This is a genomic window from Enterococcus malodoratus (genome assembly GCF_027659535.1).
Classification (GTDB): Bacteria; Bacillota; Bacilli; order Lactobacillales; family Enterococcaceae; genus Enterococcus_A; species Enterococcus_A malodoratus.
Genome location: NZ_JAQDPG010000002.1, coordinates 114,097 through 171,767 on the forward strand (window position 1 = coordinate 114,097; position 57,671 = coordinate 171,767).

The 57,671-nt window shown below is 38.5% G+C and carries 54 protein-coding genes and 1 tRNA gene (2 of these 55 only partly in view); 43 read left to right on the plus strand and 12 right to left on the minus strand.

The annotated features are described in order from the left end of the window. From parC to PGP85_RS03925, 6 genes are all read left to right on the plus strand, one after another. Nucleotides 1-2,327, plus strand: the 3' portion of a protein-coding gene (gene parC / locus PGP85_RS03900; protein ID WP_251867586.1) for a DNA topoisomerase IV subunit A. The gene continues 121 nt to the left of window position 1, outside the view; only the last 2,327 of its 2,448 coding nucleotides appear in the window; the start codon falls outside the window, past its left edge; it ends in the stop codon at nt 2,325-2,327. A gap of 287 nt (nt 2,328-2,614) precedes the next feature. Next, nucleotides 2,615-4,906 (plus strand): formate C-acetyltransferase, encoded by a 2,292-nt coding sequence (gene pflB / locus PGP85_RS03905; protein ID WP_010739357.1) that lies wholly within the window; start codon nt 2,615-2,617, stop codon nt 4,904-4,906. Between the two features lie 144 nt (nt 4,907-5,050). Continuing rightward, nucleotides 5,051-5,830: a pyruvate formate-lyase-activating protein gene (gene pflA / locus PGP85_RS03910; RefSeq protein ID WP_010739356.1), complete on the plus strand. Its 780-nt coding sequence runs from the start codon at nt 5,051-5,053 to the stop codon at nt 5,828-5,830. An 87-nt stretch (nt 5,831-5,917) separates the two neighbouring features. Beyond that, entirely contained in the window at nt 5,918-6,847 is a 930-nt protein-coding gene (locus PGP85_RS03915) for a manganese-dependent inorganic pyrophosphatase (protein WP_010739355.1), read from the plus strand. Nucleotides 6,848-7,010: 163 nt separating this feature from the next. Continuing rightward, entirely contained in the window at nt 7,011-7,811 is an 801-nt protein-coding gene (locus PGP85_RS03920; RefSeq protein ID WP_010739354.1) for a DUF1803 domain-containing protein, read from the plus strand. 4 nt (nt 7,812-7,815) lie between these two features. Then, entirely contained in the window at nt 7,816-8,679 is an 864-nt protein-coding gene (locus tag PGP85_RS03925; RefSeq protein ID WP_270326251.1) for an alpha/beta hydrolase, read from the plus strand. A gap of 2 nt (nt 8,680-8,681) precedes the next feature. Here PGP85_RS03925 and PGP85_RS03930 read toward each other — a convergent pair whose 3' ends face one another. Further along, on the minus strand, nt 8,682-9,236 hold the full coding sequence (locus PGP85_RS03930; protein ID WP_010739352.1) for a DUF2179 domain-containing protein: 555 nt from the start codon (nt 9,234-9,236) through the stop codon (nt 8,682-8,684). 422 nt (nt 9,237-9,658) lie between these two features. Between PGP85_RS03930 and glgB the strand changes: the two genes are divergently transcribed. The 13 genes from glgB (at nt 9,659) to PGP85_RS03995 (ending at nt 24,365) form a co-directional block, all read left to right on the plus strand. Next, entirely contained in the window at nt 9,659-11,560 is a 1,902-nt protein-coding gene (gene glgB / locus PGP85_RS03935) for a 1,4-alpha-glucan branching protein GlgB (RefSeq protein ID WP_010739351.1), read from the plus strand. A 38-nt stretch (nt 11,561-11,598) separates the two neighbouring features. Beyond that, nucleotides 11,599-12,744: a glucose-1-phosphate adenylyltransferase gene (locus PGP85_RS03940; RefSeq protein ID WP_034708589.1), complete on the plus strand. Its 1,146-nt coding sequence runs from the start codon at nt 11,599-11,601 to the stop codon at nt 12,742-12,744. Beyond that, nucleotides 12,731-13,879, plus strand: coding sequence for a glucose-1-phosphate adenylyltransferase subunit GlgD (glgD, locus tag PGP85_RS03945; protein WP_010739349.1), 1,149 nt, complete (start codon nt 12,731-12,733; stop codon nt 13,877-13,879). Before PGP85_RS03940 ends, glgD begins: the two co-directional genes overlap by 14 nt. Before the next feature lie 2 nt (nt 13,880-13,881). Next, complete coding sequence (gene glgA, locus PGP85_RS03950) at nt 13,882-15,309, plus strand: glycogen synthase GlgA (RefSeq protein WP_270326254.1); 1,428 nt, start codon at nt 13,882-13,884, stop codon at nt 15,307-15,309. 111 nt (nt 15,310-15,420) lie between these two features. After that, nucleotides 15,421-17,859: a glycogen/starch/alpha-glucan phosphorylase gene (locus PGP85_RS03955; protein WP_270326256.1), complete on the plus strand. Its 2,439-nt coding sequence runs from the start codon at nt 15,421-15,423 to the stop codon at nt 17,857-17,859. After that, complete coding sequence (locus PGP85_RS03960) at nt 17,840-19,672, plus strand: glycoside hydrolase family 13 protein (RefSeq protein ID WP_010739346.1); 1,833 nt, start codon at nt 17,840-17,842, stop codon at nt 19,670-19,672. Before PGP85_RS03955 ends, PGP85_RS03960 begins: the two co-directional genes overlap by 20 nt. Before the next feature lie 96 nt (nt 19,673-19,768). Beyond that, nucleotides 19,769-20,368, plus strand: coding sequence for a hypothetical protein (locus tag PGP85_RS03965; protein WP_010739345.1), 600 nt, complete (start codon nt 19,769-19,771; stop codon nt 20,366-20,368). Between the two features lie 59 nt (nt 20,369-20,427). Further along, the gene (locus PGP85_RS03970; RefSeq protein ID WP_010739344.1) at nt 20,428-20,613 is read left to right on the plus strand and encodes a hypothetical protein; all 186 of its coding nucleotides are present in this window, start codon (nt 20,428-20,430) and stop codon (nt 20,611-20,613) included. A gap of 47 nt (nt 20,614-20,660) precedes the next feature. Beyond that, nucleotides 20,661-20,742: transfer RNA gene (locus PGP85_RS03975), tRNA-Leu, on the plus strand. 192 nt (nt 20,743-20,934) lie between these two features. Then, complete coding sequence (locus PGP85_RS03980; protein ID WP_010739343.1) at nt 20,935-21,759, plus strand: helix-turn-helix domain-containing protein; 825 nt, start codon at nt 20,935-20,937, stop codon at nt 21,757-21,759. A gap of 78 nt (nt 21,760-21,837) precedes the next feature. Next, the gene (gene nagA, locus PGP85_RS03985; RefSeq protein ID WP_010739342.1) at nt 21,838-22,983 is read left to right on the plus strand and encodes an N-acetylglucosamine-6-phosphate deacetylase; all 1,146 of its coding nucleotides are present in this window, start codon (nt 21,838-21,840) and stop codon (nt 22,981-22,983) included. A 123-nt stretch (nt 22,984-23,106) separates the two neighbouring features. Further along, nucleotides 23,107-23,805, plus strand: coding sequence for a gamma-glutamyl-gamma-aminobutyrate hydrolase family protein (locus PGP85_RS03990; protein WP_270326259.1), 699 nt, complete (start codon nt 23,107-23,109; stop codon nt 23,803-23,805). Nucleotides 23,806-23,846: 41 nt separating this feature from the next. Continuing rightward, nucleotides 23,847-24,365, plus strand: coding sequence for a nucleotidyltransferase domain-containing protein (locus PGP85_RS03995; protein WP_408639887.1), 519 nt, complete (start codon nt 23,847-23,849; stop codon nt 24,363-24,365). A 41-nt stretch (nt 24,366-24,406) separates the two neighbouring features. Here PGP85_RS03995 and PGP85_RS04000 read toward each other — a convergent pair whose 3' ends face one another. Continuing rightward, the gene (locus PGP85_RS04000; protein WP_010739339.1) at nt 24,407-24,847 is read right to left on the minus strand and encodes a hypothetical protein; all 441 of its coding nucleotides are present in this window, start codon (nt 24,845-24,847) and stop codon (nt 24,407-24,409) included. A 183-nt stretch (nt 24,848-25,030) separates the two neighbouring features. On the opposite strand from PGP85_RS04000, the gene PGP85_RS04005 reads away from it, so the two are divergent. Both PGP85_RS04005 and PGP85_RS04010 read left to right on the plus strand, forming a co-directional pair. Continuing rightward, nucleotides 25,031-25,732: an ABC transporter ATP-binding protein gene (locus PGP85_RS04005; RefSeq protein WP_010739338.1), complete on the plus strand. Its 702-nt coding sequence runs from the start codon at nt 25,031-25,033 to the stop codon at nt 25,730-25,732. Nucleotides 25,733-25,744: 12 nt separating this feature from the next. Then, nucleotides 25,745-28,360, plus strand: coding sequence for an ABC transporter permease (locus tag PGP85_RS04010; RefSeq protein ID WP_270326261.1), 2,616 nt, complete (start codon nt 25,745-25,747; stop codon nt 28,358-28,360). Between the two features lie 35 nt (nt 28,361-28,395). Here the strand turns inward: PGP85_RS04010 and PGP85_RS04015 are convergent, their stop codons facing one another. Both PGP85_RS04015 and PGP85_RS04020 read right to left on the minus strand, forming a co-directional pair. After that, nucleotides 28,396-28,989: an FUSC family protein gene (locus PGP85_RS04015; RefSeq protein WP_010739336.1), complete on the minus strand. Its 594-nt coding sequence runs from the start codon at nt 28,987-28,989 to the stop codon at nt 28,396-28,398. Nucleotides 28,990-29,091: 102 nt separating this feature from the next. After that, entirely contained in the window at nt 29,092-30,048 is a 957-nt protein-coding gene (locus PGP85_RS04020; RefSeq protein WP_270326263.1) for a Gfo/Idh/MocA family protein, read from the minus strand. Between the two features lie 171 nt (nt 30,049-30,219). Between PGP85_RS04020 and PGP85_RS04025 the strand changes: the two genes are divergently transcribed. The 5 genes from PGP85_RS04025 (at nt 30,220) to PGP85_RS04045 (ending at nt 33,784) form a co-directional block, all read left to right on the plus strand. Then, nucleotides 30,220-30,753, plus strand: a complete 534-nt coding sequence (locus PGP85_RS04025; RefSeq protein ID WP_010739334.1) for a hypothetical protein — start codon at nt 30,220-30,222, stop codon at nt 30,751-30,753. Between the two features lie 16 nt (nt 30,754-30,769). Beyond that, entirely contained in the window at nt 30,770-31,552 is a 783-nt protein-coding gene (locus tag PGP85_RS04030) for a M15 family metallopeptidase (protein WP_010739333.1), read from the plus strand. 9 nt (nt 31,553-31,561) lie between these two features. Beyond that, complete coding sequence (locus PGP85_RS04035; protein ID WP_270326264.1) at nt 31,562-32,176, plus strand: glycoside hydrolase family 73 protein; 615 nt, start codon at nt 31,562-31,564, stop codon at nt 32,174-32,176. Nucleotides 32,177-32,242: 66 nt separating this feature from the next. Further along, the gene (locus PGP85_RS04040; RefSeq protein WP_172463182.1) at nt 32,243-32,902 is read left to right on the plus strand and encodes a beta/alpha barrel domain-containing protein; all 660 of its coding nucleotides are present in this window, start codon (nt 32,243-32,245) and stop codon (nt 32,900-32,902) included. 147 nt (nt 32,903-33,049) lie between these two features. Continuing rightward, nucleotides 33,050-33,784 carry a C39 family peptidase gene (locus PGP85_RS04045; RefSeq protein ID WP_010739330.1) on the plus strand — a complete coding sequence of 245 codons (735 nt, stop codon included), beginning with the start codon at nt 33,050-33,052 and terminating at the stop codon, nt 33,782-33,784. A 33-nt stretch (nt 33,785-33,817) separates the two neighbouring features. Here PGP85_RS04045 and PGP85_RS04050 read toward each other — a convergent pair whose 3' ends face one another. Then, entirely contained in the window at nt 33,818-34,549 is a 732-nt protein-coding gene (locus PGP85_RS04050) for an HAD family hydrolase (RefSeq protein ID WP_010739329.1), read from the minus strand. A gap of 213 nt (nt 34,550-34,762) precedes the next feature. Between PGP85_RS04050 and PGP85_RS04055 the strand changes: the two genes are divergently transcribed. After that, the gene (locus PGP85_RS04055; protein ID WP_010739328.1) at nt 34,763-35,254 is read left to right on the plus strand and encodes a pyridoxamine 5'-phosphate oxidase family protein; all 492 of its coding nucleotides are present in this window, start codon (nt 34,763-34,765) and stop codon (nt 35,252-35,254) included. Between the two features lie 81 nt (nt 35,255-35,335). On the opposite strand, the gene PGP85_RS04060 is transcribed toward PGP85_RS04055, so the two are convergent. Genes PGP85_RS04060 through PGP85_RS04070 form a run of 3 tightly spaced genes read right to left on the minus strand, consistent with a single transcriptional unit; the run spans nt 35,336 to nt 37,698 of the window. Further along, entirely contained in the window at nt 35,336-35,995 is a 660-nt protein-coding gene (locus tag PGP85_RS04060) for a hypothetical protein (protein WP_270326265.1), read from the minus strand. After that, nucleotides 35,985-36,494 carry a nucleoside 2-deoxyribosyltransferase gene (locus PGP85_RS04065; RefSeq protein ID WP_010739326.1) on the minus strand — a complete coding sequence of 170 codons (510 nt, stop codon included), beginning with the start codon at nt 36,492-36,494 and terminating at the stop codon, nt 35,985-35,987. The genes PGP85_RS04060 and PGP85_RS04065 overlap by 11 nt, the downstream gene beginning before the upstream one ends. Further along, on the minus strand, nt 36,481-37,698 hold the full coding sequence (locus PGP85_RS04070; protein WP_270326267.1) for a GNAT family N-acetyltransferase: 1,218 nt from the start codon (nt 37,696-37,698) through the stop codon (nt 36,481-36,483). Before PGP85_RS04070 ends, PGP85_RS04065 begins: the two co-directional genes overlap by 14 nt. 261 nt (nt 37,699-37,959) lie before the next feature. Here PGP85_RS04070 and lepA point away from each other — a divergent pair, with 261 nt between their 5' ends. The 3 genes from lepA to PGP85_RS04085 all read left to right on the plus strand — a co-directional run bounded on the left by lepA (nt 37,960) and on the right by PGP85_RS04085 (nt 43,047). Further along, entirely contained in the window at nt 37,960-39,798 is a 1,839-nt protein-coding gene (lepA, locus tag PGP85_RS04075; protein WP_010739324.1) for a translation elongation factor 4, read from the plus strand. A 232-nt stretch (nt 39,799-40,030) separates the two neighbouring features. After that, entirely contained in the window at nt 40,031-41,785 is a 1,755-nt protein-coding gene (gene recQ / locus PGP85_RS04080) for a DNA helicase RecQ (protein ID WP_270326269.1), read from the plus strand. A 167-nt stretch (nt 41,786-41,952) separates the two neighbouring features. Next, nucleotides 41,953-43,047 (plus strand): NADH-dependent flavin oxidoreductase, encoded by a 1,095-nt coding sequence (locus PGP85_RS04085; protein ID WP_010739322.1) that lies wholly within the window; start codon nt 41,953-41,955, stop codon nt 43,045-43,047. A 267-nt stretch (nt 43,048-43,314) separates the two neighbouring features. Here PGP85_RS04085 and PGP85_RS04090 read toward each other — a convergent pair whose 3' ends face one another. Next, entirely contained in the window at nt 43,315-43,587 is a 273-nt protein-coding gene (locus PGP85_RS04090) for a hypothetical protein (RefSeq protein ID WP_251867939.1), read from the minus strand. Between the two features lie 557 nt (nt 43,588-44,144). Between PGP85_RS04090 and PGP85_RS04095 the strand changes: the two genes are divergently transcribed. Both PGP85_RS04095 and PGP85_RS04100 read left to right on the plus strand, forming a co-directional pair. Next, the gene (locus PGP85_RS04095; RefSeq protein WP_010739319.1) at nt 44,145-44,345 is read left to right on the plus strand and encodes a cold-shock protein; all 201 of its coding nucleotides are present in this window, start codon (nt 44,145-44,147) and stop codon (nt 44,343-44,345) included. A 98-nt stretch (nt 44,346-44,443) separates the two neighbouring features. After that, the gene (locus PGP85_RS04100; protein WP_270326275.1) at nt 44,444-44,677 is read left to right on the plus strand and encodes a hypothetical protein; all 234 of its coding nucleotides are present in this window, start codon (nt 44,444-44,446) and stop codon (nt 44,675-44,677) included. 220 nt (nt 44,678-44,897) lie between these two features. Here the strand turns inward: PGP85_RS04100 and PGP85_RS04105 are convergent, their stop codons facing one another. Both PGP85_RS04105 and PGP85_RS04110 read right to left on the minus strand, forming a co-directional pair. Continuing rightward, on the minus strand, nt 44,898-46,241 hold the full coding sequence (locus tag PGP85_RS04105; RefSeq protein ID WP_270326277.1) for a DUF1576 domain-containing protein: 1,344 nt from the start codon (nt 46,239-46,241) through the stop codon (nt 44,898-44,900). Between the two features lie 14 nt (nt 46,242-46,255). Next, nucleotides 46,256-47,020 carry a DeoR/GlpR family DNA-binding transcription regulator gene (locus PGP85_RS04110; RefSeq protein ID WP_270326278.1) on the minus strand — a complete coding sequence of 255 codons (765 nt, stop codon included), beginning with the start codon at nt 47,018-47,020 and terminating at the stop codon, nt 46,256-46,258. A 245-nt stretch (nt 47,021-47,265) separates the two neighbouring features. Here PGP85_RS04110 and PGP85_RS04115 point away from each other — a divergent pair, with 245 nt between their 5' ends. From PGP85_RS04115 to PGP85_RS04125, 3 genes are read left to right on the plus strand one after another with little or no spacing between them, the layout of a single operon-like run. Beyond that, nucleotides 47,266-47,772 (plus strand): MarR family winged helix-turn-helix transcriptional regulator, encoded by a 507-nt coding sequence (locus PGP85_RS04115; protein WP_270326279.1) that lies wholly within the window; start codon nt 47,266-47,268, stop codon nt 47,770-47,772. A gap of 1 nt (nt 47,773) precedes the next feature. Beyond that, nucleotides 47,774-48,280, plus strand: a complete 507-nt coding sequence (locus tag PGP85_RS04120) for a flavodoxin domain-containing protein (RefSeq protein ID WP_270326280.1) — start codon at nt 47,774-47,776, stop codon at nt 48,278-48,280. Between the two features lie 21 nt (nt 48,281-48,301). Continuing rightward, on the plus strand, nt 48,302-48,685 hold the full coding sequence (locus PGP85_RS04125) for an FMN-binding protein (protein ID WP_010739313.1): 384 nt from the start codon (nt 48,302-48,304) through the stop codon (nt 48,683-48,685). 299 nt (nt 48,686-48,984) lie between these two features. Here PGP85_RS04125 and PGP85_RS04130 read toward each other — a convergent pair whose 3' ends face one another. Next, on the minus strand, nt 48,985-49,692 hold the full coding sequence (locus tag PGP85_RS04130; RefSeq protein WP_010739312.1) for a GntR family transcriptional regulator: 708 nt from the start codon (nt 49,690-49,692) through the stop codon (nt 48,985-48,987). 169 nt (nt 49,693-49,861) lie between these two features. On the opposite strand from PGP85_RS04130, the gene PGP85_RS04135 reads away from it, so the two are divergent. The 8 genes from PGP85_RS04135 to PGP85_RS04170 all read left to right on the plus strand — a co-directional run. Continuing rightward, nucleotides 49,862-50,845: a sugar isomerase gene (locus tag PGP85_RS04135; protein ID WP_270326281.1), complete on the plus strand. Its 984-nt coding sequence runs from the start codon at nt 49,862-49,864 to the stop codon at nt 50,843-50,845. A 271-nt stretch (nt 50,846-51,116) separates the two neighbouring features. After that, complete coding sequence (locus PGP85_RS04140; protein WP_270326282.1) at nt 51,117-51,536, plus strand: PTS sugar transporter subunit IIA; 420 nt, start codon at nt 51,117-51,119, stop codon at nt 51,534-51,536. Continuing rightward, complete coding sequence (locus PGP85_RS04145; protein WP_270326283.1) at nt 51,533-52,003, plus strand: PTS sugar transporter subunit IIB; 471 nt, start codon at nt 51,533-51,535, stop codon at nt 52,001-52,003. Before PGP85_RS04140 ends, PGP85_RS04145 begins: the two co-directional genes overlap by 4 nt. A gap of 14 nt (nt 52,004-52,017) precedes the next feature. After that, on the plus strand, nt 52,018-52,803 hold the full coding sequence (locus tag PGP85_RS04150) for a PTS mannose/fructose/sorbose/N-acetylgalactosamine transporter subunit IIC (protein WP_010739308.1): 786 nt from the start codon (nt 52,018-52,020) through the stop codon (nt 52,801-52,803). Between the two features lie 14 nt (nt 52,804-52,817). Then, on the plus strand, nt 52,818-53,633 hold the full coding sequence (locus PGP85_RS04155; protein WP_270326285.1) for a PTS system mannose/fructose/sorbose family transporter subunit IID: 816 nt from the start codon (nt 52,818-52,820) through the stop codon (nt 53,631-53,633). Between the two features lie 92 nt (nt 53,634-53,725). Continuing rightward, the gene (locus PGP85_RS04160; protein WP_090407789.1) at nt 53,726-54,703 is read left to right on the plus strand and encodes an SIS domain-containing protein; all 978 of its coding nucleotides are present in this window, start codon (nt 53,726-53,728) and stop codon (nt 54,701-54,703) included. Between the two features lie 141 nt (nt 54,704-54,844). Further along, on the plus strand, nt 54,845-57,574 hold the full coding sequence (locus tag PGP85_RS04165; RefSeq protein WP_270326289.1) for a sigma 54-interacting transcriptional regulator: 2,730 nt from the start codon (nt 54,845-54,847) through the stop codon (nt 57,572-57,574). A 7-nt stretch (nt 57,575-57,581) separates the two neighbouring features. Further along, nucleotides 57,582-57,671, plus strand: the start of a protein-coding gene (locus PGP85_RS04170; RefSeq protein WP_010739304.1) for an HAD family hydrolase. It continues 543 nt past the right edge of the window; only the first 90 of its 633 coding nucleotides appear in the window; its start codon is at nt 57,582-57,584; its stop codon lies off the right edge, out of view.

The following is a 57,671-nucleotide window of genomic DNA, read 5'->3' on the forward strand; positions in this document are numbered from 1 at the left end:
AACCTGTTCAACGTCGAATTTTATATGCCATGAATAAAGACGGTAATACGTATGATAAAGGATTTCGAAAATCTGCTAAATCAGTCGGAAACATCATGGGTAATTATCATCCTCATGGCGATAGTTCAATCTATGAAGCAATGGTTCGAATGAGTCAAGACTGGAAACTACGTCAAGTATTAATTGAGATGCATGGGAATAATGGTTCGATGGATGGGGATCCACCAGCAGCAATGCGATATACCGAAGCACGGTTATCACAATTAAGCGGCGAGATGATGAAAGACATCGAAAAAGAAACCGTTGATTTTGTTTGGAACTTCGATGATACGGAAAAAGAGCCAACTGTTTTACCTGCGGCCTATCCCAATCTATTGGTCAATGGTTCTACAGGTATTTCGGCAGGGTATGCGACAGAAATCCCAACACATAATCTATCTGAAGTTATTGATGGCGCGATTTACTTGATTGATCATCCGAATGCTTCTTTAGAAAAAATCATGGAATATATCCCTGGTCCAGATTTTCCAACAGGCGGCATCTTACAAGGAAAAGCAGAAATCAAAAAAGCCTATGAAACTGGCAAAGGCAAGGTTATTCTTCGTTCGAAAACTTCGATTGAGGCTCTTAAGGGCGGCAAACAACAGATTGTCATTCATGAAATTCCTTATGAAGTGAATAAAGCTGTTCTAGTTAAAAAAATGGACGAGATACGTTTAAATAAAAAGATTGATGGGATTGCTGAAGTACGTGATGAATCAGATCGTACTGGGTTACAAGTGGTTGTTGAACTGAAGAAAGATGCTAATGCGCAAGGTATTTTAAATTATTTATTTAAGAATACCGATTTGCAAATCAACTACAACTTCAATATGGTTGCGATTGATAACATGACGCCGCAACAAGTTGGATTGAAGCATATTTTAGAGAGCTATGTTGGCCATCGTAAATCTGTAATAACCAAACGGAGTCAATATGAGCTTGCAAAAGCACAAAAACGCGAACATATTGTTGAAGGATTGGTAAAAGCTCTATCGATTCTTGATGAAGTTATTACGACGATTCGGGGCAGCAAGGATAAAAAGGATGCCAAAAACAATTTGGTCGAACGTTTTGACTTTAGTGAAGAGCAAGCAGAAGCAATTGTAACATTGCAATTGTACCGTTTGACTAATACGGATATCACACAGTTAGAGAAAGAAGCAGATGAATTAGCTGCTGAAATAAAAGAATTACGTCTAATCTTGAACAGTGAAAAAGAATTACACAAAGTCATGAAACAAGAATTAAGACAAATCAAGAAAAGCTACGGAAACGATCGTTTAACACAAATTGAAGATGAAATCAGTGAAATCAAGATTGAAACAGAAGTGTTGATCGCCCAAGAAGATGTCATCGTAACTTTGACAAAAGAAGGATATTTGAAACGCAGCAGTTTGCGCTCATATAATGCTTCACGCCCGGATGAACATGGCATGAAGGATGGCGATTCGATTATTTTCATCAATAAGTTAAACACACTTGATCATTTACTGATTTTAACGAATCATGGGAATATGATCTATCGTCCAGTTCATGAAATCACAGAATTGAAATGGAAAGATGTCGGCGAGCATATTTCTCAAACGATTACGAATTTATCGATGACTGAAGAAATCATCGCGGCTTTCCCATATAAAGAAATTGATGCCAACAAGCTCTTCATCTTTATGAGTAAAGAGGGTATGATCAAGCAAACGCGTATGACAGAATTTTCACCTTGGCGTACGTATCGCAGCCGACCTACAACAGCGATGAAAATGAAAAATGACACTGATCAAATCGTTTCCGTTTTCTTAACGAATGAAACACGTAATGTTGATGTATTTATCGCGTCGCATCGCGCTTTCGGGTTACGTTATCCTTTAGAAGAAGTTCCTGTAGTAGGATCTAAAGCGGCCGGTGTTAAAGCTATTAATTTAAAAGAAGGAGATTACGTGGTAGCGGGAGCATTGATCCCTTCAGAAGGGGATTCGCCTGTTTTATTACTGAGCCAACGCGGGGCAGCAAAAAGAATGCTGGCGCAAGAATTACCACAATTAGGTCGAGCCAAACGTGGTTTATTGATTTTCCGAGAATTGAAGAAGAATCCGCATCGGTTAGCCTATATGACGACTGAAACTGAAGGGAAACTTGTTTTAACGACTAGCAAGGGTGTTGAAAAAGAAATTGAAATTTCGGATGTCGCTATCAGTGATCGAATTTCCAATGGTACTTTTGCAATTGATGAGAAAAAAGATGGAGAACTTTTCTCTGTTCTACGACCACAGGAATTGGTTGAAGATTAGCTCTCGTGTATTATAAAAATGCATAGATAAACGGCATCTGTATTAATACAGATGCCGTTTTTTTTATCACAAAATCATTGAAATCGGCTATTAATAAGAAAAAAATACTAATTGTTTAACCATGATAAAACCGATGATATCAGTGGTTTGCTAACGATTTCAGAGAATTCTTATTTTCTAATTAATCTTTCACAAGGAAAGGCTTGCATAAAAGATTTTATGTGTTATACTGTGTTCGTAAAGCTGTAGCAATAAAGTTTTTTATATTCTAAGGAGGTCCTTTCGAAATGGGAACTGCAACAAATGAACTAGACAAAATGAAAAACACAGAAAAGTCTGCATGGGAAGGCTTTAAGGGTCATCTATGGAAAAATGAAATCAATACACGTGATTTCATCCAAGCGAACTATACGCCTTATGAAGGTGCTGCTGAATTTTTAGCAGAACCAACTAAAGCAACGAACGAACTTTGGGGCAAATTGCAAGAACTTCAAAAACAAGAACGTGAAAACGGCGGCGTATTAGACATGGAAGCAGATGTTGTATCTGCTGCTAATGCATACGGTGCTGGCTATATCGATGAGAATATGAAAGACAAAGAATCTATTGTTGGTATTCAAACAGACAAGCCTTTAAAGCGTGCGTTCATGCCTTATGGTGGTATTCGTATGGCTGAAGAATCACTTGAAAGCTACGGCTACACACCGAACCCTAAATTCACTGAAATTTTTAACGATTATCATAAAACACATAACCAAGCGGTATTTGATGTATACACACCAGAAATCCGCGCGGCTCGTCGGAACAAGATCATCACTGGACTTCCTGATACTTATGGACGTGGACGTATCGTTGGTGACTATCGTCGTGTAGCTTTATATGGTATCGATTACTTGATGGAACAAAAATTAAAAGATCACGCAAATTGCGGTCATGGTCAATTCACTGAGGAAGACATTCGTCTACGTGAAGAAATCAGCGATCAATATAAGGCGTTGAAACGCATCAAAGAAATGGCTGAGGCTTACGGGTTTGATATTTCTCGTCCGGCCGAAAATGCGAAGGAAGCCGTTCAATGGACGTACTTCGGCTATTTAGCAGCTATCAAAGAACAAAATGGTGCGGCAATGTCAATTGGTCGTGTTTCTACTTTCTTGGATATCTATATTCAACGTGACATCGAAAATGGTACATTGACAGAAGATCAAGCACAAGAATTGATTGACCATCTAGTAATGAAATTACGTATGGTTAAATTTGCTCGTATTCCTTCATACAACGAATTATTCTCAGGCGATCCGGTTTGGGCAACATTATCAATCGCTGGTATGGGTATGGATGGACGTACACTAGTTACTAAAAATGATTTCCGTTTCCTACACACATTAGAAAATATGGGACCATCTCCAGAACCAAACTTAACTGTTTTGTATTCTTCTCGTTTACCAGAAGGGTTCAAAGACTATGCAGCGAAGATTTCGATTGATACTTCTTCTATTCAATACGAAAATGACGATGTAATGCGTCCAGTATGGTTAGATGATTATGCGATCTGTTGCTGTGTGTCAGCTACTCAAACAGGGAAAGAAATGCAATTTTTTGGTGCTCGTGCCAACTTGGCGAAAGCATTGTTGTATGCAATCAACGGCGGGGTTGATGAAAAATCTAAAGTTCAAGTCGGGCCTGATTTCCGTCCAATCGATTCTGATGATGCTTTGGACTTTGATGTAGTTATGGCTAAATATGACGATATGTTAGAATGGTTGGCTGGCATGTATGTGAATACATTGAACGCTATTCATTTTATGCATGATAAATATTATTATGAAGCGGCTGAATTAGCGTTGATGGATACAGATTTGAAACGTACTTTTGCCACTGGTATTGCAGGATTCTCACATGTTGTTGATTCATTGGCTGCAATCAAATATGCAAAAGTATTCCCAATTCGCGATGAAGCTGGTATTGTAACGGACTTCAAGATTGATGGTGAGTTCCCTAAATATGGAAACGATGATGCTCGTGCAGATGATATTGCTGTATGGTTATTGAAGACATTCATGGAAAAACTAGAACACTATCATACTTACCGTAATTCAGAACCGACAACTTCAATCTTGACAATTACATCTAACGTTGTTTATGGTAAAGCAACTGGGACGTTGCCAGATGGTCGTCCTGCTGGTGCACCATTATCACCAGGTGCTAATCCATCATATGGTGCTGAACAAAACGGATTATTAGCTTCACTTAATTCATTGACTAAACTACCTTACGAATATGCATTAGACGGTATTTCAAATACTCAAAGTATTAATCCAGATGCATTGGGTCATGATGAAGATGAACGTATTGAAAACTTAACGAACGTATTAGATGGTTACTTCAATCAAGGAGCACATCATTTAAACGTGAACGTTTTCGGTAAAGAAAAATTAATCGATGCAATGGAACACCCAGAAAAAGAAGAATATGCGAACTTCACGATCCGTGTTTCTGGATATGCTGTTAAATTCATCGACTTATCACGTGAACAACAGGAAGATGTAATCAGCCGTACATTCCACGCAAAAATGTAATTTACTGATTCTATCGAAGAAATAACAAATTAGGGCGGATGGACAGAGGTCTGTTCGCCTTAATTTTTAAAATATAATTGTTATATGAGTCATGATAAAAAAATTCAAAGAGGATTTTTTACATATAAAAGAGGGGGACTGTTTATGTCTACTGTGACTGAACAACCTATTGTCGGAAATGTCCATTCAATCGAAAGTTTCGGATCCGTTGACGGACCTGGAGTGCGTTTTATTGTCTTCATGCAAGGTTGTCGGATGCGTTGCCAATTTTGTCATAATCCAGATACTTGGAAAATTAATGATCCAAAAGCTAAAAAAAGAACTGCTGATGATGTATTAAAAGAAGCATTGAACTATAAAAGTTATTGGGGGAAAAAGGGTGGAATCACAGTTAGTGGTGGTGAACCTTTGCTACAAATTGATTTTCTGATTGATCTTTTTAAAAAAGCTAAAGAAATAGGCGTTAACACGACTTTAGATAGTTGCGGAAAACCCTTTACTTTCGAAGAACCATTCTTTTCAAAATTTGAAGAATTAATGCAATACACTGATTTGGTCCTGTTTGATATTAAACAAATTGATGACCAAAAACATAAAGAATTAACTGGTCAAAGTAACGATAACATCTTAGAATTGGCGAAATATCTTTCGGATATCAATAAGCCTGTTTGGATCCGCCATGTATTAGTACCTTTTAGAAGCGACTATGACGAATACTTAATTCGATTAGATAAATTTATTAAGACTTTAAAGAATGTTGACAAGGTTGAGATTCTTCCATACCATACAATGGGGAAATACAAATGGGAGGAAATGGGCTTGAAATATCCATTAGAGGGAATTGAACCACCTACGGATGACAGAATAGCAAATGCAAAAAAAATACTGCATACAGAAGAGTATAAGGGGTATTTGAAACGTTAAAATTTCAGGAAAAGAGCGACATGTTGTTGCTCTTTTCCTTTTTTTTGATATGATAAAGAAGAACTTATTTAAAGGAGCGAATCAACCATGGGAAAAGTTTTAGTTTTTGGACACAAAAATCCTGATACAGATGCGATCGGAGCAGCAATGGCCTTTGCTAACTTGCAAAAAGATCTGGGTGTGGACGCAGAAGCAGTTGCGCTTGGAACACCAAACGAAGAAACACAATTTGCATTAGATCATTTCGGTTTGAAAGCTCCAAGAGTGGTAGAAAAAATTGCCGCTGAAACCAATGATGTGATGTTGGTTGATCACAATGAATTCCAACAAAGTGTAGCAGATATCGAGGATTTAAACATTCTTTCAGTAGTCGATCATCATCGTATCGCGAACTTCCAAACCGCAAATCCGTTGTATTATCGTGCGGAGCCAGTCGGTTGTACGTCAACGATTGTGTTGAAATTATATAAAGAGAACAGTATTGCTGTTCCAGCGAAAATAGCAGGTATGATGCTATCAGCAATCGTCTCTGATACATTATTATTCAAATCACCAACATGTACTCAAGAGGATGTCGATGCAGCAAATGAACTAGCTGGAATCGCTGGTGTTGACTTAAACAGCTACGGGCTTGATTTATTAAAAGCTGGCACGAATTTAGGAGATAAATCTGAAGCAGAATTATTAGATTTAGATGCAAAATCATTCCCGATGGCAGATAAAACTGTTCGAATCGCACAGATCAACACGGTTGATTTAGATGAAGTATTTGCTCGACAAGCGGCTTTGCGGGATGCGATGCTAGCTGAAAACGTCAAGAATGGTTATGATCTATTCTTACTTCTTGTAACGAATGTTTTAAACTCTGATTCTGAACTGCTAGTTGCCGGTGAACCTAGAGAAAAGGTGACTGAGGCATTTAAAATTGAACTTAAAAATGATCGTGCATTCTTACCAGGAGTTGTATCACGTAAGAAGCAAATCGTTCCTCAATTGACTGAGGCATTTGAAAAGTAAAGCGAGTTTAGCTAAGTGGACTTTTGAAAGTCCACTTTTTTGTGGAATCTTTTAAATAGGATTATAATGCGAAGGAGTATTATTGGGATTTTCGTGACTGCGCAAATGAAAGAACGTGCATGAGAATTACTATATTATGTTCATTTGAAGAAAGGAGGCTATCATGCAAATCTATACAAATAATAAAAAAATAGAATCAGCCCTTAAGCAAAAAGAAATTCAAGAATTATTAAGCTACTTCCACGTTTTACCAGAGCCTGTTATTTTGCGAGAAATCCGAAAAAACTTTCCGCAACAAACTCATCTAGATAAAAATTTAGATATGCTAATTGATAATGGGATTATCTTGCGACAGAGCCGGCGTTATCAATTTTGCTCGGAGGTTGTTGAGGATTATCCAACAACTGATATGGTCAAGCATTTTATTCAAAGAAATACAGAAACCTATTCAACGGAACAATTATTGGTTTGGCTAGGAGAAAAGCTTTGGAGCGATAACTCAGGTGAAACACTGATAGCAGACATTCCCTTTCCCACGTGTAATCGTTTAGTAAATAAGAGCTTTCATCTAGTTACCATCAATTGTGCAGGCAAGTTGACAGAAACACTGCCTAATTATTTTGAGAATATTTCTCGTCCTAAATTATTTCCCCAATTATCCGAGCTTATCGGAGATGTTAACCCTGATTTTTTTAACAATCAAATCGGGCTTATTATTGAGCGGATAATGGCTGATAAATCACCGCGAAGAGACTCAATTTTTTTAGAAAGTTTGTTAAATAGCGGAGTAATTGAAAAACAACCGGATTGGCGAGTGCTTATTTCAGTTTATAATGAAGATGGTCTGCTAGATCTAGTACAAGAGCTAGACGCTAGAACGCAGTTCCTTTTCGCAAGGCAATTAGCAGAACAGTTATTAGGTGATCGTGAGAGTTTTACGTATTTGATAAAAAAGAAGGCATGACTGAATGCAAAGAGTAATTAAAGGAATTGTATTGATTGTTAGTTTTCTATTGGTATTTGGAGGTATTTATTATGCAAAAGTACGATACTTTAATCCAGGAACGCTGACAAAGGAAAAAAATATTCGTTATTCAAACGTTCCAACCGTATTTATTCATGGATATGAAGGAAACTCTTTTTCTTTTGGTCCGCTTTTAAGAAGATTGGAACGGGAAAATATTGCTAAGCGTGAAATGACGATTGTCGTTCAAGCGGATGGTAAATTAACTATAGAAGGAAAATTAAAAAATAATAACGATAATCCAACGATCATGGTACTTTTCGCAAAAGATGTAACAGATGAGATCACTCAAAGTAAATGGATAGATAAAGTGATGCGTTATCTCTATAAACAAAGAATCACGCGGGTCAATCTGGTTAGCCACTCTATGGGCGGTGTCTCAGCGTTACGTTACTTATTAGAATATGCTGAAGAGAAAACACCGGTAACAGAAAGATTTGTTGCAATAGCTGCTCCTTTCAATGATCTGGAGATCGCTGAGGATACAGAGGACATTTTCGCATATGAGTTAACGGAAAATGGGCCGAGTGGTGAAACACCTATCTATCAATACTTTGATCAAGCAATGAACCGATTGCCGTCAAATTTGAGAATACTTGATGTGGCTGGTGATTTGAAAGATGGAACGGAAAGTGATGGATCTGTTTCAATTCATAGTGCATTTGCTTTACGCCTGATGTTTCAAAAACATGCGAAAAGTTACCAGGAATTATTAGTTACAGGAAAAAGCGGAGGTCACTCCGCAATAACCAAAAGTGAAAAATTACAAAATGAATTAGTTCGATTTATTTGGAAAAAAGCAGCTTGAAGCTAAGGCTTCGAGCTGCTTTTTTGGCGTTTGCGCACTTTTTTAGTCCAAAAACCGCCGGAAATGTATTTCGGCTCGTAGGAAATGATGAATGCTCGCTCTTCAACCTCTTTGATTAAAGCATAGAGTGTTCGTTCAGTTTTACGTGGTGAGAGAATTTCCAGAACCATACGGTCACCCGACAATCCTTCACCATATGATTGTGTAACACCATAGCCGTTTTCACGTAAAATACGAGGCAGACTGGCTTCCTTTTCAGTGTTGGACGGTAAAATTACGCTAACCATGATATAGCCCAGTGCTAACTTATCCTCAATTCTTATTCCGACGCTGATTCCAATTGCATACCCCAATGCATAAGTAAGTAGATTTAGGGGATTATCCAAACGGTTCAAAACCATTGATAGTCCAAGAATATAGATGGTAATTTCAACCATACTCATCAAGGGAGCTAAAATTCTGTAGCCCTTCATTGTAAGCATAAAACGAAGTGTATTCAAAGTGACGTAGGCAAAATTGATAAAAAAGATCATTGCCAGCATTTTTATATCTATCATAGAAGAAACCTCCTTGGCTCTATGAGTCTGTATTTCATGATGTCTTTTTTTGCTAATTTATTCATTAATCACTAGCCTAACGATTATTTTGTCAAAAGGCAAACAGAAGGAAAGAACTATAAAAGAAATTCTTTATTATTTGTCAAAAAAACAGAGAACGAAAATAATAAATGTTATTTATAGAAGAAAAATCGAATTATTTAAAAGAAATGAAATTTTTATCTTCTATTTTAAATCTTATTATAATATAATGTTAGGTAGGGGCATTTAATAATGTGAAGAGAAAAATGTGAAACGCTTGATACGTTATTTAATAAAGGTTTGTGTTATTATAATAGAACAAGCTATGTTTTTATTATTAAACTTTACACATTGAAATGTAATTTAAGGACGCTTTGCCGTTCGTCAAAAGGGTGGTTCTCATGAGAAAAAAAGAGCAAGAAGAAATGCAACAATTTGATGATGCTAAGAGAACATTTTTGTCTGGAGAAAATTTTTATGCTCAACATTTACTGGGTGCTCATCGAACAGGGAATGGCTATGTTTTCCGGGTATGGGCACCGAATGCACGCGCTGTTTTTTTGGTTGGCGACTTCAACGATTGGCAGGGACTGCCAATGGAAAAAGATGATGCGAGTGGAATTTGGCAAGTCTATACGGATATCGTTAACGAGGGGGACCTTTACAAGTTTAAAGTGCGACAAGCAAACGGTCGTGAAATTTTAAAAATTGATCCTTTTGCCGTTCGCTTTGAAAAAAGACCTGATGATGCAGCCGAGCTATACAACTTCCCTGAAAAAAAATGGAGAGATGGTCTGTGGCGCGGACGTAGCAAGCGTTCAAATGCTTTTAAACGACCGCTGAACATTTACGAAATGCATGCAAGTTCATGGAAACACCATGAAGATGGCACACCCTTTAGTTTTGCTGACTTGAAAAATGAGCTAGTACCTTATTTAGTCGAAATGAACTATACCCACGTTGAGTTTATGCCGTTGATGGAACATCCATTAGGCCGTTCGTGGGGATATCAATTGATTGGGTACTTTGCAATGAGTTCTTATTATGGGACGCCTGAAGAATTCCAAGATTTCGTCGAAGCTTGTCACTTAAATAACATCGGAGTATTCGTTGATTGGGTACCTGGACACTATTGTATCAATGATGATACGCTCCCCTATTATGACGGGACACCACAATTTGAATACGCTGATCCTGATCGGGCAAAAAATAATCGCTGGGGATCGATCAATTTTGACTTAGGAAAGCCGCAGGTTCAAAGTTTCCTGATTTCTAGTGCAATGTTCTGGATCGAAATGTTCCACATTGATGGCATTCGTGTAGATGCTGTATCCAGTATGATTTATCGAGACTACGATGATGGCCCTTGGACACCGAATCACGAAGGTGGAAATCGTAATTTTGAAGGTTACTATTTCTTGCAGAAATTAAATGCAGTAATAAAACTGGCTCATCCCAATGTTTTAATGATTGCAGAAGAGAGTTCTTCTGAGACTCCTGTAACGGGGATGATCGAAAGCGGCTCTTTGGGTTTTGATTTTAAATGGAATATGGGTTGGATGAATGATGTCCTGCGTTTTTACGAAATGGATCCCGTTCATCGAAAAGACAATTTCAATTTAATTACTTTTTCTTTTATGTACATGATGCAGGAGAATTTTATTTTACCTTTGTCTCATGATGAAGTTGTTCATGGCAAGAAGAGTCTGATGCATAAAATGTGGGGAGATCGCTATAAGCAATTTGCACAGCTGAGAAATTTATACACTTATTTTATGATGCATCCAGGGAAAAAATTACTATTCATGGGTAGTGAGTGGGGACAATTTTTGGAGTGGAAATTTGACGAAGGCCTGGAATGGAACGATCTTAATGATCCACTAAATCATTCAATGCAGCGATTTACTTCTGAACTGAATGATTTTTATAAAAATCAAACAGCTTTGTGGGAATTGGAAGATTCTTACGACACAATTGAAATAATTGATGCTGACAATACTTCTGAATCAATTCTAAGCTTTATGCGAAAAGGTAAACGGAAGAAAGATTTCTTGATTGTCATTCTAAATATGACACCGATTGAACGTAATGATTTCCATATCGGTGTTCCTTATTCTGGAACTTATAAGGAGGTTTGGAATACAGAAATGAAGGAATTTGGCGGGACATGGACAAAACACAATGTGGATTGTCAAAGTGAACCAATCAAATTTAAGGAGTACGATCAGTTGATCAAGACAACTGTTCCAGCTTTAGGTGCTATTGTTTTAAAACCAGAGTCAATCAACACACGTAAGAAATAGAGGGGAGGTCGATGAAGGAAAGTCCTTCATCAAATAAAATGAAAACAGAAATTTTAGCAATGATTTTAGCCGGCGGGAAAGGTTCGCGTCTCGGCAAACTAACACAAAAAATTGCAAAACCTGCTGTCCCTTTTGGCGGTCGCTATCGGATTATTGATTTTACACTGAGTAATTGTATCAATTCCGGAATTAACAATGTTGGTGTGGTAACGCAGTATCAACCATTGGCGTTGAATAATCATATTGGAAATGGTTCAAGTTGGGGGTTTGATGGTCTAAATTCTGGTGTAACTATTTTACAGCCATACTCAAGTAACGATGGCAGTAAATGGTTTGAAGGAACAGCTCATGCTATCTATCAAAACATGGATTACATCGATCAAATGGACCCTCAATATGTTCTGGTATTATCTGGTGATCACATATATAAAATGGATTACGAAGCAATGTTGGAGGACCATAAGGCGAACAATGCCTCATTGACTGTGGCGGTGATTGAAGTACCGATAGAAGAAGCTTCTCGCTTTGGTATTATGAATACCGATGAAAACGATCGAATCATTGAGTTTGAAGAAAAACCTGAGGAACCAAAAAGCAATCTGGCCTCAATGGGAATCTATATATTCAACTGGAGTCGTCTACGGAGCGTCCTTTTAAACAGTTACAAAAAGGATGATCAAATGTTGGACTTTGGTAAGCATGTGATTCCAGCGTACTTAGAAAGCGGCGAGAATGTCTTTGCCTATCGGTTCGACGGATATTGGAAAGATGTTGGAACGATTGATTCTTTGTGGGAAGCAAGCATGGAGTTCATTGATCCTGAACATAGTCTGAACATTCGGGATAAGAATTGGCGCATTTTAGCGAAAAATACAATTTCTCCGCCGCATTTCTTAACTGAAAATGCCGATGTGAAAAATTCGTTGATTGCTGATGGCTGCTATGTAGCTGGTCATGTAGAACACAGTATTCTGTCAGGAGATGTCCAGGTCAAAGAAGGTGCCAAAGTAGTCGACAGCGTTATTATGCCAGGGGCAACAGTTGGTAAAAATGTACAAATCAAAAATGCGATCATTGGTGAAAATGCAATCATCGGTGATGACGCCGTAGTTGATGGAACAGAAGAAATCGCCGTCGTGGGCTATTCAGAAGTGATAGGAGTGTTGACAAGTGAGAGCGAATAAAATGTGTGCCATTTTAGGCAATGTTTACGAGTGTCCAGAATTGTTACCATTAACTGAAAAAAGGCCATTGGCTACCTTACCTTTTGATTGTAAATATCGCTTGATCGATTTTAATCTGTCGAATGCAATCAATGCAAATATCAAATCTGTCTATATGGTTTTTAATCAAGGAACAACCAAGTCGGTGTTTGACCATATTGGCGGGGGACGTGAATGGCATTTAGATAGTGTCGATAGTCGCTACTTTATTCATTTTTATCAAGACTTCTTGAAAAAGAAAGCTGAGGGACGACCTTATTTTGAATCAGTGATCGACTATTTGAATAAATCAAAATCTGAGTATACAGTTTTCATGGGCAATCGCATGCTTTGCAATATTGATTTAGAAGCAGTTCTAAAAATTCATCAACAAAGCGACAGTGTTATGACAGTTGTCTACAAGAAAATGTCTAGAGAACAGATCTATCGTCAAGATGAAATCTTAGAAGTAGATGAACATGGCATAATTAAGGGACATCATAACTTCTTGGAAGATAAATCGGAAGATGAAATGCTTAACCTTGGCATGAAGATCTTTATTTGCCGCACAGATTGGTTGATCGATGCCTTGCAAGAAGGTCAAAATTTGGGCGGTCCGGTAGCATTGGTCGATTTCTTAACTTTGGCGATGAATCAGGTGAAGACTTACGCATATGAATACACAGGATTTTTAAGTAATATTTTTGATGTTAAGTCTTATTATGATGCTAATATGGCAATGTTAGATCCCAAAAAATTCACATCTCTATTGTATTCTAAGAACAAGATCTATACGAAATTGAAAAACGAAGTGGCTACTTATTACTCACCAACATCGGAAGTGAAAAATAGTCAGTTTGCGACTGGGTGTCTAGTCGACGGCAAAGCACATGGGTCACTTTTCTCTCGAAGTGTTGTCATCGAGAAAGGTGCAGAGATAGAAGAGTCAATTATCATGGCAAGTTGTACAATTCGAGAAGATGCTTTTGTTAAGCATGCAATTTTAGATAAGAATGTCGTGGTTGAACCAGGAGTTAAAATCATTGGTTCGTTGGAAAAACCAGTTGTGATTAAGAAAAATACTCATGTACTAAGCGACGTTTACGGAGGCGAATAAACGTGAAAACATTGTTTGTAGCGGCGGAATGTGCACCCTTTTTTAAAACAGGAGGATTGGGTGATGTTGCGGGTGCTTTACCCAAAGCGTTGAAAGAAAAAGGAACGGATATTAAAGTCGTGTTGCCATTGTTTACAAAAATGCCGCAACGCTATAAAGAACAATTACAAGATTTATTCTCTTACGATGTATATGTTGGCTGGCGTAAGCAGTATTGCGGCGTGAAATATCTGCGATTGGATGGAATTGATTATTATTTCCTAGACAATCTTTATTACTTCAATCGCCCGAATTTATACGGTTATTATGACGACGGGGAGCGTTTCGCCTTTTTCCAGCAGGCTGTTATCGAATTAATGGAAAAAATTGATTTTATTCCCGATGTGATGCATTTGAATGATTATCACACGTCATTCATCCCGTTTTTATTGAAGGAGAAATATCGTTGGATTCAGAAATACAATAACATTCGATCAGTGTTAACGATTCATAATATCGAATTTCAAGGACAGTACGATCGTGAAATATTGTATGATTTATTTGGTATGGGTTGTGAACGTTATGATGATGGAACGATTCAATTCAATAATTGCGTGAATTTTATGAAGGCAGGAATTCTTTATGCCGACCGTGTCACTACAGTCAGTCCATCTTATGCTGAAGAAATTAAAACACCTGAGTTTGGTGCGGGGTTAGATGTCATCTTGCGGATGGAAAGCGGAAAATTACATGGGATTCTGAATGGGATTGACTATGCTTCATTTAATCCTAAAAAAGATCCAGCAATTTTTGCAAATTACGACAAGAAACATTTGGATAAAAAGATAGAAAATAAAGTTCAATTACAAAAACTTCTAGAATTGCCCGTTCGACCGGATGTCCCTGTGATTGGGATTGTTAGCCGATTGACGTACCAAAAAGGTTTCCATTTACTATTGCAGGAAATGGAGAATTTGATGCAGTTTGATGTGCAGTTGATTTTGATTGGAACAGGCGATCCAAATTTCGAGAATCAATTTCATTATTTTGGCGGAAAATATCCACATAAAGCTAGTATCCATATTGCGTTTGATGTAACCTTGGCACAAAAAGTTTATGCAGGTGTCGATATGTTCTTGATGCCTTCGGCTTTTGAACCGTGTGGATTATCGCAAATGATTTCGATGCGCTACGGCACTTTGCCGATTGTACATGAAATCGGCGGATTGAGAGATACTGTCCAGTCGTATAATCCGATTACAAACGAGGGGACTGGTTTTGGATTTGGTATTTTCGAGCCGTTCTATTTAATGAATGCACTTAAACAAGCAATCGAATTATATCAAAACCATCAAGATATTTGGAAGAAAATGATGCTAGAAGCGATGTCGCGCGATTTTAGTTGGGACGAGTCTAGTCAACAATATTTAGAGCTATACAAACAAATGTAGGATTCGAAAAGCCAGAATCTAAGGCCTCAGGCTATGGATTTTGGCTTTTTTCTAGCATAATTTTATGATAGTAAGGTATTATTAAAAAAAGTGTAGGTTGGAGATGAAGAAATGGACAAGACAGAATTTAAACGGTGTTTCAGTCGCCGATTGGCCGAAAAATTTGCAATGGAGGTCACAGATGCGTCACCAAATGAACTCTATCAAACGTTGGGTTCATTGATGACTTCAACATACTCACAAAATTGGCAGCAGACGTGGAAGGATTATCGAGAAGCTGGTCAGAAGCAAGCTTATTATTTTTCAATTGAATTTTTACCTGGAAAAATGCTGAAGAGTAACCTTTTGAATATGGGCTGGTTAGAGATGGTCTCAGAGGGACTCACTGAGTTGGGAATTAGTCTAGATGATTTAGCAGAAGTTGAACCGGATATGGCTTTAGGGAATGGCGGATTAGGAAGACTGGCCTCATGTTTTATGGATTCAATCGCCTCAACTGGATTACCAGGAAATGGTAATGGAATTCGTTATGAATATGGTTTATTTAAGCAACGTTTCGTTGATAATTATCAGGTCGAATTGCCTGATGAATGGCTGCAAAAAGGGAATCTTTGGGAAGTTCGAAAAGAAAGTAAGGCAGTGGATGTGCGTATAGGCGGAGATGTTTACTTAAGCGAGGATGGTTTCGGTAATCTTACCCCAAATTATCAAGGCGGGATGCTTTTACGCGCGGTGCCCTACGACACAGGAATGGTCGGATACCAAAATGATATCGTCAATACCATGCGTTTATGGTCGGTTGAAATTTCTCCTGAAGAAGAGGATCGTTATCGCAGCATCGGAGATCGACGTGCGGTAGAAGATTTGACTTCTGTGCTATATCCAGATGATTCAAGTGAAGCAGGCAGAAAATTACGTTTGTCACAAGAGTACTTCTTTGTTTCAGCAGGAGTACAAAGTATTTTGCGTTATTATAAGCAATTGAACAAACCCATGGATGAAATAAATCAATATATTGCCATCCACATTAATGATACACATCCTGCGATGTGCGTGGCCGAATTCATGCGTCTTTTAATCGATCAAGAAAAGATGGGGTGGGAACGGGCATGGAATCTAACTCAAGAAGTAATGAGTTATACTAACCATACGATTATGGCAGAAGCTTTAGAGAAATGGTCAATCGATATGATGAAAAGTGTTTGTCCTAGAATCTATCAAATTATCGAAGAAATCGATCGACGCTTCGTTGAGGAGATGACGGGAGTTCACGATTTTGACTTGATTCAACGAACAAGGGTTATTCAGTGCGGCCAAGTCCATATGGCCCATCTTGCGATCATTGGCTCTCATTCGACAAATGGTGTCGCAAAACTACATTCTGATCTTTTAAAATCGGTTGTTTTACATGATTTTTATTTACTTTACCCTGCACGATTCAACAATAAGACAAATGGTATTGCAATGCGTCGCTGGACACAGTTAGCTAATCCCGCTTTGAGCAATGTATTAGATGATACAATTGGAGATTCTTGGCGGAAGAATCCAAGTGACTTGCGCTTATTATTAAATTTCGAAGAAGATGATCAAGTTCTTGAAGCTTTAGCGGATGCTAAGTGGGAGAATAAAAAAAGATTAGCAACTTATATTGAAGATCATTGCGGTATCAAGGTGAATTCAAATGCGATTTTTGATGTTCAGATCAAACGTCTACACGCCTATAAAAGGCAGTTATTAAATTTACTGCATATTATCAAATTGTATTTGGATTTGAAAGAAAATCCTGATTTACCGATTGAACCACGTGTTTTCATTTTCGGTGCGAAAGCAGCACCAAGTTATCATTATGCAAAGTCAATCATTAAAGTAATCAATGAAACGGCAAGTTTAATTAATCAAGATGACTCAATCAATAATAAATTGAAGGTTGTCTTTTTAGCAAACTACAATGTTAGTTTGGCGGAGCGGATTATTCCGGCGGCAGATGTTAGTGAACAAATATCCCTGGCATCAAAAGAGGCTTCAGGTACTTCTAATATGAAACTTATGTTAAATGGAGCGGTGACGATTGCGACATTGGACGGAGCGAATGTGGAAATTCGTGATGCGGTAGGGGATGACAATATTGCGATTTTTGGTTTGACTGAATCAGAGGTCTATCAGTACTATGAAAATAGAAGTTATTCATCAACGGATATTTTCAAAAATGATGCTGTAGTCTATAAAGTTGTAAAAACACTTGTTGATGGAACAATCCCTAACATTATTTCAGAAGGACAAGAAATCTTTGACTCATTAATTAAGTACAATGATGAATTTTTTGTACTGCGTGATTTTGGAGACTACTGTCTGGCGCAGGAGTCAATTAATCAGGCTTATCAAGACAAACGACGTTGGCGTCAAATCAGCTTAAGAAATATCGCGAATGCAGGCCGTTTCTCTTCAGATAAAACGGTCCAACGATATGCGGATGACATTTGGCAAATTGAACCGGCTTTTGCTCATGAAGATGATCGAGGTGTGACACAGCATGACACGTATTTATTTTAATCCCTGGTTAGAGCGATATAAACAGCCGTTTGGTGCTGTTCAAGAGGGAGCGATGGTAAAAATTTGGCTATCGGTTCCAGAACAAAGGAATACGAAAGTCCTTTTGATTGTTCGTAAGGAAGGCAGTTCTAGTGGTCAAAAAATATTTTCAATGGAACCGACGTCGGAAGATCGATTTCACTTTCAAACGATTATGGATCAGGGTTGGGGGCTTTACTTTTACTATTTCAAGATTATTCACGAATCAGAAGGTTATGAAACAATTCAGTACTATGGCTTTAATGGTCAAGGCGGCGAAGGACAAATTTATGGTTCTGAACGTGATGTGGTTCCGTATCAACTAACTTGTTATCAAAAATCAGAGGTTGCACCGAAATGGTATCGTGATGCAGTATTTTATCAAATTTTTCCGGATCGTTTTGCTAATGGCAATCCTGAAAGAAAAATTAATCAACCTAAAAAGAATACTTTCATTTATGCGACTGAAGAAGATGAACCATTTTATATTAAGAACCAGAAGAATGAAATCGTTCGTTGGGATTTTTTTGGCGGGAATTTTAAAGGAATTCAGGACAAAATACCCTATTTACAAGAGTTGGGAATCACAGCTCTCTATTTAAATCCTATTTTTGAGGCAAGCTCCAATCATCGCTATGATACTAATGACTATTTTAAAGTGGATAGTGTTTTAGGGACTGAAGAAGATTTTCGAAACCTTATTGGAGCCTTGCATATGGCGGGAATCGCTGTAATACTGGATGGTGTCTTTTCTCACGTTGGTAAAGACAGCCGCTATTTTAATATTAGCGGTCTCTATGGAGAAAACTCAGGTGCAGCACGTGACCCTCAAAGTGAATATCGTGATTGGTTTACTTTCAATCATTACCCTGATGACTATAAATCATGGTGGGGTGTAGCTGATTTACCAGAAGTAATAAAAGATAATCCGGCTTATCAAGAATTCATTTATGGAGATTTGGACAGCGTCTTGTCCAAATGGACTTCGATGGGCGTTGATGGTTGGCGTTTAGATGTTGCGGACGAATTGACAGATGATTTTATTGCAGGTATTCGAAAAAATCTATTGTCTTACCAAGAAAAAATCTTAATTGGTGAAGTCTGGGAAGATGCGTCAAATAAAATTGCCTATGATACACGCCGGAAATACGTTTTTGGGGATCATTTACAAGGAGTAATGAACTATCCATTGCGTGAGCAAATATTGGATCTTTTAAAACAGTCGCGATCATTACAGAATATATGTGAAGAAATGGTTCGCTACCAAGAAAATTATCCAGCTGACTTTTATTTCAATCAATTGAATAATATTGGAACTCATGATACTGAACGTATTTTGACTATGCTGAACAGCTCTGTTGAAGCGTTGGATCAAGCTTGGGGGTTAATGTTTATGATGCCAGGCATCCCATGTGTCTATTATGGGGATGAGGCAGGATTGACAGGCGGGAAAGATCCTGATAATCGCAAGTTTTTCCCATGGAACTCCATTGATCCGCGCTTGTTTAAAAATTGTCAAAAATGGATCGAACGCCGTAAAAAATATGATGTGATGAAATATGGACAGTTTTTCCCATTTTATTCACAAGCGCAGCAAATTTTTGGAATTATTCGCTATTCAGAAAATTCCTATGTAATTTATGCTATCAATTTATCTGATCAAGAGCAGAGTTTGAATGTAGGTGAACTATCAAGTCCACGGGCCTATAAGGGTGAGTATGCCGTTTTAGAGCGTATTTTAGAGGGTGAAGTAATTGGACCTAAGGGGAGTCTCTTTATGTACGACACAGAATAAGTTCTTTTTTACACGCCCCATTGTTTAGGAATTTGAAAAGCATTTTTCCAACATTTATGCTAAACTATGCTATATCAGAACAATAAGGATGATTTTATGCAAACGTACAGCAGAAAGAAGAGCCGTTTTCCTGCTTTTGATGATGAAGCAGGTGTGAAAATAGTACAGACTAACCAACGTGTCTTGTTTGATGGGCAGGATGACTTAATCACAAGTTATCGTTTAGAGGCGAAAGATATTTTTGAACGTCCGATGCCAAAAGCAAAACGAACGCGGCGTGTTAACCTAGATGAAGAACCGCGGAGGGAACTCGATCATCACAAAGCCAATCTGCCAATGTATCAGGGAGAACATAAAGAATCAAAAAAAGTAAATTTATTTGAGGAACGTAAACCAAAAGAAGTTGTTAAAACGACTTTCAATTCGCGAAATGGTCGCAGCGCAACTCCTTTTGCTCCAAAGTATGTGCCTTCTTCTATAATCCCTGATGAACCCGCTGACGCAGTGTCTCCAAGAGAATTGATGAGTCGAATGGAGAAATCAAAGCAATCGTATATTTTATTTGCTTCGGAAAATGAACAGACGCCACCAGTGATTGAAAGAAAGAAATCACGTCAGCGATTGGATCGTTCATTGCGTGGGATTATGCAAGAGGATAATTCAAAGATTGAAAGCAGTAAATACTTTCATGATTAATGCAGAAGGTGCCATATGGCAGCCTTCTGTTGTTTTAGGATGATAGGGGAGAAGGAAGTATGAATCCATTTGAAGAAAAAATTCGCCAGTTGCGGGCAGGTGAGATTGATAAATTCGAAGTGTCGCGAGATGACTTCTTTTTATTTCGTGATGTATGGACCAAGCAAGAAGATAAAAAGTTTTTCCGCGGTATCGCTGGACTAAAGGGAAATATTACTTATGTCTACGATACGACGATAGTTTAAGATATTGACTTTTTCATTTTAGCTCGCTATTATGAAAAAGATTCTGCGCGGTGGTGGTGGAATGGCAGACACGTACGCTTGAGGGGCGTATGAGCTTGGCTCGTGTGGGTTCGAATCCCATTCGCCGCATTTTGAATGTACCATTTTCTGGTATGTTCTTTTTTTTGTAAAAAAATGAAGAACGTTTAAAACTATATAGAAAACCGTATCATTTAAATTCAATTCTTTTGTGCATTTAGAACACAGAAGTTGCTTGTCTGTCAGTCATCGGATAAAATTGAGTTATTAAAATGCGAATTTGCATATTTGGAGGAATTATCAATGTTAGCAATTGGTCAAGTCTTAAAAGAGTTCAGAAAAGAACACGGCATGACACAAAAAGATCTTTCTCAAGGGATTTGTTCTCAAAGTGTTTTGAGCCGAATCGAAAATGATGAAGAGATCCCCAATATTATTGTGATTCAACAACTTTGCCATCGTTTAGGAATTACTATCGATCAATTGATGCTTGATTTTTTACCAGAAGAATTATTTCTGCGTAAATATTTCAACAAGATGTTTATGTATTTGCGAATTGGTAAATACTTAGAAATTCGAACAACGTTGGAATACTTGGATGAAAGGCAGATTACTCACTTAGATAAGGATCGGCAACTGGCTTATTTTTTTAAAGGAGTTTGCGCTTATTTTCTTGATGAGGAGCCGGAAGCGGCTTTAGATCAAATTGTTCAAGGACTTTCAATCTGTGTGTCAAAAAAATATGATGGTTATTTCGATAGTCGAATTTTACTTTTAAGTTTTGCCGGCAAAATGAGTTCGGTAATGGGCAGAGTGAGTGACGCCCAAAACTATTACAATCAAAGCTTCGACTTGTTCCAGACAATGATGGCTGATTATTCAGAGCGCAGCGAGTTGAGTAATCTTTTTGTTAACTATGGTACTTTCCTAGTTAAGCATGAGCGCTTGGATCTTGCTGAGAAAGTCGTGGATATGGGTTTGAAATGGAATCGTCAGCAATGCAGCTATTATAAATTGAGAGAGCTTTTAGAACTAAAAATTCGAATGTTGGAAGCGCGTGACGAGTTGCATTCAGTCATTAATTATCGAAAAATGCTGCGTGCTATTGAAAAGATAAAAGATTTATAGAATGGTCTACACCATTCTTGACTTCTTAATCATTCAGGAGTAACTTTAAGATACTAAGAAAAAAAGGGAGAGCTCTAAATGAAAACATTTATTTATGCTGACAAATTCTTTTTAAACTCTGGTGTTAAAGGCGCAGGTTATTTAGATGTCACTGATGGCATTTTTGGAACATATACGAAGGAAAAACCAGCAGATGCTGAGATTATCGATCAAAGTGGAAAATGGATTGCACCTGGTTTAGTTGATACTCATATCCATGGGTATAAAAATCATGATGTAATGGATAATGATGCCGATGGAATCAAAGTGATGTCTGAAGGATTATTATCATGTGGCGTGACAAGTTTCTTGCCAACGACTTTGACTTCAACTAAAGAACGTTTGAAGGATGTTGCGGAAACAATCGGCAAAATGTATCAAGAGGTTGATGGTGCGAAGATTCAAGGGATCTATTTTGAAGGTCCATTCTTCACTGAAGAACATAAAGGTGCGCAAAATCCTAGTTATTTTGGTGATCCTGATGTGGATACTTTCCATGAATGGCAAGAAGCTTCAGGTGGCTTGATCAAAAAAATAGCTCTGGCTCCTGAACGTAAAGGTGTCAAAGAATTTGTTAAAACAGTAACCGACGAAGGTGTTGTTGTTTCACTAGGACACTCTAGCGGTACATTAGAAGAAGCGCAAGAAGCAGTTGAAGCAGGGGCTAGCGTCTTTGTACATGCTTATAACGGAATGCGCGGTTTGAATCATCGTGAACCAGGGATGGTTGGCGCGTTATTAACCTTGCAGCATGTATTCTCTGAATTAATCTGTGACGGACATCATGTACATCCGCAAGCAGCTGAAGTATTGATGGAAAAGGCTGGACATGATCATGTTGCTTTGATCACTGACTGTATGATGGCGGGCGGAATGCCTGATGGCAATTACAATCTAGGCGAATTCCCAGTAGTCGTGAAAGAAGGAACGGCACGCCTTGAATCCGGCAACTTAGCTGGAAGTATTTTGAAGCTAAAAGAAGCAATTAAGAACGTTGTTGATTGGGATATCGCAACACCAGAGCAAGCAATCATGATGGCATCTTATGTACCAGCAGTGAGCTGTAAGATTGATGACAAATGCGGCATGATCGCAGAAGGACGGGCGGCTGATTTCATCGTCCTAGAACCTAGTATGGATCTGGTTGCTACTTATTTAGACGGTGTTGAACGTTATCACGCTTAATTAAACGACTGATTTTAAACTCGATCATTTTTTGATCGAGTTTTTTTGTCTTCGATGGAATTTTTATGGTAGAATTTTTGTTAAACTTTTAGACTTATAAAAAATCACTAAAAGGAGAACAATATGAAACCAATAATTGGTGTGACACCGTTATATGATGAGGAACGAAAGAGTATTTGGCTGCTGCCGGGTTACTTAGAGTTGATCGAAAAAAATGGCGGTATTCCGTTGATTTTACCTCTTACAACGAATAAGGAAGTGTTGGAAACCTTTTTGACTTCTTGCGATGGCTTTCTTTTTACTGGCGGCCAGGATATTGATCCGTCTTTTTATGGAGAAAAAAAGCGATCCGTCTGTGGGATCCCCTGTCGGGTACGTGACGAAATGGAGGGTTATCTTATGCGAGAAGTGATTGCTAAAGATAAGCCGCTATTGGCTATTTGCCGAGGTGTACAACTATTGAATGCATTGTATGGCGGTACACTCTATCAGGATTTGCCAAGTGAAAGGTCATCTTCTGTGTGTCATCAGATGATTCCCCCATATGCTAAGGTGCAGCATGAAGTGCAACTGATCGAAAATAGTCTATTGCATCGTATCTTAGATCGTACCAAACTAGGAGTGAACAGCTATCATCATCAAGCCATCAAAGAGGTAGGCAATGGGCTAGAGGTAACAGCTGTTTCAACGGATGGGGTAATCGAAGGAGTCTCTTTGAAATCAGCAAAATTTGTTTTAGGTGTTCAATGGCATCCGGAGTTCTTCGATGCATCAACAACAGAAAATAAAGCATTGATGGCAGCGTTCTTATCTGCATGTTAAACTTTTATTATCTGAAGAAACGGAAAGAGGAAGAGTGAAAAATGAAATCAAAAGATAAACAAACCGAGTCAGTCAGTAAAGAGAGTTTTCTCATGATCATTGATTTGCTAAGCGACCTTAATATTCGTTATTGGGTCGAAGGAGGATGGGGAATTGATGTGCTGATCGGAAAACAAAAACGAGAACATCGGGATGTAGATATTGATTTTGATGCTACACACGAAAAAGAATTGCTTAAAAAATTGAGCGAAATAGGTTATCAGATTACGATTGATCAGCGTCCGACACGTGTAGAGTTATACCATCCTAACTATGGGAATATTGATATCCATCCATTTGTGATCAGCGAATCAGGAAGCGTGAAGCAAGCAAATCCAGAAGGTGGCTGGTTTGAGCTGGCATCTGATTGGTTTACAAAAAGCCACTATGAAGGCCGCATGATTCCCTGTGTTTCTATTGAAGGACAGAGGATATTTCATAGCGGGTATGATCTGAGAGCGATAGATCATGCGGATTTGAGCAACCTAAATGCTGCTTATCCGCAAGTCTCTGAAAATTAGAATAAGTATGATGAGAAGCGAGCACATCCTGATTAGTTGACTTAGCCTTTTCTCAGATATTCTTCGATTTCATTTGGATACAATTTTCGTATCCGGGTTTTCGTAAATTCTTGATAGCTTGGGTTACGATACAGTGCTTGATGTTTTTCAGCACTCTTTTTGCTTTTTTCCAGGTACTCTTTGAAGCTTGTGTCATCAACGAAAATTTTGTATGATTTTCGTTTGGATTCACTGATTACTTCGTAAATGCCGCATGCCTTATGATAAAGATGATCGGCAACACGTAGATAGAGTTTCGCAATCGCTAAACTTTTAAAGGGAAAATCGATTCTTCGAAGCTGTCGTTTGTCATCCTTTTGACAACAGATACAACGGCCGCACGTTCCGCAAATATACTGTTCATGGTTTTCTAAACATTCCCGTTTGCCCAGTATGGGTGTCGCATGATTGTCATTTGCATAACATTCAATACATTCTTTCATTTAAAAGCCTCCTTTTTAAACATTATCTATTCAAAAACTGCTATTTTCAAGACTTTAGTTAATGTGAAATGGAGGTTTTTTAAGTCTGACGGCATCTGTCGTTGGCTTTTTTTTGAGCTATGTTAAACTAAAAAAGAATAAAGCAGTTGTATATATAAAAGTTTAGTAATAGGGGGATACAAAATGGCTTATATTGATGTGATCGATGAGAGCAAACATTACAAAATGGGCGAAACGGTCATTAAAGCAAATGAAAAAATCAATTTTTCGATTGAAAAGGGAGAGGTTGCAGTAATACTTGGACCAAGTGGTGCAGGGAAATCCACCGTGTTAAATATTTTAGGTGGAATGGATAGCTGTGATGAAGGTAAAGTAGTGGTGGATGGCACGGATATCGCTATTTTTAGTGACAAAGAATTGACCACCTATCGCCGTAATGATGTTGGTTTTGTTTTTCAGTTTTATAATTTGGTTCCTAATCTAACTGCAAAGGAGAATGTAGAGCTGGCTTCTCAAATTGTATCGGATGCATTGGAGCCTGAAGCAGTATTGGGCTCAGTTGGTTTAGGCGAACGTATGGATAATTTCCCGGCCCAATTATCAGGCGGAGAACAACAGCGGGTCACGATTGCTCGGGCATTGGCAAAACGTCCCAAATTATTATTATGTGATGAACCAACAGGTGCTCTTGATTTTGAAACGGGGAAACAAATTTTAAAAATATTGCAGGACACTGCACGTGAAAATGGGACGACTGTCGTTATTATCACGCATAACTCGGCGATTGCACCGATGGCCGATCGGGTCATCCGAATCAATGATGCGCGTGTTCGCAGTGAAGAATTGAATGATAACCCTCAATCAATTGAAGAGATTCAATGGTAAGAGGTGAGTAAAATGAAAAGGGCGATGCGACGAAGCAATTGGCGTGAAATCTGGCAATCAAAAACACGATTCTTTTCAATTCTAAGCATCATATTTTTAGGTGTCGCTTTCTATGTTGGTTTGCGGGCCACAGGACCGGATATGTTAAAAACAGCTGCAGATTATTACCGAAAGCAACAATTAGCTGATACTCGAGTCGTTTCTTCTTGGGGATTGACAGATGAGAACATCAAGCTGATCGAAGAAGCAAAGGGTGTAAAAGCAGAGGGGCGCTATTTTCACGATATCAATCTGAGTCAGGAAAACCAGGTTTTTCGTATCTTCAGCTATGATGCAAAGCAAACACTTAATCGAGTGGTAGTCACCAAAGGCCGACTGCCAAAAAGTTCAACTGAAATTGTCTTAGATGACTTTGCTAGAGAAAAGGGCTATAAGCTAAATCAGCAGTTTGATTTTTCGGCGGATGATTCGGAGCAAGCTTTCAAACGGCAAACATTCAAAATCGTTGGATTTGTTAAAAGTCCTGAGTTCATTGAGAACATCTCTCGGGGAAATACGACAGTAGGTAAGGGTTCAATCGATTGTCTGGCTTTTGTATTGCCGGATAATTTCACTCAGCCGGTCTATTCTGAGGCTTTGATACAGTATCGAGATCTGAAGACTAGTGATGCCTATTCATCGCAGTATGAAAAACGTTTAAAACAGGATCAAAAGAACCTGAAAAATCACTTGAAAGAAACTGCCCCAAACATAATGGCAGAAAAAAAGGCAGAGCAGCAAAAGCGTCTTGATCAGGAAAAAAAGAAATTTCAACAGCAAACGCAAATCGACTTGAATGATCTTTCTCCAGAGCAACTTTCAGGACTAGCTGCGATAAATTCAGAACTCCCCATGCAACTAGAGGTTTTAGCGCGGAAACAACAGCAGATTGATTCTTTAGTAGAACCAGAGTATCATCTCTTTGCTCGTTCTGAAAATCCTGGGTATAGCGAATATGAAGACAATGCTGAACGAATTTCCTCATTGGCTTCCGTTTTTCCATGGATATTCTTTCTGATAGCGGCGCTTGTAACCATGACGACCATGACCAGAATGGTAGAGGAGAAACGGAATGAACTGGGAACATTTAAGGCATTAGGGTATCGGAACGGCGAGATTGCTCAGAAATACTTGCTTTATGCTACTTTAGCAGGCGGTGCAGGTACTCTGTTAGGACTCGTTGTGGGCTTTTATCTATTGCCGATAATTATCTTCAACGCTTATGGTCAGTTATATAATCTAGCTCAAGTGGTGACGCCATGGTATTTATCCTACGCGTTAATTGCTTTAGCCGTGGCATTAACCTGTTCTGTCGGTTCAGCCTGGCTAGTTTTACGATATGATTTGAGGGCAGCACCTGCAACATTGATGCAGCCTAAGGCACCTAAAAAGGGCAAGCGAATCTTTTTAGAACGGATGACCTTTGTTTGGCGGCGCCTTTCATTTAGCCAAAAGGTAACTTTGCGCAATTTGTTCCGCTATAAGCAACGGATGCTGATGACTGTGATCGGAATTGCCGGCTGTATGTCGATGATCATTACCGGTTTCGGATTGCGGGACTCAATTGGTGATATTGTTTCACTGCAATTTGATAAGTTGTGGCATTATCAAGGTACAACTGTTTTTAAAGAGACGCCATCTGCCGATCAAGAAAAAAAATATGTTCAGCAGCTTGAAACTTTTTCGAATTATCAAGACCATTTGCCAGTCTCCTTAGAAACCTTCACTGCGCAAAAGGAAACTGTTTCTAAACAGGAAATTAGTTTGTCTGTTCCCAAGGAGAACAACAGACTGAATGAGTTTTTATCTTTCAGAAACCGCAAAACGAATAAACAATATTCGCTGACCGATGATGGTGTCATTATCAATGAAAAGCTCGCCAAGTTATTTGATTTACAAAAAGGTGATACATTAAAAATCAAATCTATTGCTGGTGAAGATTACAAAGTAAAAGTGGCGGCAATCTCCGAAAACTATGTCGGGCATTTCATTTACATGACACCGAGCTATTACGAAAAGACGTTTGACGAAAAACCAGAATTCAATACGGATCTTTTACTTTTCAGCAAAGAACCAAAACGTCAGACCGAGGATCAGATGGCTAAACAATTAATGGAGAATTCTGAAATTGCCAATGTAAGTTTTATGTCGAAATCACGAGATGCACTAAAAGATACTGTCAAAAGCCTCAACATTATTATGTGGGTATTGATCATTTCTGCGGGTCTCTTAGCGTTTATCGTGTTGTATAATCTGACCAATATTAATGTCTCAGAGCGCATACGAGAGCTATCAACGATCAAGGTCTTAGGCTTTTACGATGGAGAAGTGGTGCGTTACGTTTATCGGGAAAATATTTTACTAACCCTAATGGGGATTTTCTTCGGATTGTTCCTTGGAAAAATCGAGCATGGTTATATCTTGAAAACTGTTGAGTTGGATATGACGATGTTTTCTCCCGATATTCAACCGCTTAGTTATCTTTATGCAAGTTTGATAACGTTGTTTTTCACGCTGATTGTCGGAGTGATTATGTATTTCCGCTTGAAAAAGATTGATATGATTGAGGCATTGAAGGCAAACGAATAAGTAATTTAGTTGTATAAAAAGTGAAAGGATCATTCTCATTTTTGAGAATGATCCTTTATTTGTTTACGGACATCGTAAAGCATTCTATTCAAGTCGGCTTCTTTTTTGCGAAGTTCAACTAGATCTTCTTTGATCTGTTTCTCCTTTTCGTCTGTTTGGGGAGAAATGACCCCATTCAGTGAAATTCCAATGATGGTTCCAATAAAGGTATCTAGTACTCGATTCAGGGCGTAGAGGAAGGATTCACCTTGGGGAATACTCAAAGCAATCAAAAGCATAGTGGCGATTGCTGAAATAATACCCGAATTATTGTTGAGCCCATCAGAAAGGACAATTACTAGTACAACAAACAGAGGCAACACAAATAATTCTACAAAAAAGTCGTTATTAAAAAATGATTGAATGTAGTAGAAAATCAAAGCTAATAATCCGCCGAGAGAATTACCCAGCACTCGTGAGCGGCCAAAAGAAATGCTAGTAGTCAAGTCTTGCCGTAAGGAAAAGACTGCGGCTAGCGCAGCGATCAACGGAGAGCCGCGGTCGGTCGCGTGAAATAATAGAATGCACAGCATGACAGCTAACGCGGTTTTCATTGTTCGCATACCTAAACGAAAACGGCCAATTTGCAAATTTTCCTCCCACCTTCTTATTCTTTATATATAATAGTTTAGCGGAAGTCTGACAAAAAAACAAAAGGCATTGCCTGAGCAAAGCCTTTTATCGAAAAAATTCTATTTTTGCTGCCATTTTTTTTGCATTTGATCTAAAATATCAATCACGTCTTTAGTGAAGAAAAGGGATTTATTCGGAAGTTGTCCGTGGATCATTCGTACCATATTTTCGATCTCGTAATTCATGGCATTTCCAGCGAAACCAGATTCAATAATTTCTTTCGTTCCATCGTTGAAAAAAAGTTCTGCCTTATCAGCACGAGGGTACTCATCAATCGTCAAGTGCCCATTTTCAAAAGCCACGATTCCTTTTTTTGGCATTTTTGCCTGAAACGTCAAATTAACCGTTGCAAGCTCATTTTTTTGGTTCTGTAAAATCGTCACGGATTGTTCATCGACACCTGTTGAAAATGGCACCATTGTAGATGCTACAACAGTTGGTTGTTCGGTTAGAAACCAGCGGGCAAAGGAAACGGCATAAGTTCCGATGTCTAATAGGGCACCTCCAGCTAGTTCAGGATTGAAAAACCGATTGGTTGGATCAGGATCCTTGTAACTGCCGAACGGAGCCTGAACCATTTTCAAATTCCCCATACGACCGCTATCCATTAAGGCATGTAACTCATGGTAAAGAGGCATGTTGAAAATTGTCATAGCTTCAGCTAAAATCAATTGTTTTTGTTCCGCTAGCTCAATCGCAGATTGTAGTTCTTCTGCGTTCATTGTGATAGCTTTTTCGCATAAAACATGCTTGCCTGCTTCTAAGGCATCCATGATGTGTTGATGATGTTGGCGATTTGGGACCGCAATATATATAATAGAGATATCTTCATCAGCTAGTAATTCTTCATAGCTGCCATAAGCTTTTGGCAAATTGTACGCTTTAGCAAATTTTTCAGCCTTTTCTAAAGTTCGTGAGGCACAAGCGGTTAGTTTGCTTGTTGTTTGATTGAAATTATCAGCAAAATCGTGGGCAATTCCGCCGAGACCAACGATCCCCCATTGTAAGTCTGTCATACTAATCCTCCTGAAATCGAATTTAAGTTTTGCTTTTCCAAATAGTTCATTTTTGAAAAGACAAAAGCTTTCTACAAAGTATAGCAGTAAATATTAAAATATTTCAATCGATCTGCCAAAGAGGTGTTTTTTTCTAAAAAATTCAGTAGAATAGGAGAGGAGGGATTTTTCGTGAATCAAATTTATTTAGATTTAGTAATTAGTGCAATTTTTGAACAATTTCATACAGAACAGGATTTTTACCAGGATTATTTAGGAATCAACGAGGTTCAATGGCGACAGTGGAAAACGGGACAAAATAATTTATCGCCCGAAGCAAATCAAAAAATCAAGAACCTATTCAGCGATTATGAATGGATGTTGAGTCAAAAAGTTATTCGTCAAACCTTTTTATTTCCAGAGAAACGCCAAACGGCAGTGGCTGAATATCGAGAGATGAAGACGATTGTTGCGCAAAAATGGATTGCTAGCGGATTGGCTCAAGTCGAATTGATTCCTTTCAAAAATAAAAACGAAGAAGAAAACCATGATTTCATCGATCTACGAGTCACCATTGATTATGATAATTGGGGCTATAGTGATATACTAAGCTTTCGTTTGCCTGCTCATATTCAGAACCAGATAGCCAGCGCACACAAAAAAACTGCACTGCTTGATTGGGTCAATGAGAAATTAACGGAAACATATACGTCTCTAGACGATTAACGAGAGGATTTTTAAATTGAAAAAAACAGTAGGACTACTTTCCGTCATTATCATGTTTGGAATGACCGCCTATTCGCTTTTTTATAGTGCACCTGCAGAATCGGATGCCAAAAAAGCAACTGCTACGACTTATTCGTTTGAAAAGAAAACGAGTGCCAAGAAGAAAAACGCCGTACAAAAAGCTTTACCTGATTCCAATGTTAAGGATTGGAATTTAGTATTGGTCGGTCCTAAAAATAAAATTGAAAATGAAGTTTCTGAAAGTCAGTTAACTACACTATCAGATAATAGCCATCAGGTTGATAGTCGAATCGCCAAAGATTATGAAGCATTTTCTGAAGCTGCAACGAAGGCGGGATTTCCTCTAGTAGTTGTTTCGGCTTTCCGATCCGTTGAATCTCAAAAAGAAGTTTTTGATACAAATGTGAACGGACTGATCAATGGAAATGGAATGTCTGAAGCAGATGCTACCGCAAAAACAAAGGAAACTATTACGGAGCCCGGATATAGTGAGCATCACACGGGACTTGCGGTCGATATTGTTGATCAAGACTGGTACAATACTTACTCAACACAAGTATTAGATGCTTCGTATGGTGATCAGCCTGGTGCAAAATGGATTGCCGAGAATGCACCAAAATATGGTTTTATCATTCGCTATCTAAAGGACCGTCAGGACACTACGGGCATTACCTACGAACCCTGGCATATCCGTTATGTCGGTAAAGAAAATGCTGAGTATATGACCAAACATGATCTGACATTGGAAGAGTTTTTGAAAGACCTGTCAGCTAAGTAAGGAGTTACTATGCCAAAAAAAACCTATCAAAAACGAAAGTCCAAAACTTCGATCCCGCTTATTTTTGCGGGGATCTTAGTTATTGGGTTGGCTTTCGTTTTTTCTTTACATACATTATCCGATTTTGGGGTTGAAAAAGAACAAAAAGAAGAGACACTCTCGCATCAGGGATTCATTGATCAATTAGCGCCTCATGCGAAAGAATTGCAGCAAGGTTATGGAGTGTTACCCAGTGTTATTTTAGGTCAAGCTATTTTGGAATCTAATTGGGGACAGTCACAGTTGGCAAGCCAGTACAAAAATCTTTTTGGTATTAAGGCTTCGGGAAATCAACCTAAAGTAAGTCTTGAAACGAAAGAATATGTAAATGAACAATGGATCACGATTCAAGGCGACTTTAAAGTTTACAATACTTGGGACGAATCCTTGGATGATCACACGATGCTTTTTGTAAATGGTACAAACTGGGATCCTCAACTTTATGCGGGCGTTTTAACAGCAACGGACTACAAACAAGCTGCGCAAGCACTGCAGACGTCAGGATACGCTACTGACCCAGATTATGCGAACAAAATCATTAGTGTAATTGAAACATATAACTTGGAGCAATACGATCATTCATAGTAGTATTAATGTATAGAGTGATAGAGGAGATGAGTATTAGTGACAGAAAATCACGTACCTGAAATTATGACTGAGTTGCGACAGGATATTGTTCGAGTACCTAAAGTGATCAAAAAGGCTTCGGGAATAGTCATTTTTGGGAAAAAAATTCGTTCAATTATCTTTACGACCGATATCGCGATTATACGAAATACTGATGCGGATGCAGTGATTGCTGTTTATCCATTTACACCACATCCAGCAATTACTAAAAGCATCATTGAAGCTGCTGATATTCCAGTTTTTTCTGGAGTTGCTGGGGGCCTGACTCATGGAGCTCGTTCAGCTTACATGGGAATGTTTGCCGAATCGCAGGGGAGTTTAGGCGTTGTCGTGAATGGTCCCACCCCAGTGGAAACGATTCAAGCGATTAATGATGTTGTAGATGTTCCAGTTATTGCCACAGTCACATCAAAGTATTCTAAAATTGAAGAAAAGCTGGCGGCAGGGGTTGATATTATTAATATCAGTGCTGGTAAGGATACTGTACCAGCGGTCAAACATTTTAGAAAAATGTACCCAGAACTACCTATTATTGCAACTGGTGGCCCAGATGAAGAGACCATTGAAGCAACAATTGATGCTGGTGCGAACGCTGTAACGTATACACCACCATCAAATGGCGTATTGTTCAGTAAAAAAATGGAGAAATACCGTAAAATGGAATATGATGAAGATCATCAATAAAAAAAAGCCGAAATCGTTTCTGATTTCGGCTTTTTTTAATTTAGAAGTTTAGGTTCATTTAAGTTAACTTTGGGAAACTCACCTTGAGAGAAAACGTAAAAAGGGGTGAGGAAAATCAAACGATTATTGAAATGGACGAGTTTAATCATGATACTGGCGGCAGGTTGTGTTCTCTTTTTTTATCAAAATAAGCAATCACAGGTTAGCAGCAGTCGATTTAGTGGAAATTTACAAACGGAGATCTTACTTGCGGAAGATCAAACGACTGGAACCGAATTAATCGATGTTCCTTTAGAAAATCAGAACGCGGGAACAACGCCTCTGGAAAACGGATGCGAAGTCACGGCATTATCAATGCTATTAAACTATTATGATTACGAAACAGATAAAAATGAACTGGCTGACTTGTTGAATTATGTGCCGGTCTATGAAGATGAAGCAGCAGCTATTCGTGGGAATCCCCATGAAGGGTTTGTAGGGAACATCTATACTGGTCTAGATGCGATGGGAGTAGCAGTTGAGCCCGTTGCTGAAGTTGCTAGACATATCGTTGATAGCAGTCAAACAATTGTTGCAAGCAGCAAGACTTCATTTGAAGATTTGGCTGAGATTGTAGAAGAGGGGACACCGGTTTGGGTAGTTACTACCGTAGATTTTGAACTTCCAACATCTGAAGATTTTATGACTTGGAAAACTACAAATGGGGAAGTGACTGTTTCGCCTTTGTGTCACGCAGTGGTTATTACGGGTATTGATAATCAATATGTGTATGTTAATGATCCCTTTGGTTACAAAAACAGATTAGTAGAGCGTGATAATTTTGAAATTATTTATCAAAAAATGGGTAGTCAATCGCTTTATATAATAGATGATGAGATATAAAAAGGGCACGGAAAATTTCTCATGCCCTTTTTTCTATGCAAAGATATGTTGAAATGTTGGTAGCAGTTGGTCGAAAGAGGTTAATTCAATATCTTGAACTCGCGATGTTCCCTTCGGTAATTGGCGGTTGCGATGATTTAACCAAAGTGCCTGCCAACCAGCTCGCTTTGAACCAATAACGTCGTTAGTGAAGTTATCACCAACATACAATGAATTTTCCGGATTTAATGAAAATTGCTTTTTACCCAGATCAAAAATTTCGACATCTGGTTTTTCATAGCCTGTTGCTTGGGAAATGATGATATTATCTTCATCGACCCAATTTAATAAGCCCAATTGTAGAATTTTTTTATACTGATGATCTGTGGGACCATTAGTGATAATGCTTACCGGTACTTTTTTTACTCTTAAAAAATCTAAGGTTTTTTCTACCTCTTGATGCATCGTGATGGCATCAAGTTCTTCTTCATAAAGATGTTGGAATGTCAGTGCCTCATCCTCTGTAATATAAGGATAATCTAAATCTTTCAACGACTGACTGATGCGATGAGAACGCATGTATTCCAAAGTCCACTCTTGTGTGATGACTTTGTTAAAGTTCGCGTCACTGTGAACACGAAATCGAGTATAAAGCGGAAGCATATCTTCCTCGCTCACTAAAGGAAATAATTTTTGGACTGCTTTGCGAAATGGTTCTTGTTGATCGTAGATAGTATCATCGATATCAAATACGACAGTTTCAATCAAAATCGACACGCCTTTCATTTTCAGCAAATTTTCAATTAATTACAGTAAGTATTTTAGTATAAAAAAACTAACAAAAAAAGTAAAAATCGTTGATTAGAAAAGGTTTTTGCTACTTAAAAAGACAAACCGCAGTCTATCAATTTTCAGTATCTGTGACTAAAAAAAAGATTTCTTTTTAAATTCTAATCTATTATGATTAGAATAAAGAATAAGATAGGTGGAGGGAAAAATATGCGTAGAAAAAAAAGACAAGTAACAGACTTGGAGGCAATTAAAAATTTAGTCGAGCGATCTCAAGTATTGCGAATTGCGTTGAACGGTGAAGAATATCCATATGTTGTTCCAGTAAACTTTGGATATGAATGGAATGAGGATAATCTGACTCTTTTTGTTCACGGTGCGGATGAAGGAAAAAAAATTTCAATGATCAAAAATAATCCGAAAGTTGCTGTAGAAATAGATGGTGCTCACAAATTGATTAAGGGGACAATGAATGCTTCCTCATATTCATATGCGTATCAAAGTTTAATTGGGTTTGGTCAGGCTGAAATTTTAGAAGATTTAGAGGAAAAGCGTCATGCGTTGCATGTTCTGATGGACCATGCAGCCAAAGGAGCACCTTTTGATGAAATACCTGAAGGAATGTTAAAACGAACTGGCGTTATAAAAATCAACGTAGATTCATATACTATGAAAGAAAACGTTCATCCAGACGATAAATAAAAAAGTTTCAAAACCGATTTATTTCGGTTTTGAAACTTTTTTTGAGTCACGATTCTTAATAAGATTTTTAAAACGATATAACTATTTCACTCGTCTTAAACGGTATTCCTCAAAGTAGGCAGCATTTCCGCGGCTCTGAATCATCGCAAAAATCCCCATGAGAACAGCTCCAATTGTATTGGTCAATAAATCCCCCATTGTATCCATCAAGGCCGCACGACCAACCAACAATTCTCCGGCTGAAGTAGCGTAGCGCTGCAAGTTCATATCAGCTAATGTATCACAAATAAATTCCCAGAATTCCCAGAAGACACCACAAACACCCGCAAAGGCAAAGCCAAAGAGCAAGAAGAGCCAAGGTGAAGTTTTACTAATATCTGCATCTTTTATTAAGAAGCCTAGTAAACCATAACCTAATGCAGTTAAGACCATTGGACTGACGGAATGCAAAATTTTATCCCAGAAGGAAATAATCGAGATCATATGCAGTGATGTTCCTAAGAAAACGGAAATGATCAAGAAAAACCAATAGAAATAAACGATTTTCTCAGGTAAGACAATTTTGAACACCTTTGTAATTATTTCAGGTAAGAAAATAAGTGCGATGCCCGCTAAACATTCAATTACGAAAATCACACCTTGTTTTGTTGAATATTTTCCTACGGCAAACTCGTAAATATTGTAAACGAGGCAAAGGGCTCCAAAAATCAATAAAGCTAAACGATATTTTTTATAAGTCATGGAGATCACTACCTTCTAAAAAAAGTTTAATTTGCTCCAATAGAGCATCTTCTGTGCTAACGATTGAACCGTTTAATTTGATAAGCCCAACCGTATAAAGATTTAAGTAATGAAATTGATTTTCAGCAGGCGTTTGTAGAGCTTTCAATTTTTTAAGATTATCAGCGCCTTGTTGGCGTGAATCCGTATATAAAGCAATCACAGGAATTCCTTTTGCATAAGCAACACCAATTTCCGAAGCAACACCAGCATCAATTGTTAATCCATCAAGCAAAGCAATCATCAAATCACTTTTCAAAACTTCATCGGTATCAGCGAGTGCGATCATTTTGCTGTCAGCATAAGCCGTTTTATCGTTGATTCCAGCATTTTCTTGCGGCAAATAAACGGTCAGCTCTGTATCAATCTTTCGAATTTTTTCTACCAAATGTTGATTATAAAATAAATCACTTTGTGCAAATAAGGGTGCGGCAAAATAAATATGTTTAGAAGTAGTCACTAAAATAAGCCTCCATATCGGGAATAATTGTTTCCAAAAGTTCAATTGCTTGTTTATCTGCTTCAAGACGCTCAATACGAGCAAGATAGGCGGCACGACGATAATTCATCAGCATACAAGTCAACGTTTGTATATCTAATGCTATGCGTTTGCCCTTTGGTTGGTCTGAGATACTCAATTCACCAGCTTCGTTCCAGCTTAATGCAAAAATACCGTTATTCCATTCGGCGATTGGATCCTCTACTACAAAATAGAATGGTTCCACAGCCTTTTCAAAAGGGAACTCCAATAGAAATTCTTTCACATCAACGATTCGAGCCATAAAAAAGGGAGCAATAGTTTCTGAAATCTCACTATCATCTAGTAAGAAGGAGAGTGGTTCATTTTTGAATATATCGCCCTTAACCCAATAAACCATTGAAAAATGGGCGCTAATAAAGTTCCATAGACCATTTCGAGCTTCTTGATTTAAATAAAACATCTCTTTTATATGAAAGACCTCGTCAGAGATCCAATAAAAAAGAACACCTGTTGGCTTCTTGTTTGCATCATAATAAATTGCCGCAATCCGTTCTTCTTCATTCTCAAAACGCCAGTATTCTTCCCAGTTCAAATCTTTCCGAATCATTGCGCCGTGGTTATTTAAGGCGAACGCATTGTAGACTTGATAAACATCTGGATCATCGACTTCTTTTCGTTCAACAATTCCAGGTAAATCGACTTGTTTAGGCAGCTGGGTGTCTTTGATTTTAAAGCTTAATTTATCAGACATAATTTCCCAGCCTTTGCGGCGATAGTAGGGAATATTATAAGGATATAAATATGAGATCCATTGTCGATCCGATCGCATTTCATTCAACGCTGTTTCAATCAATTCTTTCATCAAGCCGTGATTTGCATATTCAGGATACGTTCCAACACCAGTAACACCGCCCATTTGGAAAATTTTTCCATGAATATTTACTTCGCACGGGTAAATAGCAATTTGCGAGATCAAGTTATCCTCATGAAACCAGCCGAAAACTTTTGATTGTTCCAAGATCGGCTTCTTGGAACGGACCATTTCTCGCTTATTTTCGTATCCGCTATTTTCAATATCACTTTCAGTAACTTGAAAAACGTAACTCAACAACTCATCATATTGCGCTAAGTGTTCTTCGCCAACTTGTTTTAAGACTAGTTGCTTCCTAAAGTCATTGTCCATTCTTTCATCTCCTAATTCGTACAAAGGTAATCATTCTTGAGAAAATGCCCTTGATTATCGTCGCACATCCCATTTTACTAACCTGCTAAAGCAAGAAGTAAAACTTACAAACTGAATGTCAAATTTGATTTACAATCTAAGTATAGCAAAACCAGAATGATATTTCTCTTATCGACTTTGGGAAATAGGGGAAAAGACTTTTTTTCTAATAGAAACGTTGGTATAATTGGCAGTGCTGATTAAAAGAAATGAGGAACTTTGATGAATATAGAAGAAATGAAGAAACGCCAGGAGATGATTCGAAATTTTTCGATCATTGCGCATATTGATCATGGAAAGTCGACTTTGGCTGACCGAATCTTAGAACAAACGAATACGGTCAGTTCTCGGGAAATGCAAGAGCAATTGTTAGATTCGATGGATCTTGAACGTGAACGCGGGATTACAATTAAGTTAAATGCTGTGGAATTGCATTATACGGCAAATGATGGCAAGACGTATATTTTTCACTTGATTGATACACCGGGACACGTCGATTTCACTTATGAAGTTTCACGCAGTCTAGCTGCCTGCGAGGGAGCGGTACTAGTTGTTGATGCAGCACAAGGAATTGAAGCCCAGACCTTGGCCAATGTCTATTTAGCTTTGGACAATGACTTAGAGATTTTACCAGTTATTAATAAAATCGATTTACCTGCTGCTGATCCTGAACGCGTTCGTAAAGAAATTGAAGATGTGATTGGCATTGATGCAGAAGAGGCTGTCTTAGCCAGTGCGAAAACAGGTATTGGTATCAGTGAAATTTTGGAACAAGTCGTTACTAATGTTCCGGCACCAACGGGTGATTTAGAGGCACCATTGAAGGCTTTGATTTTTGACTCAGTATACGATAGTTACCGAGGGGTAGTGCTGAATGTTCGAATTACTGACGGAGTTGTTCGCCCAGGAGATAAAATTGAATTAATGAGCAACGGTAAAACGTTTGATGTTACCGAAGTAGGTGTATTTTCTCCTAAAGCAGTTCAGCGTGATTATCTAATGGTGGGTGATGTCGGCTATATTACTGCTAGCATCAAGACGGTTCAAGATACGCGAGTGGGTGATACCGTCACTCTTGCCAACAATCCGGCGAAAGAAGCCTTAGCAGGCTATCGAAAGATGAATCCTATGGTATTTTGCGGATTGTATCCGATTGATACATCTCGCTACAACGATTTACGTGAAGCGTTAGAAAAATTACAATTAAATGATGCCGCACTTCAATTTGAACCAGAAACATCGCAAGCATTAGGTTTTGGTTTCCGATGTGGTTTCTTAGGGTTGCTGCACATGGATGTGGTACAAGAACGTTTAGAACGTGAATTTAATTTGGAATTGATCACGACAGCTCCATCAGTTATCTACCATGTAAATTTGACTGACGGTACTCAATTGATTGTGGATAATCCATCTGATTTTCCAGATCCATCAAAAATTCAAAGTGTCGATGAACCTTACGTTAAGGCGAACATCATGGTTCCAAACGATTATGTAGGAGCTGTCATGGAACTTTCACAACGAAAACGTGGTGAGTTTATCACGATGGATTACTTAGACGATTATCGTGTAAATGTCGTATACCATATTCCTTTGTCAGAAATCGTTTTTGATTTCTTTGATAAATTGAAATCAAGCACGAAAGGGTATGCCTCGCTTGATTATGAAATGGCAGACTATCGTGAGAGCCGTCTAGTTAAAATGGATATTTTACTAAATGCTGAAAAAGTAGATGCTTTAAGCTTTATCGTTCACCGTGAATTCGCTCAGGAACGCGGTCGGGCTATCGTCGATAAATTAAAAGCCCTGATTCCTCGTCAACAATTTGAAGTGCCTATTCAAGCGACTATCGGCACAAAAATCGTTGCTCGTACGGACATCAAAGCTTTACGTAAAAACGTATTGGCCAAATGTTATGGTGGGGATGTTTCTCGTAAACGTAAATTATTGGAGAAGCAAAAAGAAGGTAAAAAACGAATGAAACAAATCGGTTCAGTCGAAGTTCCTCAGGAAGCGTTTATGGCAGTGTTGAAAATGGACGAAGACGAACCTAAGAAGAAATAAGAAATGATGCATACTTTCTTGAGGCGCTGGATGGAAATATCCTTCGCCTCCTTTTTTTAAATTAACCCTTAAGTCATGAGGGATGATAAGGCCGAAAAAAAGTGAACCGGTTACGCATTGTTTATGAACGTTAGTAAGTAGAAGATTAATTGTGATTTCAATTAACAATTGTATAATGCAAGTGACTATTGATTTCATATACGAATCTATTTGATAGAGAAAGGGTACAACTATGCAACGAATTAAAGAATTACTAGCAGAAAAATTTGGCTATACTCATTTTAGAAACGGGCAAGAGGAGATTATCCAAAAAGTTTTGCAAGGGGAAAATGTTTTAGGAATTATGCCAACTGGCGGAGGAAAATCGATTTGTTATCAATTACCAGCATTAGTCTTAGACGGGCTGACACTGGTAGTATCTCCTTTGATCTCCTTAATGAAGGATCAAGTAGATAGTTTGAACGAGGTGGGAATCCCGGCAGCTTTTATTAACAGTACATTGTCTACTGTGGAAATGAATGAACGTGTCAGAAGAGCAGCTCGAGGTGAGATTAAGCTGCTATATGTTGCACCAGAACGATTGGAATCGGCCGATTTTCGTGAATTATTGCGATATGTACCAATCGAACTTCTAGCAATTGATGAGGCTCATTGTATTTCACAGTGGGGGCATGATTTTCGTCCAAGTTATTTAAAGTTGGCAGAAACAATTCAGAATTTTAATCAACAACCTACGATCATTGCTTTGACTGCCACCGCAACACCACAAGTTGCAGAGGATATATCTACCTTGTTGCATATTTCTGAAAATAATGAGATTAAGACAGGTTTTGCACGTGAAAATTTGGCCTTTCAAGTAATAAAGGAACAAAAAGATGTGTATTTGCTGGAATATTTAAAGTTAAATCGTGGACAATCAGGAATCATCTACGCATCTACACGTAAGGAAGTTGAACGGCTATATCATCTATTGAAGCATCATGATTTTTCTGTCGGAAAGTATCATGGTGGATTGCAGGATACAGAGCGTTTAAAGAACCAAGAAGATTTTTTATTTGATCGAACTGAAGTAATGATTGCAACAAACGCTTTTGGGATGGGAATCAACAAGAGTAATGTGCGTTTTGTCATCCATGCGCAAATACCCGGAAATTTGGAGTCGTATTATCAAGAAGCCGGTCGTGCAGGAAGGGACGGCTTGCCAAGTGAGGCTGTCCTACTATATGCACCGCACGATATTCAGATTCAGCATTTTTTCATTGAGCAATCACAGTCTGAAATAACCTATCAGCAAAATGAGTACACCAAGTTACGCGAAATGAATCAGTATGCCCACACACAAATGTGTCTTCAACGCTATATTTTAAATTATTTTGGTGAGGATCAACCAGATTGCGGGAGATGCAGCAATTGTTTAGATGAGCGAGAACAAGTTGATATTACAACGGATACTCAAAAAGTCTTATCCTGTGTCAAACGGATGGGAGAGCGTTTCGGAAAAGCATTGGTTGCAAAAGTCTTAACAGGATCAAATGACCAAAAAATTAAACAATGGAACTTTGAACAATTACCAACCTATGGGTTAATGAAGGACCAGTCTCAAAAAGATGTCTCTAATCTAATTGATTACTTGACCGCTGAGCGCTACTTGGTTCCTACCGAGGGGCAATATCCTTTGTTGACTGTTTCTGAACAAGGTGTCGCGGTGCTTTTAGGCAAGCAGGAAGTTTATCGTAAACAGGCACCGGTAAAACAATTGGTGGCTGATGATGAACTTTTTGAAAAAATGCGAAGCCTTCGATCACAGCTTGCTCAGGAGAAGAATTTGCCACCGTATGTCATTTTTTCAGATAAGACTTTGACTGAACTGGCAGAAAAACAACCGCAAACCTCATTAGAGTTTTTACAAATCAAAGGGGTAGGGAAAAGCAAACTTGATAATTACGGCGATCAATTCCTAGCATTGTTGAAAAAAGACGACAAATAAAACTCGATCGATTTTCTTCATTTTGAAGAGAGTCGATCTTTTTCAGTTAGTTCAAGCAAAATACTTATTTTTTATAAGCATGATAGGTACAATGAAGCTAGTGTGAGGACTCACAGTGAGATTAGAACTTTAATTAGTGACTTATTCTAGATAGGAGTGTTGAAGCAATGTCAAAAGTGACTGAATCTGTTCAATTAAAAAATGGTGTAACATTGAAAAATCCATTAATGTTGGCACCAATGACCACCCAACTTAGTTTTTTTAATGGAATTATCACAGAGGATGAAATCACGTACTATAAAAATCGCAGTAAAGATTTAGGTGCATTAGTTACAGGTGCAGCGAATGTTCAATTTATTGGAAAAGGATGGCCCGGAGAACTAGGTGTCTATGACGATAAATTTATTCCCGGTTTGACAAAATTAGCGCAGGCAATCAAAGGTGAAGGTGCAAAAGCCATTTTACAGATCTTTCATGGTGGGAGAATGTCTACTTTAACTGCGACGGAAGGGGAAACGCCTGTGTCAGCAAGCGCGGTTCCTGCAGAGCGACCCGATGCAGTCACGCCGCGTGCGTTAACAGGAGAAGAAGTTCTCACGGTCATTCAAGATTTCAAACGTGCAGCGATTCGGGCGATCAAAGCCGGCTTTGATGGCATTGAAATTCATGGAGCGAATACGTATTTGATCCAGCAATTTTTTTCTCCCCACTCCAATCGACGAGAAGATGAATGGGGCGGAAGCTTAGAGAAAAGGTATCACTTCATCGATGTACTGGTGGACGAAATTACCGAAGCCGTCGCAAAGTATGCCGAATCCCCATTTATCGTCGGCTATCGGTTTTCTCCAGAGGAATATGAGACGCCGGGGATTCGAATGGCAGATACCTTGTATCTTGTTGACCATTTAGCAGAAAAACCTTTAGATTATTTACATGTTTCTTTAAATGAATACGATCGGCTGTCAGTCGAAAAAGACTACCAAGAAAAAACAATATTGGCGTACATCCACCAAAAAGCTAACGGACGTGTGCCAATTGTTGGCGTCGGTGGTGTGCAAACGCAAGCAGACGTTGAACACGTGTTGGAAAATGCGGAACTGTCGGCAGTTGGTCGCGCAATGGTTTATGATCCGGATTGGGCTGGGAAAGTTTTGAACAAGCAGCCTGTCCATCGATTAGAGGAGATCGATGAACAGGTCCGTAACTTGAGAGGTACGAGTCTGTGGGATTTTGTTCAGCAAGTTCGGTTAGATAAAGAGTAACTAAAAATAAAGCTTACAAAACAACCCCAAATGTTGGTTTGTTTTGTAAGCTTTTTAATTATGTTAATCGAATAATAAAAACCGTTGGATATTTCCAACGGTCATGAGCTAGTGTAGTGTCAAAATTGTTGGTCAAAACTTTAATAAAGCTAGCTCGTGATTATTTTACACCCGTCAAACAAATAAAAAAAGAGTTATGTAAAATGATTATCGTTTTGAACAAAAGAGAATTATAAAGCAGTCCTAACTCCATTTATAGCAGCTATGTTAGTTTGTTTCGAATATTTGCGGTATTATCTCGTCTATTTTCAGTAATTCTTCTTCTGAGAGTATCTTACCATCTTTCCGCCAAATGTTTATTCGCCGATGCTCTTTTTCGAGGGCATAGTTTTCTGTAACGTATTTTGCTCGCTCATTTTTTAAAAGACTCTTTATGAATAATGCACGCAGTTGGCTAAGAGTTAAGCCATTCTCTCCTTGCATTAAGAAGGGTGATTCATAGTGATAAACGCGTTGGTCATTTGAAACTGTTCCACGCATAGTTTTGCTCCTTCCTACATTTGCTTAACTCATTCTATCAATAAACAATAGATTTAAAAATGAAATTTAAAAAAGTAAGTTTAAACTGATCATATCTTAGAAAATAATCAAGAACTTGAGAATGACAACGAGTCGAACTTTGTCTGCAGTCGATAGATACTCATTTTTTATTGTGAAGAAAAGATGCTATAAAGATTAAAATTTTTAAACTAGTTTTATTTATGGAAGTAATAATGAGGCGAAATGTTCGTGTTTAGCAGTTCAACCATAGAATAAGGTTAAACACCCGCGAACGAAGCTAGCTTTGATAAACGATGCCTTTATTAAATAGGTATCAATTCAATAGGGTGGGATAGAATGAAAACTTAATATTTCATTCTGCAAATAACAAAATGTTCATGTTTTATTTGCATTCGCTGTACAGACATGTTATGATATTCAAGTAATACTTTGATATGTGTCTAGTTGTTTGACTTTATGTTCGATATACTTTTTCAATACACATCATTTTTTTATTACAAATAAGCACATATGATGTGTAATTGGAGGTACTATACATGAGTAATGGTACAGTTAAATGGTTTAATGCAGATAAAGGTTTCGGTTTCATCACTGGAGAAGATGGCAATGATGTTTTTGCACATTTTTCAGCTATCCAAGGTGACGGATTCAAAACTTTAGACGAAGGTCAAGCTGTGACTTTCGATGTTGAAGAAGGCCAACGTGGCTTACAAGCAACTAACATTCAAAAAGCGTAAAGCTATTGAATTAAAAGATTATTAAGAAGATCGGAAACGATCTTCTTTTTTTTATACCGAACTTTGCTGCAGTTGCGTTTAAAGGAGGATCCGTTATAATGGCGAGTACTTATGGCTTCAAATCTCCAAAATTATCAATTTTAGGTGAGCATTTTTCGATAGGTCAAGAAGTTATGTTTGAATATCAAAAAGAGATGCATTTGGGAATGATAAAAAATAAGTTGAGTAATTCTGTAGTTGTTAAAATAGTGAAGAGTGAGACGGAGACCTTAATCGACTTTATAACGGTTATTAGATACACCGACCTAATAGAGCCGCAAACAGAATTCTAATTACGGAATTTATCGTTAGAATACAACAATAACCTAGTAGCAAAGACGACTTTTTAATAGTCGTTTTTTTGTTGAGAAGGGGAACATCATTTCAGAAAGATAATAATTCGTTTGATCTTGAAATTAAGTGCTTAGCGGCACTATATGATTTTCCTTTTCTTCTATAATGCAAAAGACCTATTCATGATATTTATCGTGAATAGGTCTTTTGCTTCATTTTTTATGACTGATCATCTTTAATAGTTATAATTTTGAAAATGAAAGAGTGAGTAACGTCTTGAAATTTTAAAATCAGTTGCTTTTCAAAATGAACTATATGAACGTGTATACTTTGGAAGGAGTTTCTAATCTTACTATTTTTGTAAAATTGTATTCGTACAAAGTCCATTAATAAGACAGTAATTCCACCTGCAAAGCCACAATTGTATAAATTAATGCCAGCCGTTAAATAATGTGTATTTCGAGTAATTAAGGAAAACAAACATCCCGAAATTGCTCCGGTCAACAGGCCATATTTTCTTGTCATAGGAGAAAGAGTACTAGCAAAGAGAATAATGACAATGTTATTAGTACTCGCTGCATCTTGGTATAGAAATAGAGCAGTCAGGAAAACCCCTAATGCCGGAAAAAAGAAATAACGAAATTTAAAATTGTACATACTAAAACCCGCAAAGGTCAGGATGGCACCAACTAAAATTCCACTTAAGGGAACCTTTAGTAAGAGAGTAAAGACCACTGCTAAATAACCATACAGCGAAAACCGAGCAATTTTCTTTAAATCTAATAACAAATGCTTTGAGTAGGTTGGATTTCTTTTGTAAAAAGAAAGAAAGACGAGTAACGGGAAAGTGAACAAAGTTGCCAGGAAAAGCAGCAATGCGTGGTGATGCTCAAAGGAAAGTGCGTGAGGTACGATTTTTATCGCTAAAATATTTCTTGTAGTTACATTTCCTAAGATACCGATAAAACCGGCGGAGAAACCCATATTGTAGAGATTCAATTCTTTTGTGTGGATCTTTAGAAATTCGAAGATTGGTAAAATCGCGTAACCGATGACTAAACCGGCAAGTAAAGCGACGAGCTTGTTTGAAAGAAAAAAATGATCAGGAGCACAATAAATCGTACTAACAATGGGGGACAGACAGGTACTCAGAAGTCCCATAACCAATAGCTCTTGTTTTCCTGAATGATGGATTCGAAGATAAAGCAGACAGCCCAGAATGATCGGTGCGGAGTTCACGATATTCTTACCAAAAAAAGAAAAACCTGAAAGCATCATGATGACTGAAACAGTCAACGAGCAAAAATGGTGTTTATGTTTCCGTAAAAGAAACAGGCTGCTCAGTGTTAGCAGTCCGCTGTTCAAAAAAGCTGGGCCAACGCCTGCAATGTGAACATAATCCGTAATTAAATTACTAGGTGAACTGATGATTCGCTGCATACCCGTAATTAGTTTGTGCGGGCTGGCCAGAAAAAAAGCAGCGAATGTAATGCTTAATCCATATGAAATCAAAAAAATAAAAATGATATTTGTAGAAAGTAATGCTTGTTTTGTTTTCCCCAAAGAATCACACTCCTCTAAGTGACTTGAACGACTTTTACCCCCATATTTTGGATATCATTTAAAAGTTCTTCTGAACTAAATTGATCGGTAATCAAATAATCAAACGCTGAAATGTCGGACATTTTAAATTTAGAAGTCACGCCAACTTTTCGATGGTCTGCGACTAAAATTTTGCATTTTGTGGTCCGTTTAACCATCAATGCATTGATGGTAGCTTCATTAATCGTTTTTGCAGTAACCCCATTTTCTAAATCAATCCCGCTGCAGCCGACAACACAAACATCGGCATTAATTGCAGATAAAGTTTGAATGGCCACATCACCAACTAATGCTTCTTTTGGATAGCGCATTTCTCCACCCGTCAAAATATAATTATAATGGGCATTTTGTGGAGAGTAATTAATTTTTAGATTGTTTGTAATGACTGTTAAATGGTCGAGGTGCAAATAATCAATTACTTTTAAAGCCGTTGAACTAGAGTTAATAAAGAGTGTATCGTTATTATGAATGTGTTTACTCGCTTCCTTGGCGAGGAGTTGCTTTATTCGAACAGGTCCCGAATGATCATTCTCAGGCTTATTATCATAGTTAAATATGCAATAGCCGAATTTTCGAGTAATATCATTTTTTTCCTCTAATAAATGCAAATCACGACGGATGGTACTAAGAGAAACATCCAAACTATTAGCTAGCTCTAGAGTAGTCATATGTTCATTCTTTTCTAAAATATCCAAAATATCTTTATGACGTTTATCGATATTGATGATTGAATTCTTCAACTAAATCCCTCCGTTTTGATCCCGCAAAAAGTTGAAAAGATCAGGAAAACGCTTTATATGAATTTATTATACATTTTTATTAGATGTTTTAATATATAAAATCCTAAAAAAATCAAAAAATCATTAAAAAGGGCTTTCATATGACTGTTTTAAGAATAAGACTAAAGGACTATAGAAGATAAGATCAAATGATTATACAATATAGGTAACAAGTTACGTATTGCAATGAGACAGGAGTGATCCTTATGAATATTGAAGATTTGACTGAAGCGTTTAAAACGGGTCGTGATAAGCAACAACGAGCGATTTTTGCCAGTTTATTTATTTTAGGCAATCGTCTACAGACCTCGTTTGACAAAGTAGACCCTCTAATCACGATGAAGCAGTTTATGGTAATGATCATGATCAAACAGGCACCAGAAAAGGTATTGGATCTAACAACCTGTGGCGAATTGTTGGGCAGCTCGAGGCAAAATGCGAAGAAGCTGGCAGCGGCATTGGAAAGCAAAGGTCTTATCAGTATTTCTCGAAACAGTGATGATCGAAGAAAAACGGATCTTTCCTTAACATTCAAAGGAGAAGAGTATTTTCAAACAGTTGCACCATTACATAACCAAGCATTACATGCAATTTTTGAAAATTATTCAGATGAAGAATTGGAGCTGTTTTTTTCTATTTTTATGAAATTATATGACGGTGCGGAAAAGTTGGAAGCAATGGAAAATAAGTTAGATAAACCAAGGAGGAAATAGAATGACAACGATCGTGATCTACGCAACGAAAAAAGGCAGTTCGGAAATTTATGCTAGAGAATTCGCAAATTCGCGGCACTATCCAATATTAGAGCAGGCTCAAGTTACTTCAAAGGGGCTAATAACGGCGAGAAATATCTATTATTTTGGCAGTGTTTACGCTGGAAAAGTTCTAGGGTTGGAGGAGTGGAAGAAAAAAATTGATGATAAGAAAGAAATGACAATAGTTTCTGTTGGTTTATCGTCAAAAAACGATCAGGAGAAACTAGCTGAGATACAAAAGGGGATTAGTGAGGATTTTCCTGAAGCAGCGACTGTTCATTTAAGAGGCCGATTAGTAATAGAACAGATGAAACTGCCGGAGAAATTGATCGTGAAAATGATCTCCATGGCTAGTAAAAAGAAAATAGAGCAGGAGAAATTTGATATCGAAAAAGCCATCGAACAAGTTGTAGACGTGAGTTGTGTGGATTTTATCGATTTAGCTGAATTAGATAGGATTATTTAAAAAGAGAAGGGATTGAAGAATATGGGGAAACGAACGATAATTATTTTGATTGTTGTAGTAGCACTGGTGGTCTGTATAAAGCTCGGGACAGGCATTTTAACAAAGCGGACGTTGAAAAAAGTGAGGGTCAACGAGCTCGACATTTCTAAAGTAGCCGATGGCGAGTATATAGGTTTTGCACAGATCAAACCAGTCTCGGCCAGGGTACAAGTGAGTGTTGAGAAAGGTAAAATATCCGCGATTCAAATCAAAGATCATATGACTGGTTTAGGCAAGAACGGTGAGAAGATCGTGAACAGAATTATCGATAAACAAAGTTTGGAGGTGGACGCTATCAGCGGGGCGACGCAGAGCAGTATAACGATCCTGAAAGCTGTTGAAGATGCGCTAGTTTCCGGAAATTAAATTTTCTTTTCTTGTTATAGCAGTGTTGTAAATGGCTGCTTTTTTATGGGTTGTTGCATTTTTTGGGAACTCGCTGCGGACGCTTTATAATATTGCCATTTTGCTGATTTTGACTTAGTTATGGAGCCAAGGTATTGAAGCTGTCTGATGAGCACAGTTTTTATTAGCCAGTATTCTAGCTTACTTCGGAATCAGTTATTTCGATAGTCAACGCTGGCAATGGCGTATGATGATTTAACAAAAAAAGGGTCTATTCCAGTCATTGGAAATAGGCCCTCTTTTTTTATGTTCGTCACTTTTTATAAATAATAGTTGAACAAATCTGGTAAATCAACTCTCACCAACTCCTCGGAGGCAAGGACCAGCTGATTTTTTGAATCATACACAGTACCTCTGTGGTGGATCACCGATAGTCCGCTTTGCACATTAAACAGCTTAGCCTGTTCCTCGGTCAATTCGCTGATGGATACTTGATTCATTCCCTTATATTTTGGTTCAACGGCAAAACGATTAAGTACCTGATACAGTGATCCGGTTAAGTCTTCCTCAAACAAGAAGGTAAAATGCATTGGGAAAAAGTTATTCTCCAGCATAATTGGTACACCGTTGATTTTACGAAGACGCTGGACTGATAGAACCGTCTCAGAATTGAAAAGATTACTAAATTCTGCGGGAACGGGAAGCTCCTGTAAGGAAAGGACATCCGAGGTCAGCTTTTTTCCTTGCTCCAAGCAAAGTTGAGTCAGGGATAAACTTTGCTGCTGCGCTTGTTGGCGATTTTTTACAAAGGTTCCTTTTCCTTGGAGACGAGTCAAATAGCCTTCCTCTACCAGTTCATCAATCGCTTTGCGAACCGTAATTCGACTTACATTGAACCGCTTTTGAAATTGCGCTTCTGAAAGCAATTTATCACCGGGAGTCAATTCCTTCTGGTGGATCTGCTGGAGAATCGTTTCTTTTATCTGTAAATAAAGAGGCTTGTTCTCATCATTAACCTTTTGAATCATCTTCACACCGCCTTTTCTTCATTATAATCAAAAAGAATTGATAGTTCAACTATAGTACAAGTTAAGCTATATGTATTGAACTTGTATTGACATCGAACCGAACATGTATTAAACTCGTATTATCGAAAGATAATTACTTAAGGCGATTAAAAGAAAGCGAGGAAGCACGATGGAACTAAGAGAAATTATTGAAGCAATTAACGAAGAGAAGCAAAAGGTCGGAGGAATCGAGAATGTCGTTTGGTTGGCGGCGGGAGGCAGCTATGGCGGCTTTTATCCCGGACATTATTTTTTGGATCAGGAAGCGAAGAAGCTTCGGTCTAAAAATATTACCAGCAATGAATTTGTTCAGGCACCGCCTGCTTTTGTGGGAGAGAATACTGTCGCTGTGGTTTGTTCTATGCGAGGGGCACCGGAAACGATTGAAGCAGCGAAGGTCGTTAAGAAACTAGGGGCGGCGACTATTGCGTTATACGTCGATGAATCGGAATTAACAGAGGTTTGTGATTTCAAATTTGTTTACGATTCTGTCGCGGTGGACAGCAGCGATTTTTCTAAAACGAATGCCGCTTATGGATTGAAAATCGCGATGCTTCTTCTGGATGTTGTTGAAGGGTATGAACATGTGTCTGTCGCGTTACAAAGCTTCGAAGGAGTTGATAGTGCCTATCGACAGGCTGTAACGGATATTCGAACCAAGGCGATCAAATGGGCACTGCAAAATCGTGAGTCGAAGTCCATTCATGTCTTGGGGAGCGGGGCGACATTTGGCGCAGCCTATATCTTTTCAATCTGCAACATCATGGAGATGCTGCAGATTGATTCACCAACAGTTAACTGCTGTGATTTCTTCCATGGGCCGTTTGAGGTAATCAATGAGGAAACCTCTGTTTTCTTGCTTGTGGGTGAGGGCGGCAGCCGTTCGAACGATGAGCGCGCGGCGCGCTTTTTACAGGAATTTGGCGGTAAAAAGGTCTTTCTGTTAGACGCTCAGGATCTGGGACTGAATAAATTCGATTCCAAGGTCAGTGAGCATTTCAATCATTTGATTTTCTCTCCGATTTTGAACAATGTCTTTATGCGAGAGCTGGCCTACCAGATCAAAAAAGACTACATGACTCGCACTTATATGTGGAAAGCGCAATACAATTAGAACAGGCTTTCACCCAGTGGATAAAAAACCGCTGGGTGATTTTTTTTGCAACAAATCCGCATGCTATTATATAGAAGAAAGGAGTCTTTTTTTCGGCATTCTCTTCTTCATCTATACGTCAACACTCTTTCCGCACATTACCTTCACCACTATCCAGAGTGTTGGAAGCGTTTGATAAACCCTTGTCAGAACTGATTTTGACGGCTGTAACTAAAGTTGGCACGGTAGTTGCTTAATATAAAAGTGAGAACAGTTATAAGGAGGATAGGGAATGAACAAGATTATTTTAGCAAGCCACGGAGAGTTTTCGCAGGGATTGAAGCAGACTGCATCAATGATTATTGGCGATGAAGGAAATATTTTTGCTCTCTCGGCATTTCGTGATGAGGATGAACCAATCAAAAATCAAGTAGAACGTCTATTAGAAACGACCGGCTATGAGGATGTCTACATTTTGACCGATATTTTTGGTGGCAGCGTCAATAACGATTTGTTAACGATTCAGCAAAAGCATCCAGAGCTGCACTTATTTGCAGGAATGAATTTGCCGTTGGTGATCTCGATCGCAACGCAGACCGGAAGAATTGATTCTGATCAATTGGCAAATATCCTCGAGGACAGCCGTCGAGGAATGATTGACTGTAAACAGCTATTAGCAGAAAAAATAAATATTGGAGGGGACGATTTATGATTAAACTAGTCCGCATTGATTACCGTTTATTGCATGGTCAAGTGGTTTTTTCTTGGACCAAGTCACAGGGGATCAATCGCATTATCGTGATCAATAAAGAGGCAGCCACAGATGAATTTAAGAAGATGTCGCTGAACTTAGCCAAACCCACTGGTGTGAAGCTGAATATTTTTACAGTAGACGAAGCGTTATCAAAAATGGCGAAGGTTGAAACATTAAAGGAAAATATCATGCTGATCTTTGGGAATACGAAAGAAACATTGGCGTTTTGCAAGGCGTACCCAAAGATTAAGGAAATTAATTATGGCGGAATACCTAAAACGAATGACGGTAAACAATTCGGCAGCGCCATTTTTCTAAACGAGGAGGAGCAGGGAGAAGCCAATCAGTTGAAAGAAATGGGGATAAAACAATACATGCAGCAGATACCAACCTCTAAATCAGAGGATTTAAATAAATTATTTTAAAAGGAGGGCTTTAAATGTTGGTTCAATCAATAGTTTTAGGATTGATTGGTGTATTCGTCATGCTGGACTCCCGAATTCTGGGCCGACTGAACTTCGAGCGGCCGTTGATCGTTGGGACACTCGTAGGTTTGGCATTGGGAGACTTGGAGAAAGGGCTGCTTGTCGGAGCATCGATCGAGTTGATCTCTTTGGGGGTCGTTCAGGTTGGAGCCGCCGTACCTGCAGATATGACATTAGGAGCAGTTATCGCAACAGCTTTTGCAATTTTATCTGGTTCAAATGCAGAGACGGCTTTGACAATCGCGATACCGATCGCTATTTTAGGACAGCTGTTAGGAATCTTGATGCGGACCGTTTTAGCCAGTTTAACACACCGAGCCGATTCGTTGATTGAGGAAGGGAAGTTCAAACGGGTACAGCACATTCACATTGTCTGGGGAACGATCTTGTATTCATTGATGTATTTTGTTCCTATTTTTCTAGCAATTTATTTTGGAACGGATTTGGTTAAATCAATCGTTGACGCAATTCCTGAATGGATTACTGATGGGTTGAGTCTAGCAAGTAAGCTGCTGCCAGCGTACGGGTTTGCTTTGCTGCTGCAAACAATGCTGTCTAAAAAAATGATGCCGTTTCTAGTTTTAGGTTTCTTGATCACTGCTTATTCAGGCTTAGGAATTACAGGAGTGGCATTATTTGCTGGTATCGTGGCCTTTGTCATGTATCAGATCGAAGCAAATAAATCTGGTGGAAGCGGCGGCGGATCGGCAGAAGAACCTGATGCATTGGATGATCTATAAGAGGAGGGAATAAAATGGCAAAAGAAAAAGATCAAAATGGTCGGAAGTATTGGCAATTTTTCTGGCGCTCATGGGCGATACAGGATTCTTGGAATTATGAGCGTGCGATGAATATGGGTTTCTTATACGGAATCGCTCCAACTCTAGATCGTATCTATAAAGATCCTAAAGATGAAACGTTGAAAAAAGAAGCTTATCAGCGGCATATGCTGTATTACAACTGCACACCGCAAACGAGCGCGTTTGTATTGGGCTTAGCTGCTTCAATGGAAGAACAATATTACGAGGATCAAGAAGGCTTTAATCCAGATACGATCAACTCGGTGAAAACCTCATTGATGGGACCTTTATCCGGTATCGGAGACTCCTTTTTTCAAGGAACCGTTCGAGTTTTAGCCTTTGGTTTAGGAATCAACTTAGCACAACAAGGGAGTATTTTAGGTCCAATCCTAGCGATGATCATTTCCTTCGTCCCATCGTTTCTTGTGACGTATTATGGTGGGAAATTTGGATACAATATGGGGAATAAATATTTGACTAGATTATATGAGGGCGGGTTGATGGACCGAGTGATGTACGTCTGCTCGATTATCGGTTTGATGGTTATCGGTGCAATGATCGCCAGCATGATCGGAATCACGACGCCGATCAAATTCGGTAAGACATTTGTGCTGCAGGATGTTTTAGACAATATTATGCCGCAGATGCTGCCGTTTGCATTAACAATATTTATGTACTGGCTGCTGCAAAAGAAAGTAAATACAAGCATCATGCTCTTGATCTGTATCGTCGGCGGCTTGATTTTGAGTGCATTAGGAATATTTGTTTAACTTTGGTAGTTGAAACAGAGCTGTGATGAAAAGCAAGACATCATAGGATCGTTTCTCTAAATAAAAAAGAAAACTGAGGAGGAATTCAGAAAATGAATTCAACGATGGAAGCAAAAGACATTATCAAAGAGATTGTAGGAAAGCATGAAGTGAAACATGTTGTCTTCGTCGGCTGTGGCGCATCAAAAGCAGATTTGTATCCAGCAAAATACTTTTTAGACCAAAATGCGAAGCAATTACGCATCAGCCACTACACAGCCAACGAATTCAACTTTGCGACACCAACTTCGGTCGATGAGAACACCGTGGTGATCTCGGCTTCACTTGGAGGTGCAACTCCAGAAACAGTGGAAGCCAATGCCGTTGCCAAAGATAAAGGTGCTACAGTAATTAGTTTAACACGAATGATTGATGCACCGCTAACAAAAGATGCAGATTATGTTATTTATCATCGCTTTGCTGAAAACTATGCCGCAAAACTTGAAAAAACCGGTTATTGCTTATTATTGGCCGTAGAATTATTAAATCAAGTCGAAGGCTATGAACACTATGAAAAAATGCTAGATGGCTTTTCAAAAATCTATGATTTGGCACAAGAAAGCGCGGAATCCGCTCGAAAAGCAGCGAAACAATTCGCAGACCGCTTCAAAAATGAGAAAGTTATTTATATCATGAGCAGCGGCGCGACACATGAAGTGGCTTATTCTTCTTCTGTTTGTCTAATGATGGAAATGCAGTGGATCAACTCTGGTACTTTCCACGCGGGAGAATTTTTCCATGGTCCTTTTGAAATTGTTGATAAGGACGTACCGTTTATCCTGTTAATGAATGATGGAAAAACACGAGCCATCGATTCTCGCGCTTTAGCCTTCTTGGATCGCTTCGATGCGAAAACAGAAGTTGTTGATGCGTTGGATTATGGCTTGTCCGCTCATATTGAAAAAGAAGTTTTGGATTACTTTAATCCATTTGTAATCACTGCTGTATTCAGAGTATATGCAGAAGAACTTTCTTACGCAAGAGAACATCCGTTGACCAAACGTCGTTATATGTGGAAGCTTTCTTACTAGTCGCAAAAATACTTTGCGAAAAAACTGAGATTCTATGTCTCGGTTTTTTCGCATTATTAAAAAATCTGATCCTTCCGATAAAGGAAATGCTATACAATAGTATTGAAGGGACAACAAATCGATTAAAAGCAGGTGATGAAAATGAAAAAAGAACTGGATGAATACTTGTATGAGTTGACGATGAATCTAAATGAAGGATCCGAGGAGCGTTTTTCAGCAAATCAAATCGCTGAGTCACTGCAATTAAATCGAAGTACCATCAGCAGCTATTTGAATCAGGCATTTCGCGAAGGCGAGCTAATCAAGATCAAGAACTATCCTGTGTTATTTTTACATAAAAACGCATTGTTAGATGCGTCTATTATGATCGACAGGGCGGAGTATGATTCTATTGAAAAATTACTAGCTCCGGAAATGGGCAATGCACTTGAAGAAATCATTGGAGCCAATGGCAGTTTAAAAGAAGCGATTGATCAAATCAAAACCGCTGTTTTATACCCACATAATGGCTTGCCGATCCTGTTGATGGGTGTCAGCGGGTCGGGAAAAACCTTTTTAGCAGAAAAAATTTATGACTATGCCAAAGAACAACAGGTGATCAACAGCAAGGCGCCTTTTATCGCCTACAATTGCGCGCAATATTTTAACAATCCAGAGCTATTGTCATCGGCCCTGTTCGGACATACAAAAGGCGCTTTTACTGGTGCAGATCATGAGCATAGCGGCTTGATCGAGAAAGCGGATGGCGGAATCTTGTTTTTAGATGAGGTCCATCGGCTATCAGAAGAAGGACAAGAAAAATTATTTACCTTCATGGATACTGGAGAATTTTCTCCGATGGGGGATACGAGCATTCGGCGAAAGGCCAATGTCCGTTTGATCTTCGCCACGACTGAAAATGTCTATTCGGCTTTTTTACCGACTTTTTTAAGACGTCTGCCAGTAATCGTAACACTGCCTAAATTTCAAAATCGTCCACAGTCTGAACGGCTGCGCTTGATCGATTCATTCTTCATTGCTGAAAGTAGTATTTTAGAAAAGGAATTGCAAGTTTCTTACCCACTGATCGATTTCTTATTAAACAGTGACTTAGAAGGCAATGTCGGAAAAATAAAGAATATCATCAAATATGCCTGTGGAAATGCGTATGTCCACCAAAAAAATAGTCAGATAATCGTTGTTCGGTTGAAGGATCTGCCGCTTGAGTATAATTTGAAATTCAAAGAACAGTTCAGCAAACCCAAGAAGAAGATGCCCGATCGTACCTATCTGCCCAATACAACCCAACAAATTCATCTAGAGAGCAAAGAAACCCAGCTGCTTCGTAGTTTCTTTGATGAGATAGTAGGAGAATTCAAGAAGGTGCAGCAAAAAGAGAGTTTAGCGCAGGCATTTATTGAGGACAATGTAAACCGTGTGACTCAGATGATGGATGAGTTCATCTTCCAGGGAACCTATGAAAAGGAAGAATCGCTTTATTCGGTGCTGACCTATCACATCCGTCAGACATTGGATATGATGTATGAAAATTATGGGTTTGAGCAAGATGGTAACCGCGTCGTGTCTTTAGCCAGTTATCTTTATTTAAAAGACAACACAGATATTTTAAGCAGTCACTATGAATGGCAAGAACAAAAAAACGACATGATGGAGTTTTTAGATTCCTTTCTTGAGACGCCGTTTTGGTATGCAAAAAAATTATTGACCTATTTATCCCAGCAGCTAGACCAGCAATTATTAGAAGAAGATATTGTGTTTGTGACCTTCTATTTTTATAGTTTGCAGATTAGCGACCTGCCCAATGATGTGAAATGTATCGTATTGGCACACGGCTATTCTACCGCCAGCAGTCTGGCGAATGTAGTTAATCGAATGCTAGGTAAGAATGTTTTTCAGGCCTACGATATGCCAATCAATATTACTCTTGACAAGGTAGAGGCTCAGATCATTCGTTATATCAATGATTACCGAACAGATTCTGGACTAATTCTATTAGTAGACATGGGTTCGTTCAATCAACTAGGCGAACGTCTGACCAATCATATTAAGAGTCCCTTAGTAATCATCGATAATGTCAGTACACCGCTTGTGTTAGAGGTCGGTCAACATATCGTCAACGGCAACAGCGTGACGGAAGTCTACGAAGCGATCACAGTAGAAAATCGTATCCAAAAGCAGCTGATCATTCCAGAAATCAATAAGAAAAAAGCGATTATTACCTGCTGCTATACTGGAATGGGGAGCGCGACGCAGATCCAGGAGATTCTTCAAAAATGTTTAGGAGATTCTGCTCGAGAATTGACAATTCTTCCTTATGACTACAAAAAGCTAGCGGAAAATAAAATGTATGAAACGCCATTTCAGCTATATGATGTGCTGATGATCGTCGGAACTGAAAACCCTAAGATTAATCAGATTCCATATATTGGTTTGGATCAACTGATCAATGGCGAAGCTATTTCTGAATTTGCGGGATTGCTGCAGGAACAAGTAGCGATCGATGATGGAGCCTTCAAGAGTCAGCTGATTTTCAATTTCTCGATCAATAAAATAGTCGAAAATCTGACGATCCTTGATGCGACAAAGGTTCTGCGACTGGTTCAAAAAGCGGTGAAGGAACTGGAAAAATTGATGGGGATCGAGTTTTCTAATAATCAATTGTTCCTGCTTTACATGCATTGCTGCTCTATGATCGAACGGATCTTGCGCAAAGAAAGCGTCGATGAACAAGATGACATTGAGGAATATGTACAAAAAGAGGGGCACAATATGGAATTGATCCATCAAGCCTTTCTAGAGGTCGAGAAGGAATATACGATCGAGCTCCCGCTACTGGAACTTCGCTTGCTGAATGACATCGTAAAGGAATAGGTGAAAAATGAAAAAGGCAGTAATATTTGATATGGATGGCGTCTTGATTGATAGTGAACCATTCTATTTTGAACGGCGGATGGATTTTTTTAAAGCC

Bases quoted from the DNA above. Each gene is read 5' to 3' on its own strand.
- pflB (WP_010739357.1), top strand. From the start codon at position 2,615: ATGGGAACTGCAACAAATGAACTAGACAAAATGAAAAACACAGAAAAG.
- pflA (WP_010739356.1), top strand. From the start codon at position 5,051: ATGTCTACTGTGACTGAACAACCTATTGTCGGAAATGTCCATTCAATC.
- PGP85_RS03915 (WP_010739355.1), top strand. From the start codon at position 5,918: ATGGGAAAAGTTTTAGTTTTTGGACACAAAAATCCTGATACAGATGCG.
- PGP85_RS03920 (WP_010739354.1), top strand. From the start codon at position 7,011: ATGCAAATCTATACAAATAATAAAAAAATAGAATCAGCCCTTAAGCAA.
- PGP85_RS03925 (WP_270326251.1), top strand. From the start codon at position 7,816: ATGCAAAGAGTAATTAAAGGAATTGTATTGATTGTTAGTTTTCTATTG.
- PGP85_RS03930 (WP_010739352.1), bottom strand. From the start codon at position 9,236: ATGATAGATATAAAAATGCTGGCAATGATCTTTTTTATCAATTTTGCC.
- glgB (WP_010739351.1), top strand. From the start codon at position 9,659: ATGAGAAAAAAAGAGCAAGAAGAAATGCAACAATTTGATGATGCTAAG.
- PGP85_RS03940 (WP_034708589.1), top strand. From the start codon at position 11,599: ATGAAAACAGAAATTTTAGCAATGATTTTAGCCGGCGGGAAAGGTTCG.
- PGP85_RS03955 (WP_270326256.1), top strand. From the start codon at position 15,421: ATGGACAAGACAGAATTTAAACGGTGTTTCAGTCGCCGATTGGCCGAA.
- PGP85_RS03960 (WP_010739346.1), top strand. From the start codon at position 17,840: ATGACACGTATTTATTTTAATCCCTGGTTAGAGCGATATAAACAGCCG.
- PGP85_RS03965 (WP_010739345.1), top strand. From the start codon at position 19,769: ATGCAAACGTACAGCAGAAAGAAGAGCCGTTTTCCTGCTTTTGATGAT.
- PGP85_RS03970 (WP_010739344.1), top strand. From the start codon at position 20,428: ATGAATCCATTTGAAGAAAAAATTCGCCAGTTGCGGGCAGGTGAGATT.
- PGP85_RS03980 (WP_010739343.1), top strand. From the start codon at position 20,935: ATGTTAGCAATTGGTCAAGTCTTAAAAGAGTTCAGAAAAGAACACGGC.
- nagA (WP_010739342.1), top strand. From the start codon at position 21,838: ATGAAAACATTTATTTATGCTGACAAATTCTTTTTAAACTCTGGTGTT.
- PGP85_RS03990 (WP_270326259.1), top strand. From the start codon at position 23,107: ATGAAACCAATAATTGGTGTGACACCGTTATATGATGAGGAACGAAAG.
- PGP85_RS03995 (WP_408639887.1), top strand. From the start codon at position 23,847: ATGAAATCAAAAGATAAACAAACCGAGTCAGTCAGTAAAGAGAGTTTT.
- PGP85_RS04000 (WP_010739339.1), bottom strand. From the start codon at position 24,847: ATGAAAGAATGTATTGAATGTTATGCAAATGACAATCATGCGACACCC.
- PGP85_RS04005 (WP_010739338.1), top strand. From the start codon at position 25,031: ATGGCTTATATTGATGTGATCGATGAGAGCAAACATTACAAAATGGGC.
- PGP85_RS04010 (WP_270326261.1), top strand. From the start codon at position 25,745: ATGAAAAGGGCGATGCGACGAAGCAATTGGCGTGAAATCTGGCAATCA.
- PGP85_RS04020 (WP_270326263.1), bottom strand. From the start codon at position 30,048: ATGACAGACTTACAATGGGGGATCGTTGGTCTCGGCGGAATTGCCCAC.
- PGP85_RS04035 (WP_270326264.1), top strand. From the start codon at position 31,562: ATGCCAAAAAAAACCTATCAAAAACGAAAGTCCAAAACTTCGATCCCG.
- PGP85_RS04040 (WP_172463182.1), top strand. From the start codon at position 32,243: ATGACTGAGTTGCGACAGGATATTGTTCGAGTACCTAAAGTGATCAAA.
- PGP85_RS04045 (WP_010739330.1), top strand. From the start codon at position 33,050: ATGATACTGGCGGCAGGTTGTGTTCTCTTTTTTTATCAAAATAAGCAA.
- PGP85_RS04050 (WP_010739329.1), bottom strand. From the start codon at position 34,549: ATGAAAGGCGTGTCGATTTTGATTGAAACTGTCGTATTTGATATCGAT.
- PGP85_RS04055 (WP_010739328.1), top strand. From the start codon at position 34,763: ATGCGTAGAAAAAAAAGACAAGTAACAGACTTGGAGGCAATTAAAAAT.
- PGP85_RS04060 (WP_270326265.1), bottom strand. From the start codon at position 35,995: ATGACTTATAAAAAATATCGTTTAGCTTTATTGATTTTTGGAGCCCTT.
- PGP85_RS04070 (WP_270326267.1), bottom strand. From the start codon at position 37,698: ATGGACAATGACTTTAGGAAGCAACTAGTCTTAAAACAAGTTGGCGAA.
- lepA (WP_010739324.1), top strand. From the start codon at position 37,960: ATGAATATAGAAGAAATGAAGAAACGCCAGGAGATGATTCGAAATTTT.
- recQ (WP_270326269.1), top strand. From the start codon at position 40,031: ATGCAACGAATTAAAGAATTACTAGCAGAAAAATTTGGCTATACTCAT.
- PGP85_RS04085 (WP_010739322.1), top strand. From the start codon at position 41,953: ATGTCAAAAGTGACTGAATCTGTTCAATTAAAAAATGGTGTAACATTG.
- PGP85_RS04090 (WP_251867939.1), bottom strand. From the start codon at position 43,587: ATGCGTGGAACAGTTTCAAATGACCAACGCGTTTATCACTATGAATCA.
- PGP85_RS04095 (WP_010739319.1), top strand. From the start codon at position 44,145: ATGAGTAATGGTACAGTTAAATGGTTTAATGCAGATAAAGGTTTCGGT.
- PGP85_RS04100 (WP_270326275.1), top strand. From the start codon at position 44,444: ATGGCGAGTACTTATGGCTTCAAATCTCCAAAATTATCAATTTTAGGT.
- PGP85_RS04115 (WP_270326279.1), top strand. From the start codon at position 47,266: ATGAATATTGAAGATTTGACTGAAGCGTTTAAAACGGGTCGTGATAAG.
- PGP85_RS04120 (WP_270326280.1), top strand. From the start codon at position 47,774: ATGACAACGATCGTGATCTACGCAACGAAAAAAGGCAGTTCGGAAATT.
- PGP85_RS04125 (WP_010739313.1), top strand. From the start codon at position 48,302: ATGGGGAAACGAACGATAATTATTTTGATTGTTGTAGTAGCACTGGTG.
- PGP85_RS04130 (WP_010739312.1), bottom strand. From the start codon at position 49,692: ATGATTCAAAAGGTTAATGATGAGAACAAGCCTCTTTATTTACAGATA.
- PGP85_RS04135 (WP_270326281.1), top strand. From the start codon at position 49,862: ATGGAACTAAGAGAAATTATTGAAGCAATTAACGAAGAGAAGCAAAAG.
- PGP85_RS04140 (WP_270326282.1), top strand. From the start codon at position 51,117: ATGAACAAGATTATTTTAGCAAGCCACGGAGAGTTTTCGCAGGGATTG.
- PGP85_RS04145 (WP_270326283.1), top strand. From the start codon at position 51,533: ATGATTAAACTAGTCCGCATTGATTACCGTTTATTGCATGGTCAAGTG.
- PGP85_RS04150 (WP_010739308.1), top strand. From the start codon at position 52,018: ATGTTGGTTCAATCAATAGTTTTAGGATTGATTGGTGTATTCGTCATG.
- PGP85_RS04155 (WP_270326285.1), top strand. From the start codon at position 52,818: ATGGCAAAAGAAAAAGATCAAAATGGTCGGAAGTATTGGCAATTTTTC.
- PGP85_RS04160 (WP_090407789.1), top strand. From the start codon at position 53,726: ATGAATTCAACGATGGAAGCAAAAGACATTATCAAAGAGATTGTAGGA.
- PGP85_RS04165 (WP_270326289.1), top strand. From the start codon at position 54,845: ATGAAAAAAGAACTGGATGAATACTTGTATGAGTTGACGATGAATCTA.